At 34.8% G+C, this 57,671-nt stretch carries 48 protein-coding genes and 4 riboswitches (2 of these 52 only partly in view); of the genes, 21 read left to right on the top strand and 27 right to left on the bottom strand.

The genetic code is table 11. The features are described from left to right. The 5 genes from ACYQ1E_RS13465 to ACYQ1E_RS13445 form a co-directional block, all read left to right on the top strand. Window positions 1-205: the end of a type IV pilus inner membrane component PilO gene (locus ACYQ1E_RS13465; RefSeq protein WP_459880423.1), read on the top strand. 410 nt of this gene lie to the left of the window's left edge; only the last 205 of its 615 coding nucleotides appear in the window; its start codon lies off the left edge, out of view; its stop codon occupies window positions 203-205. Next, window positions 205-708 carry a pilus assembly protein PilP gene (locus tag ACYQ1E_RS13460; protein ID WP_459880420.1) on the top strand — a complete coding sequence of 168 codons (504 nt, stop codon included), beginning with the start codon at window positions 205-207 and terminating at the stop codon, window positions 706-708. The genes ACYQ1E_RS13465 and ACYQ1E_RS13460 overlap by 1 nt, the downstream gene beginning before the upstream one ends. Window positions 709-710: 2 nt before the next feature. Next, window positions 711-2,729 (top strand): type IV pilus secretin PilQ, encoded by a 2,019-nt coding sequence (locus ACYQ1E_RS13455; protein ID WP_459880417.1) that lies wholly within the window; start codon window positions 711-713, stop codon window positions 2,727-2,729. Between the two features lie 319 nt (window positions 2,730-3,048). After that, window positions 3,049-3,555 carry a DUF6160 family protein gene (locus ACYQ1E_RS13450; RefSeq protein WP_459880414.1) on the top strand — a complete coding sequence of 169 codons (507 nt, stop codon included), beginning with the start codon at window positions 3,049-3,051 and terminating at the stop codon, window positions 3,553-3,555. A gap of 110 nt (window positions 3,556-3,665) precedes the next feature. Next, window positions 3,666-3,755: riboswitch (cyclic di-GMP riboswitch) on the top strand. 113 nt (window positions 3,756-3,868) lie between these two features. Continuing rightward, a riboswitch (cyclic di-GMP riboswitch) is annotated at window positions 3,869-3,959 on the top strand. Between the two features lie 2 nt (window positions 3,960-3,961). Beyond that, window positions 3,962-4,054: riboswitch (cyclic di-GMP riboswitch) on the top strand. A gap of 29 nt (window positions 4,055-4,083) precedes the next feature. Continuing rightward, complete coding sequence (locus tag ACYQ1E_RS13445; protein ID WP_459880411.1) at window positions 4,084-4,581, top strand: DUF6160 family protein; 498 nt, start codon at window positions 4,084-4,086, stop codon at window positions 4,579-4,581. 49 nt (window positions 4,582-4,630) lie between these two features. Here the strand turns inward: ACYQ1E_RS13445 and ACYQ1E_RS13440 are convergent, their stop codons facing one another. From ACYQ1E_RS13440 to ACYQ1E_RS13430, 3 genes are all read right to left on the bottom strand, one after another. Further along, complete coding sequence (locus ACYQ1E_RS13440; RefSeq protein ID WP_459880409.1) at window positions 4,631-7,540, bottom strand: outer membrane protein transport protein; 2,910 nt, start codon at window positions 7,538-7,540, stop codon at window positions 4,631-4,633. A gap of 1 nt (window position 7,541) precedes the next feature. Then, window positions 7,542-8,966 (bottom strand): transporter, encoded by a 1,425-nt coding sequence (locus ACYQ1E_RS13435; RefSeq protein ID WP_459880406.1) that lies wholly within the window; start codon window positions 8,964-8,966, stop codon window positions 7,542-7,544. 72 nt (window positions 8,967-9,038) lie between these two features. Further along, on the bottom strand, window positions 9,039-9,788 hold the full coding sequence (locus tag ACYQ1E_RS13430) for a C39 family peptidase (protein WP_459880404.1): 750 nt from the start codon (window positions 9,786-9,788) through the stop codon (window positions 9,039-9,041). A gap of 468 nt (window positions 9,789-10,256) precedes the next feature. Here ACYQ1E_RS13430 and ACYQ1E_RS13425 point away from each other — a divergent pair, with 468 nt between their 5' ends. The 3 genes from ACYQ1E_RS13425 to ACYQ1E_RS13415 all read left to right on the top strand — a co-directional run bounded on the left by ACYQ1E_RS13425 (window position 10,257) and on the right by ACYQ1E_RS13415 (window position 12,875). After that, window positions 10,257-10,901 carry a hypothetical protein gene (locus ACYQ1E_RS13425; RefSeq protein ID WP_459880401.1) on the top strand — a complete coding sequence of 215 codons (645 nt, stop codon included), beginning with the start codon at window positions 10,257-10,259 and terminating at the stop codon, window positions 10,899-10,901. Between the two features lie 134 nt (window positions 10,902-11,035). Further along, a riboswitch (cyclic di-GMP riboswitch) is annotated at window positions 11,036-11,131 on the top strand. After that, the gene (locus ACYQ1E_RS13420) at window positions 11,115-11,906 is read left to right on the top strand and encodes a DUF6160 family protein (RefSeq protein ID WP_459880398.1); all 792 of its coding nucleotides are present in this window, start codon (window positions 11,115-11,117) and stop codon (window positions 11,904-11,906) included. It overlaps the preceding riboswitch by 17 nt. Before the next feature lie 78 nt (window positions 11,907-11,984). Next, complete coding sequence (locus ACYQ1E_RS13415) at window positions 11,985-12,875, top strand: DUF6160 family protein (protein WP_459880395.1); 891 nt, start codon at window positions 11,985-11,987, stop codon at window positions 12,873-12,875. A gap of 3 nt (window positions 12,876-12,878) precedes the next feature. Here the strand turns inward: ACYQ1E_RS13415 and tsaA are convergent, their stop codons facing one another. From tsaA to ACYQ1E_RS13375, 8 genes are all read right to left on the bottom strand, one after another. Beyond that, window positions 12,879-13,859, bottom strand: a complete 981-nt coding sequence (gene tsaA, locus ACYQ1E_RS13410; protein WP_459880392.1) for a tRNA (N6-threonylcarbamoyladenosine(37)-N6)-methyltransferase TrmO — start codon at window positions 13,857-13,859, stop codon at window positions 12,879-12,881. A 32-nt stretch (window positions 13,860-13,891) separates the two neighbouring features. Next, window positions 13,892-15,106, bottom strand: a complete 1,215-nt coding sequence (locus ACYQ1E_RS13405) for a coiled-coil domain-containing protein (protein ID WP_459880389.1) — start codon at window positions 15,104-15,106, stop codon at window positions 13,892-13,894. A 138-nt stretch (window positions 15,107-15,244) separates the two neighbouring features. Beyond that, window positions 15,245-16,231, bottom strand: a complete 987-nt coding sequence (thiL, locus tag ACYQ1E_RS13400; RefSeq protein ID WP_459880386.1) for a thiamine-phosphate kinase — start codon at window positions 16,229-16,231, stop codon at window positions 15,245-15,247. Continuing rightward, window positions 16,212-16,916, bottom strand: a complete 705-nt coding sequence (locus ACYQ1E_RS13395; protein ID WP_459880383.1) for a class I SAM-dependent methyltransferase — start codon at window positions 16,914-16,916, stop codon at window positions 16,212-16,214. Before ACYQ1E_RS13395 ends, thiL begins: the two co-directional genes overlap by 20 nt. Beyond that, on the bottom strand, window positions 16,913-18,613 hold the full coding sequence (gene mutL, locus ACYQ1E_RS13390) for a DNA mismatch repair endonuclease MutL (RefSeq protein ID WP_459880380.1): 1,701 nt from the start codon (window positions 18,611-18,613) through the stop codon (window positions 16,913-16,915). The genes ACYQ1E_RS13395 and mutL overlap by 4 nt, the downstream gene beginning before the upstream one ends. Before the next feature lie 75 nt (window positions 18,614-18,688). Then, window positions 18,689-18,931 carry a type II toxin-antitoxin system Phd/YefM family antitoxin gene (locus ACYQ1E_RS13385; RefSeq protein WP_459880378.1) on the bottom strand — a complete coding sequence of 81 codons (243 nt, stop codon included), beginning with the start codon at window positions 18,929-18,931 and terminating at the stop codon, window positions 18,689-18,691. Window positions 18,932-19,031: 100 nt separating this feature from the next. Further along, window positions 19,032-21,269: an LPS-assembly protein LptD gene (locus ACYQ1E_RS13380; protein WP_459880375.1), complete on the bottom strand. Its 2,238-nt coding sequence runs from the start codon at window positions 21,267-21,269 to the stop codon at window positions 19,032-19,034. A 3-nt stretch (window positions 21,270-21,272) separates the two neighbouring features. After that, window positions 21,273-22,718, bottom strand: a complete 1,446-nt coding sequence (locus ACYQ1E_RS13375; RefSeq protein WP_459880372.1) for a B12-binding domain-containing radical SAM protein — start codon at window positions 22,716-22,718, stop codon at window positions 21,273-21,275. Window positions 22,719-22,870: 152 nt separating this feature from the next. Between ACYQ1E_RS13375 and amrS the strand changes: the two genes are divergently transcribed. The 10 genes from amrS (at window position 22,871) to ACYQ1E_RS13325 (ending at window position 39,934) form a co-directional block, all read left to right on the top strand. Beyond that, window positions 22,871-23,890, top strand: a complete 1,020-nt coding sequence (gene amrS / locus ACYQ1E_RS13370; protein WP_459880369.1) for an AmmeMemoRadiSam system radical SAM enzyme — start codon at window positions 22,871-22,873, stop codon at window positions 23,888-23,890. 6 nt (window positions 23,891-23,896) lie between these two features. Beyond that, entirely contained in the window at window positions 23,897-25,111 is a 1,215-nt protein-coding gene (locus tag ACYQ1E_RS13365; RefSeq protein WP_459880367.1) for a replication-associated recombination protein A, read from the top strand. Between the two features lie 66 nt (window positions 25,112-25,177). Continuing rightward, window positions 25,178-25,852 (top strand): Crp/Fnr family transcriptional regulator, encoded by a 675-nt coding sequence (locus tag ACYQ1E_RS13360; RefSeq protein ID WP_459880364.1) that lies wholly within the window; start codon window positions 25,178-25,180, stop codon window positions 25,850-25,852. A 101-nt stretch (window positions 25,853-25,953) separates the two neighbouring features. Continuing rightward, on the top strand, window positions 25,954-28,239 hold the full coding sequence (locus tag ACYQ1E_RS13355; protein ID WP_459880361.1) for an ATPase, T2SS/T4P/T4SS family: 2,286 nt from the start codon (window positions 25,954-25,956) through the stop codon (window positions 28,237-28,239). Window positions 28,240-28,265: 26 nt separating this feature from the next. Then, complete coding sequence (locus ACYQ1E_RS13350) at window positions 28,266-29,897, top strand: NAD+ synthase (protein WP_459880359.1); 1,632 nt, start codon at window positions 28,266-28,268, stop codon at window positions 29,895-29,897. A gap of 661 nt (window positions 29,898-30,558) precedes the next feature. Then, window positions 30,559-31,971 carry a type I glutamate--ammonia ligase gene (glnA, locus tag ACYQ1E_RS13345; RefSeq protein ID WP_459880356.1) on the top strand — a complete coding sequence of 471 codons (1,413 nt, stop codon included), beginning with the start codon at window positions 30,559-30,561 and terminating at the stop codon, window positions 31,969-31,971. A 103-nt stretch (window positions 31,972-32,074) separates the two neighbouring features. Then, a complete protein-coding gene (gene glnE / locus ACYQ1E_RS13340; RefSeq protein ID WP_459880354.1) occupies window positions 32,075-34,747 on the top strand; it encodes a bifunctional [glutamate--ammonia ligase]-adenylyl-L-tyrosine phosphorylase/[glutamate--ammonia-ligase] adenylyltransferase in 2,673 nt (890 codons plus the stop codon). A 37-nt stretch (window positions 34,748-34,784) separates the two neighbouring features. Further along, a complete protein-coding gene (locus tag ACYQ1E_RS13335; RefSeq protein ID WP_459880351.1) occupies window positions 34,785-35,924 on the top strand; it encodes a class II glutamine amidotransferase domain-containing protein in 1,140 nt (379 codons plus the stop codon). Continuing rightward, window positions 35,888-37,522, top strand: a complete 1,635-nt coding sequence (locus ACYQ1E_RS13330; protein ID WP_459880348.1) for a glutamate synthase-related protein — start codon at window positions 35,888-35,890, stop codon at window positions 37,520-37,522. The genes ACYQ1E_RS13335 and ACYQ1E_RS13330 overlap by 37 nt, the downstream gene beginning before the upstream one ends. A 75-nt stretch (window positions 37,523-37,597) precedes the next feature. Continuing rightward, the gene (locus ACYQ1E_RS13325) at window positions 37,598-39,934 is read left to right on the top strand and encodes an FAD-dependent oxidoreductase (protein WP_459880346.1); all 2,337 of its coding nucleotides are present in this window, start codon (window positions 37,598-37,600) and stop codon (window positions 39,932-39,934) included. An 82-nt stretch (window positions 39,935-40,016) separates the two neighbouring features. On the opposite strand, the gene ACYQ1E_RS13320 is transcribed toward ACYQ1E_RS13325, so the two are convergent. Then, a complete protein-coding gene (locus ACYQ1E_RS13320) occupies window positions 40,017-41,663 on the bottom strand; it encodes a glutamate synthase-related protein (RefSeq protein WP_459880343.1) in 1,647 nt (548 codons plus the stop codon). A 172-nt stretch (window positions 41,664-41,835) separates the two neighbouring features. Further along, window positions 41,836-42,219 carry a hypothetical protein gene (locus ACYQ1E_RS13315; protein WP_459880340.1) on the bottom strand — a complete coding sequence of 128 codons (384 nt, stop codon included), beginning with the start codon at window positions 42,217-42,219 and terminating at the stop codon, window positions 41,836-41,838. A gap of 317 nt (window positions 42,220-42,536) precedes the next feature. Between ACYQ1E_RS13315 and ACYQ1E_RS13310 the strand changes: the two genes are divergently transcribed. Beyond that, window positions 42,537-43,376, top strand: coding sequence for a DUF169 domain-containing protein (locus tag ACYQ1E_RS13310; protein WP_459880337.1), 840 nt, complete (start codon window positions 42,537-42,539; stop codon window positions 43,374-43,376). Between the two features lie 29 nt (window positions 43,377-43,405). Here ACYQ1E_RS13310 and ACYQ1E_RS13305 read toward each other — a convergent pair whose 3' ends face one another. The 13 genes from ACYQ1E_RS13305 to ACYQ1E_RS13245 all read right to left on the bottom strand — a co-directional run bounded on the left by ACYQ1E_RS13305 (window position 43,406) and on the right by ACYQ1E_RS13245 (window position 53,530). After that, window positions 43,406-43,852: a hypothetical protein gene (locus ACYQ1E_RS13305; protein ID WP_459880334.1), complete on the bottom strand. Its 447-nt coding sequence runs from the start codon at window positions 43,850-43,852 to the stop codon at window positions 43,406-43,408. Between the two features lie 58 nt (window positions 43,853-43,910). Then, a complete protein-coding gene (locus ACYQ1E_RS13300; protein ID WP_459880331.1) occupies window positions 43,911-44,933 on the bottom strand; it encodes a sulfite exporter TauE/SafE family protein in 1,023 nt (340 codons plus the stop codon). Window positions 44,934-44,959: 26 nt separating this feature from the next. Further along, window positions 44,960-46,144, bottom strand: coding sequence for a YeeE/YedE thiosulfate transporter family protein (locus tag ACYQ1E_RS13295; RefSeq protein WP_459880329.1), 1,185 nt, complete (start codon window positions 46,142-46,144; stop codon window positions 44,960-44,962). A gap of 31 nt (window positions 46,145-46,175) precedes the next feature. After that, on the bottom strand, window positions 46,176-46,604 hold the full coding sequence (locus ACYQ1E_RS13290; RefSeq protein ID WP_459880327.1) for a tetratricopeptide repeat protein: 429 nt from the start codon (window positions 46,602-46,604) through the stop codon (window positions 46,176-46,178). A 78-nt stretch (window positions 46,605-46,682) separates the two neighbouring features. Continuing rightward, window positions 46,683-47,237 (bottom strand): rhodanese-like domain-containing protein, encoded by a 555-nt coding sequence (locus tag ACYQ1E_RS13285; protein WP_459880326.1) that lies wholly within the window; start codon window positions 47,235-47,237, stop codon window positions 46,683-46,685. A 108-nt stretch (window positions 47,238-47,345) separates the two neighbouring features. Beyond that, the gene (extS, locus tag ACYQ1E_RS13280) at window positions 47,346-48,125 is read right to left on the bottom strand and encodes a selenite/tellurite reduction operon c-type cytochrome lipoprotein ExtS (RefSeq protein WP_459880325.1); all 780 of its coding nucleotides are present in this window, start codon (window positions 48,123-48,125) and stop codon (window positions 47,346-47,348) included. Continuing rightward, entirely contained in the window at window positions 48,107-48,523 is a 417-nt protein-coding gene (locus tag ACYQ1E_RS13275) for a hypothetical protein (protein WP_459880323.1), read from the bottom strand. Before ACYQ1E_RS13275 ends, extS begins: the two co-directional genes overlap by 19 nt. Beyond that, on the bottom strand, window positions 48,520-49,152 hold the full coding sequence (locus ACYQ1E_RS13270; RefSeq protein WP_459880321.1) for a cytochrome b N-terminal domain-containing protein: 633 nt from the start codon (window positions 49,150-49,152) through the stop codon (window positions 48,520-48,522). The genes ACYQ1E_RS13275 and ACYQ1E_RS13270 overlap by 4 nt, the downstream gene beginning before the upstream one ends. Continuing rightward, window positions 49,149-49,574: a QcrA and Rieske domain-containing protein gene (locus ACYQ1E_RS13265; protein ID WP_459880319.1), complete on the bottom strand. Its 426-nt coding sequence runs from the start codon at window positions 49,572-49,574 to the stop codon at window positions 49,149-49,151. Before ACYQ1E_RS13265 ends, ACYQ1E_RS13270 begins: the two co-directional genes overlap by 4 nt. Further along, complete coding sequence (gene extO, locus ACYQ1E_RS13260) at window positions 49,544-50,539, bottom strand: selenite/tellurite reduction operon b-type cytochrome iron-sulfur cluster-binding subunit ExtO (protein ID WP_459880318.1); 996 nt, start codon at window positions 50,537-50,539, stop codon at window positions 49,544-49,546. The genes ACYQ1E_RS13265 and extO overlap by 31 nt, the downstream gene beginning before the upstream one ends. Before the next feature lie 49 nt (window positions 50,540-50,588). Continuing rightward, a complete protein-coding gene (locus ACYQ1E_RS13255) occupies window positions 50,589-52,097 on the bottom strand; it encodes a hypothetical protein (RefSeq protein ID WP_459880316.1) in 1,509 nt (502 codons plus the stop codon). Between the two features lie 276 nt (window positions 52,098-52,373). Next, window positions 52,374-52,604 carry a 3'-5' exonuclease gene (locus tag ACYQ1E_RS13250; protein ID WP_459880315.1) on the bottom strand — a complete coding sequence of 77 codons (231 nt, stop codon included), beginning with the start codon at window positions 52,602-52,604 and terminating at the stop codon, window positions 52,374-52,376. 527 nt (window positions 52,605-53,131) lie between these two features. After that, a complete protein-coding gene (locus ACYQ1E_RS13245) occupies window positions 53,132-53,530 on the bottom strand; it encodes a hypothetical protein (RefSeq protein ID WP_459880313.1) in 399 nt (132 codons plus the stop codon). Window positions 53,531-54,635: 1,105 nt separating this feature from the next. Here ACYQ1E_RS13245 and ACYQ1E_RS13240 point away from each other — a divergent pair. Both ACYQ1E_RS13240 and ACYQ1E_RS13235 read left to right on the top strand, forming a co-directional pair. Beyond that, on the top strand, window positions 54,636-55,550 hold the full coding sequence (locus ACYQ1E_RS13240) for a tyrosine-type recombinase/integrase (RefSeq protein ID WP_459880311.1): 915 nt from the start codon (window positions 54,636-54,638) through the stop codon (window positions 55,548-55,550). Then, a complete protein-coding gene (locus tag ACYQ1E_RS13235; RefSeq protein ID WP_459880309.1) occupies window positions 55,547-56,626 on the top strand; it encodes an IS91 family transposase in 1,080 nt (359 codons plus the stop codon). Before ACYQ1E_RS13240 ends, ACYQ1E_RS13235 begins: the two co-directional genes overlap by 4 nt. A 518-nt stretch (window positions 56,627-57,144) precedes the next feature. Here the strand turns inward: ACYQ1E_RS13235 and ACYQ1E_RS13230 are convergent. Then, window positions 57,145-57,671, bottom strand: partial view of a C25 family cysteine peptidase gene (locus ACYQ1E_RS13230; protein WP_459880307.1) — the 3' portion only. The gene runs 1,591 nt beyond the window's last position; the window shows 527 of its 2,118 coding nt (coding positions 1,592-2,118); its start codon lies beyond the right edge, outside the window; its stop codon occupies window positions 57,145-57,147.

The raw sequence follows: 57,671 nt of genomic DNA, 5'->3' as shown, positions 1-57,671 counted from the left end.
AATTAGGGGTTATTTCCCGAACCTTATGTTATTTTTTTCCCATATATCCAATTTAAATAGATTAGTCACTCTTGATTCTGTTTCTTTTATCCCAAATAAAAACCACATGGTTACAGCTAATTGTAAGTTATCTATTTATAGATCTTTAACTGAACAAGAACTAAAAGCAATAAAGCAAAAAAAGCGGAAAACAAGGAAGCGGTAATGAGAAGACATCTAGTTTTTCTTATAGTGACAATAACTACTTTATTCATAGCCTTTTTTACTTTTGGTCAAGCTTCTTTAAAGGATAATTCCACCCAAAAAAAAGAAGTGCCTGAATGGATATATCCAGCTCCTTTTAAATACGACGCAAAAAATCTTCCAGATCCCTTTGTTCCCTTTGTAAAAATTAAGAAAGAAGGGTCTATAACGAAGAAAAGGCAGGTTAAGAGCCTTGGACCATTACAAAAAATAGATCCAACTCAGTTAAAGTTGATTGGTATAACTTATTCAAAGAACAGAAAGATTCAACCAATGGCACTTGTAGAGCTTCCTGACAAAAAAGCGTATGTATTAGAAATAGGAACGTATGTAGGCCAGAATGGAGGATATGTTAAGAATATTTCTAAAGATAAAGTCACTATTGTAGAACCCACCTTTAATATTTTTGGAGAAAAAAGTTATAAAGAAATTATTTTGAAATTACACAAGAAAGAGGGAGAATAGAGATGAAGAATTTCTTTTTACAATTATTTGTAATAATTGTTGTTCTATCCTCATATTTTTCTTATGCAAAAGATATTGATATAACTGTTATCAATGGCCGAAATAAGATAGATATAAATTTGAATCAAAATCAGACTTTTGATGTTAAGTATAATTATCCACTATTTTCAATAACATTTTTTCCTGGATTTAAAAATTTAGATAAGCCAGTTATTCCATTAAGTAGTATATTAGAAAAAATAAATTTTGTCCATAGCAATGGAGAAATCAAATCTATTAATTTTTATTTAAAAAACAAAATACAATATTTAGTTTCTAGGGAAAAAAATAGATTAAATATAATTTTAATTAAGAAGAAAGATAAAAGTAAGAAAATTATTCTTCAAGACCTGAAATTTACAAAAGACGAAAATAACAACTTATACATCAAATTACAATTTCCTCACAGAGTAGATTATACTTTAAAAAGTTCAAAAGACTACTCATTAGATATTTTACTACCAAAAGCATATTTCCCTGACTCCTTTGTAAAAATATATGATTTAGAAGAATTCAAATCATGTATTAAAAATATATTTCTGAAGAATAGTCCAAAGGGAGGGATAGTTCATCTGTGTTTTTTTAAGAGACAACCTATAAATATATCAAACAATTCAAGATATTTTTTGATAACTGTACCGCCATTAAAATTGCTTCAGCCAGAGGCTCAATCTAGAAAAAAAGATATTACAACTCAAAAAATGGCCATAGATGAGGAAGAAGGTACCTTATTCCCAGGAATGAAGAAAAAATATAAAGGGGAATTAATCAGTATTGATTTGCAAAATGCCGACATAAAACACGTTCTCAGGCTTTTGGCCAAGGTAGGTGGGTTTAATATAATCTTTGATGAAAATGTAAAGGGGAATATAACCCTACAATTACAAAATGTGCCCTGGGATCAAATATTGGATTTGGTATTATTACAAAAGAATCTTGGAATGGTTAAACATGGGAATATAATAAGAGTTGCACCAATATCCAAAATACAAAAGGAACAAGAACTTGTCAGAAGAGCAATGGAACAAAAGCGACAACTGGAACCACTTATAACAAAATATTTAAAAGTAAATTACACAACTGCTGCAGAAGTTTCTCCAAAACTGGAAAAATTTCTCACAAAAAGGGGTTCAATTAGCTATGATACACGGACCAACCAATTAATAGTGTGCGACACTAAAGAAGTGGTGGGAAAAATAGAGAGGGTCCTTAAAAGACTCGATCAACCAGAGAGACAGGTACTTATAGAGGCACGGGTGGTCTATGCAACAGAATCCTTTCAAAGGGGATTAGGGATTAAATGGGGGGGAGGATTTAATACAGGGGCCTCCTACGGAGGGCCACAATTTGACATTGGTCTGTATGGAACCCAGGGAGACACAACCGCAACTTCATCAGTATCTCCCAGTGGCTTTGCCATAAATTTACCAAATGAGGCTGGAACAACCCTTGGGATTGGTGGCTATATATCCAAAATTTCAGGATCTACGCTTTTTACCCTAGATGCTCAATTATCATTAGGAGAGAGTCAAGGAGAAGTTAATACTATTTCCTCTCCAAGAATAGTGACCTTGAATAACCAACAGGCAGAGGTTATGCAAGGTACTAAAATAGCAACAAAAACTGAATCAGAAAGTGGTGGTACCACAACTCAATATCAAGATGCACTATTAAAACTTTCAGTTATACCTCATATAACACCAGATAACAATCTGATTTTAGATATAACCATATCTGACGATAGCCCTGTTGGTGGTGGAGAAGACATTGAAACAAAGTCTGCTAAGACAAAACTCATGGTAAAGGATGGAGAAACCATAGTAATAGGAGGAGTACAGAGATTAAGTGAATCCAGACAGCAGGAAAGGGTACCATTTTTAGCAAAAATCCCCATTGTTGGAAATGTATTTAAAAATAAATACAAAAGTCGAGAAAAAAGGGAATTATTGATATTTATCAGACCAAAAATTCTTGAAGATTAAAATATAAGATTATTTGAGCCAATTATAAAACCACTATCTAAGCAGATATAGATATAACAGAAAAGATAAAAATGGAATTTATAGTCATCCCTATAATTTAATATAAAGCGTATGATTATGATATTGTTTTTTAAAATTTTTTATCTATTTTTTCCTTTAACACTTCCCTTTTTCTCGTTCCTAATTATATCTAATCCTGCGGGATATTATAATTATATTCATATTGACACAAGTTTTTTTTGGTTGTAAGTTGTAAACAATGTTTTTTAGAACAATCAAAGGCTATAATTTTTATAGTCTTTTAGAGAGGAGGTATAACATGAGAATTAATAAATTTGTACGCTTTTTTTGTATTTTAATTGCGATTTTGTCAGTACCCTGTTTTGCTGGTGCTAAAATGCACGTTATTAGCGATAAACATATGGGTTCAATCAGTGGGCAGACAGGAATCCAGCTCTTATTTTATAATGCAGGAATTAAAATGAATGCTGATAACCTATATTATGGTGATGAAGATGGTGTTAATGATCAGAAACCTGCCTATTTAACTCTTTGCAATGTGGGGTTAGAAGGAGAAATCTATTCATCAACTCCTCTTAAAATTGACCTTGGAGTAGCTGGTGATTTCTTTAATCCATCTCAAAAAATTGAGAATGTAATGATTCAACTCCAAGATATGACCTTGCATATCAACAATTTCAGGATAGACGCCATAAAAGTAGGGCCTGAAGTCGGCGAAGGAAAAAGCTTTGGTTCTTATGGCACGGGACATATGCATATTGAAATAACAGGAAATCCTTTTCTGATTATTAGAGATAAAAATTAATGGGATTACTTGTTCATTTTTTAGTTCTTGACTTAATATTGTTTTGAATAAATAATTTGAACAGAGTTCTTTGACAATTTTCAAGGGCCGTGTCCTTTGGGGTTTTGGGAGATTTTAAAAGCCAAACCTGGGGTAACTCAGGGACGGAAAGCCACGGGCCCAGCACTTAATTAAAGGTGTTGGGTAGCCGGGTTGCCCACTTCCTGTAGGCCAAACCAGGGGTAACCCTGGGACGGAAAGCCACGGGCCCAATACATAGCTTTAATGTATTGGGTAGCCGGGTTGCCTACAGCGAACCTACAGATTTAAACCAAAAAACTTCAGCCAAACCATGGGCAACCATGGGACGGAAAGCCACGGGCCCAATACATAGCTTTAATGTATTGGGTAGCCGGGCTGCCTCCTATTAGGAGCTTGCCAAACCAGGGGTAACCCTGGGACGGAAAGCCTACGGACCCAGTATTTTTAAAATAAAATACTGGGTGGCCGGGTTGCCTGTAGGTTTGTGCTGTAGACAGGAGGTGGAATATGAGAAAAAAAATATATACATATATATTCAGCCTTTTAATTATTATTTTGTTAGTGCCCAGTTTTGCTGCAGCAAAACTGATTGCTATTAGCGAAAGAAACATGGAATCAATTATTGGTCAGGCTGGAATCCAGATAGCATTCAACAATGCGGGTATAAAAATGAGTGCTGAGACCCTCTATTATGGCGATGAAGATGGTATCGACGGTGGTGGACCTGCTTATTTGAGTCTTTGCGATGTAAATATGGATGCAGAAATCCATTCATCTACTCCCCTTAGAATTGATGTGGGAATAGTGGATAACCCATTTAATCCAGGTCAAAAAATCGAGAGTGTGATGATGCAGATATGTGTTCTTACCCTGGATATCCATAATTTTAGCATAGGAGCCATAAGGGTGGGATCCGCAGTTGGTGAAGGCAAGAGCTTTGGTTCTTTTGGAATCAAAAATATGGACATAGAAGTCACGGGGAATATTATGATATGGGCACATTAGAAATCACCAGATCCAAACATTGGGACACCGGCCCTTGAAAATTGAAACATCACTTATCTAAGTGCACAATAATTTTCCATGAATTGTTGACCCTTTCCCAGCAAAGGAGTACTTCCTTTTCCTCTTCTTTATCAGCATATTTATAAATCATTTTGATCTCAGTAGTCCACCTCTGATTTTGATGTTGGATATATATGTCTCTCACTTCAACCTCTTTTAACTTTTTGTCATTATAAAGAGAGAATAAGGTTTTAATACCTATTCCCTTATTTGTCACAACATAAGGAGCATACAATTTAGTCTGCTTGTTTAAATTAGACATTTTTTGTAGTTCTATCCATTTAATAAAGGTGTCAAAAAGTTTTTCAAATCTTTTGTCTTTTAATGGTCTAAACTGATGATTTATTATCTTTAATCCCTCTTTTGTGTCCTCTATTATTAATGTGGTAATACCTAAATCTTTATAGCCCTTCTGAGATATATATTTCTGGATAAATTCAACTAAATATCCCCTATTTGCTTTTTTAATATTTATATTAGCAATATAGATATTTTTTGGATAGTCTCTGGCCCACAATTTTTTATAGTAATTTAAAATATTCGACCTTCCAATTAATTTTCTTTTGACCGCATATGGTGAATAGAATTTGATAAAATCTTTTAAATTATGAGCCTTCCATGAGTTTTTCCATTTATAAACAAAGTTTTTTATTTTATCTTCATTTATCTGGTGATTAACTGGGACATATTTTGCTTTTAATTTATGTAAATCTAACTTTTTCCAGTAGTGATATAAAATTTTAAAGGAATCATCTATTTTTTCTATATAAAGAGTCGTGATACCAGTATCTTTGTATCCCTTTTTTGCTTCATATTTTTGAATAAATTCTACCCAATATCCTCTTTTATTTTTCTTTATATGTAAATTACTTATGGATATTTTATCTGGTTTGTTTTTTGACCATAACCTTTTATACCAGTTATAAATAGCTTTTCTACCTATTAAATTACCTTTTATAGCATATGGTGCATAGAAGGATATAAATTTATCTAGCTCAGCTCTTTTCCAGCATGTAATGAAATTGTTAATTAAGTCTTTTATTTGTTCTTCAGATTTTATAATTTTTTTTGGTATTTTTACAACTAAATCTTGTTTTTCAATATTCTCTGTTTTATTAGTTTCAGTTTCCTGATGCAATTTTTGTATTTTTGAAAACTTCTTTACTTTTTCAATATAAACTTGTTTTTCCCCTTTTTTCTTAGCTTTAAAAAACATCAACATAGATCCTGCTTTTTTCAATATTGTTCTTTGTTCATGATTTAACTCTTTTAAGGTTTCGAATGGCATTGTAGCAGATAATGATAACATATAGACTTCAGTATCTTGTTCATAGTCCATTCCAGCATAGGGATTGTATACAACATCTGTAAATATATTGGAATTTAAGTTTTTACTGGAATTGTCTGGTACTTTATATCCTTTATTAAATATATAAGCACCGCCAACATCAAGAGTAATTTTTTTTGGGAGTTTAATAGAGGCTCCTACACCAAAAAAGTGGAGGTCTGGTAAAGCATATAACAGGTCAAAATGATTATCTCTAACCGGAGTTTCCCTCCATTCATATCCTGCCCTGAGGGTTATTTTATCATTTAATAGGTATTCAAAACCAACCGCCCAATCCAATGTATCTTTGAAGTCTCTCTTTAGGATTAAATTATAGTTTCCACCCAAGTATCCACTTATTTTGGCTACCCTAAAAAGTTGTAAGGCCTTATCAAATCTGAAATTATCTTGATCCAGGACTGACCAATTTGTCCATTTCACATCAAACATTAAATTTAGCCTTTGAAAAAGGGTAAGTTTTATTCCTGCCTGGACCCTTTGAGGGAATTCTATTTCAGTTGTAAGTCTTCCACGTTCTGAGGGTACTGAGTGTATTGGAAGATCCAGCATTCCAGCTGTTGATACCAGAAGAGGAGAGCTGCCAAACCAATCTATCATTTGTTGCCAGTTCTTAGAATATTTTATTATATATTTCCCCCTTAACTGAACTTTGATGGGGCTTTGATAACATACGCCGAGACTGAGCCATTTATAAGGGGACCACAAAATTCCAATGTTGTAATTAGGACTATAATCATCTCTCAGTCTTATATTAAGTGAAGCCATTTTGTCATAAGGCCCTACACCACCGTAAAACCATGGTTGTGGGAGAGTGAGTTCAGTCATTACAGGGATTTCAAGGCCTTCAGTTGCATTGGCAAGGACTCTTGTAAGGGATACCAGTTCATTAGGTGCCCTCATGTCTACCTGGGCGCCCATGGCAGTTTGACCAAGCCCTACAGAGAGACCAATGGATAAATTATCTTTGATTTGATAGCTAACAGATGGTGCTGCATAAATTAGGTGTTGCTGATATACTTCCCAGCCACCCCATCTAACTGGATCATTCCTATGTCCGTGGATGAGTCCCACAGCAAAGGGAGGATAGCTGCCTATTGCAAATGACCATTTTGATCCAGGTGGTTTGTAAGCAATTCCAGCAGATGGACCAATTAAAAAGTTTATTGGTTGATTTATTATGGGTAGGAACATTTTACCGCTGGTATTTGTTCCCTCTGCATGTCCATTTTTATCAAGGATGGGATCATCTTTAAATCCGCCAAATATACCTGGCCAGTCAGGATTTCTATCGAACTTTGATGTCTTTTTTATGTAAGGAAGGGTCAGACCAAAGTAAAACCATTTATCAGGTTTTAGCAAAGAAAGACCTGCGGGGTTATAATGAATGGACATTATTCCTGGCGGATTAGCAGTGACTGCATTTGCAAGGGAAACAGCCTTAGTGCTTATAGCTAATTGTTCATGAAAGGCACAAAAACCTTTGATAGAAAAGAAAAAAACAAATATTGAACTCAGTAGATGGATTAAAAATAATTTACCACAATTGCTCATTTTATTTAACTAGGTCGTAGGAAAATGGAATTCTCAAAGAAAAAGAAAAATCAGATTCATTGTTAGTTAGCCCTATGCCTGTACCAATGATTATGGAACGTTTTGGTGTGATATACCATCCTGTAGAAATCCCAAGAGAAGAAGAGACAGAAGTACCACTTTGAGTTACCCTTCCACTTTTAAAATAGTATTTGGTTCCAAGAGAATATGAATAGGAATAACTTAGAGAAAGGGAAACATTATAGGAAAGGGCATATCCAATACCAAGACTTCCAGATATGCCGCCACGGGGTTTTACTTTTACAAGTATATCTCCTCCTCTTCTCTGGTTTATTCCATCTTTTTCAAAAAAATAGCTATAACCAAGGCTGGCAAATGCATTTACTGGATCAAGTGGCTTAGAGATTGAGACTGAATTGGAGATTCCTACTAAACCTCCCCCAGTACTAAGTTCATCGTCTATATTTATGCTATAGGGACTTCGGCCAGTTGGGAGGATTAAAGATGAGCTGAATATTGGTGCAGGCCATTTTCCTGTATTTTTAAATGGCTGAAACTTTATTCCAAAACTTATATCTCCAATATCTGTTACTTTTCTCTCCCTATGGGTACCAATTTTATCGTATTTATAAACAAAAGGAATATTCAAAGTTAAAGTTAAATTGTTCAATACAGCATATTCAGTACTTATTGTATTTCTGAGATTGTGATTTGCATGGTGTTCTACTTCATAGATGGATTCCAATGTATCATAGGAATAATAAGAATATCCCAGGGAATATTCTAAACTCAGACGGCCTTTAGGGAGGAGTAAGTATTCTCTACCTGCGGCCTCCAATATCTTTTCTTCTTTTTTCTTTTTTTCTTCTTCGGGTATTTCTAGCTTTTTCCTGGCTTCTGCTTCTTTTTGGAGTTTATTCAGCCTTTCTTCTAATTGGGCTATTTTTTCCTCTAAACTCCCAGTTAGGGGCGGCGGCGTAATGATTGAGGGAGAAGGTGGCTGAGCTATCTTCGTTGATCTAGGTTCGGTCTTTTTAGATGGCGGTTTATTTTTTTTGCCTATAAGCGGAATGCTTCCTGTTTTGACTATGTCCAGTGTATTATATTTTGTTATATAGGCAAATTCTCCAGTCTTAGAAGTAAAACCATTTAAAAATGTTTCTGCCTCTTTTAACTTATAAAAATCTTTGACAGTTACAATAAATACAGGGATAGTATTATCAATTTTCCTTTGTTCTAAATAAGGAAAATATCCAAGGTCTTTGAGTTCTTTAATTGTAGCATTTGCCCTTTGTTTGTCTGGAAAAGGGATTAATTTAACTGAAAATCTATAATTTTTTGTGTCTTTGGGTGCATTTTGTTGGGCAAATAAATTACTGGTAAGTAAAATAAAAAAGAAAAAGATAAACATTATCTCTCTTTTCATTTAATCGCTCCTAAGGGTTAGGCAAATTTTTTTTGTCCTTTTTAAGTTTTAGATAAAAATATAACGATTTTTTTATTTGCTTTTATAATAATCATAAGGCACAGGCATTCCCTCAATTTTTCTTTTGGCAGGAAGGGACATATCTACTGATGCATCAAATAAGGTCCTCCTGGCCATATCTTCATCAATATATCTTAAGTCTTCATCTGTGATTTTTAAAAGGTTTAAGGTGGGTCTTCCCTTTGGTTCAACAATAAAGATTACATTTTTATACCATATATCCTTAAATTTAGAGATTGGATAGCTGGAATTGCCCCGCCATGGATCTGCTACAAATACCCTGTTATTGTAAATTCCTTTAAATACAACAAAATGTCTATAATTAAAAATTTTTATTGGTATAATTCCAGGAACCTTTAAGGTCTTGAGATCATCAAGTGTGGCCATATATCCTTCGCCTTTATATCCAAGTACATTTACAAATCGTTTCATATCAAGTAAAGAAAAGGCCCTTCTTTTTTTAATTTTTTCTATGTCTCCATATTGCATAAGACCCATTATCACCTGGTCTTCTGTAAAGTTTTCCCCTAAATAAAAATCCAGCAGAGTTGCCAGGGCTGCAGAACCACAACTAAAATCAAAATGTTGTTTGACTATATGTTTCTTTTGAAATTCCTCGGTAAAGGGCTTGATTTTTGGTCTTATAACGACCTTTTCTCCTGTATTTAGCACAAGATATACTTGTCCCTTAGGTCTGGACGCCATAGGATGAAAGCCTGCCAAAAGACATGCTCCAATAATAAAAGCAATTAAAACATGCATAAATTTAACCTCTTAAAAATCAATTTAAACTTTCATAAGTGAACAAAGTTTATTCTTTCACCTTCTGTTCGGTTATGGTTGTTAGAGTTTATAGCTAAAAATAGAGATTTAGTAAAGTGAAAAATTTTTTTGAAAGAATTTTTAAGTTAAACATCTCTCACCCGCTAAAGCTAATTATGAAGGGCTTAAATATTCCTACTGAGAAAAAGGAGGTCCTGGAGAGATTGATTTAACTTTAAAACTTAGCTGAATAGGGGTAAGGTTTAAGTTCAAAAACAAGCGTCAAGTCCTCATAAAATGATGTAAATTATAAAGATATTTTGATAACTTAGATAACATTTTTCTTTTTTTAAAAAATTTTTAAAAAACTCTTGACAAAAAATATTTTTTAAATAAAATAACAATTAACAATAGAGTAAAAGTGGTTTACCTTTTTAAACTATAAAGTGATAAAGTGGAGACATTTCATTGAAAAAAACTGAAGAACAAAAAAAAGAAAGAAGTAATTTAATGATTGTGTTATTTGAGTTAAAAAACTTAATTAAACAAGGTTTACTAATTTTATCTCAATTAGCTATGATATCACTAGTTTATACAAATGGATTTAGTAAGATGATAAGAATGACAGATAGTCAATTAAATGAAATTACGGGGGGTGGGTTTTCAAAGGTTCAGATGGTAAACGATGGTGTCTACGATATTGCCAGGATGCAGTTTAATGTAAATGTGGAAACTTATACTGAGATTGATTCCTGGAAAATGGGATATTGGGACAATGGCAATGGAATTGGTTGGGATCAAGATTGGATAGATGTGGATATGGGAAGTGGTTTTTCAGATTTAAAGTTAAATGGGTTTATATTTGAGGCCAAGTTTGAAAATATAGATGATGCAGCAACCCGGGAGTTAGTGGAAGTGAGACTTGGATTTCAAGATGTAGTTGGGACACTAAAGGCTGATTTTCGGAGTTTATCAAGACTTGGCGCCCTTCCAAGACAGGCAGAAGGTGTAAAAACTTACACCTTTAACCACGATCCCCTGATCCTCACAATCAAGTGTAAGGGTCAGGATGCTGGGATCTGGTTTGATTTTGGAGGGGCTCAAGGCAACTAAAGCCATAAAAAAATTTAATTAAAGGGGGTGATGCCAGGGGATTAGGATTAGGTTAAGTTTTTAGAAGGGGAGCGATTTATTAATAGCTCCAAAAAAGTGTTCTTTTAAAAGGTAGGGGTAAAATTTTTAAGTGCCATAGAAAAAGCCAAACCTGGGGTAACCCAGGGACGGAAAGCCAACGAGACCAGGAAAAAACTAAAATTAACTTCCTGGTTGGTCGGGCTACCTATGGTAAGAATTTCAAACCAAAATTCTTATCATAGGAGGATTGTTATGAAAAAGGTATTGTTAATGTTAGTAAGTTTAATGTTAGTGGCTGGTTCAGCCATGGCCATGAAGGCCATCTCTAACGATGAGATGGAGTCTATTACAGGTCAGGCTGGTGTATCAATCATCATAGATGATGCAAAATTGTATTCACACATTGAAGGTCTGTGGTATGCTGATACTGATGGGATAAATACAGATGCTGGTGCAAACGGGCTGTGGAATACTGTGACCACAAATACAGATGGTGCAAGTGTAGGAATTAGCGACCTGGAAGTAATGGTTCATGTTAATTCTATTACTGGTGTAAATGCTAGTGGAGACCTTACTTCTCCAGGTACTCAGCTTAAAGGGACATATGGAGATCTATTAGAAGTTAATAACAAAGATCTGAACGGCGATGGCGTTGACGATGTTTTCCTGGCAAAACCACTCACAATTGATGTGACAAGCGCATTACCAGTATTGTCTGAAGGCGCTGCTTATGATAGTCAAGCTATTCAGGCTGCTGGTGGTTCAGCTTTACCTGCAACCAATTTCGCCGGCGTTATGATTGGACTTGGCACCATAGAGCTTGTACTTAGTAACATGACATTGGATATTGCTCTCAATGATTTAAGTCCTTTAGACGGGAGCAATAGTATGACTTCAATCAATGGCCATGACTTTGGTACTGTTTATGTTGGCAAAACTACCCTTACTGTGTTAGACGGAGTGATAGAGATCGCTCCTCATTAATTTCAGGGTATAAGTTGGTTACCCAGGGGGTACCCTGCCCCTGGGTAACTTTTATATTTAAAAAGGGGGTTTTAGAACATGGCTTTCTTATTTGTCTTTTTTTTGATTTTTTTTATTCTACTCCCATTTAATTCTATAGCCAGGATGATTAAATTATCAGAGAGAGCTATGGAGAAAGTAATTGGGCAGGCTGGAGTGAGTATTGGTGTTTCTGATTATAAGGTGTATAGAAATTATGAATATATTGGATATAAAGATACAGATTCTAACGATGGTGTTAATGGAACCATATTTTTAAATAATGTGGAAATAATGGAGACCCTTTCCACAGGAAATGTGGATACAAATGGCGATGACCGTAGAACTGGAATTGCTATAGATGTATTTCAAAATACTGATGATGTATTAATGACCTCTTTTACTGCAGATGACTTTGACCATAGATTTGATTTTTATGTGAATTCTATTTCCTTTTGTGGAAAAGAAATTGGATCACTTAATATAGATGAGATACATCCCTATTCTCAAAGACTTTATATGTCTGGACATTCTAACTCTACTGGGGTTGATTTTCAATACAACCTGGCCCTTGAAACCACCAATTTTAATTACAACTATCAGTTTAATGAAAACAATACTCCTCAATATAAATCTCTACATTTTGATAAATTTTATATGGTAAAGACCTTTACAGATAATCCCAATGACGACCCATCTGATCCTTCCACATGGCAACCTTCTGGACAGTTCCAATTTGGAGACATGAACCCATACGGTGAATCAACTTATGATCCTGGTACATTAGATGCTGGAGTTGATCCTGACACAAATCTTGCTCAGATATTAGTGACCCTTCCAATGGAAGGAAGCATCAGGATAAGCAATTTTCAGGTGGGTGATATAAATTTTGGTCCAATTGCAATTGACGGTATCCATGTACACAGGATGAATATAAGATATATCCCCTAAATATTAAGGTAATTTATTTGCCATCTCAGCGAGTTTTTCCAGCTCTTCAGTTAGGGACAAACATTCTTTCAAAGTTTTTCCATAAACAATGAGTCCGTGTTCTTTCAACACAATCAACTGTTTTTTAACAGATAATTTACCAACTGCCTGGGCAAGCTCAAGAGAACCTGGTTTTAAAGGCTCTACAAAACCAATTTTTTCTAAAAAAATCTCTTTTTCAAACACCTCTATCTTTTCCAAAAAATTATTAAATTTCTCGGATGCAATAATAATATTTAAGGGATGTGTATGCAAAATAGCCCTGGCTCTGCTTTGATTTTTATAAATGTTTATATGCATCCGGTACTCAGATGAAGGATTACCATAAAGTACTCTGTCTCCAACCATATCATAAGCTGCAAGGTCACCTGGTTCTATCATACCTTTGTTTACTCCGCTATTTGTAATAACCATATGTCCATTATTATCCAGTGCACTTATATTCCCATTAACTCCTGATATTAACCCTCTTAGCCATGCCCTATAACCTGTCTTTTTTATTTCCATTGCGATTTTACCATCAATATATGGTCCAAAGTGAATTTTATATCTTCCGTATGAGACAATTTTTATATCTATAACAGGAGTATTATCCATTACTTCTATTGGATGAATTGTAAAAACATTGTCATGGATATTGAGTATCCTTACCCTATGCAGGCCAATTGGATTTGGTCTATCAGGCGACCTTGTTGCAAAAACTCCCTTTTTAGGTATGTTTTTATCCCCTCTGGGATGACATTTTAATATATTCCTGTCTGACTTATGTAACCAGGTAAAGATATAAATCTCATCACCAATGTGAAGACCCTCAGCAGCATGAAGAAAATCTTTATTAATTATTAGTTGGGCAGGTTCAAGATTAGATGATGGTTGTCTTGGACACTCAGACCTATGTTTAAAACCTGAACTTATTTTACCAATAAACTTCAAATTAGTATCCACTTAAATTTCTCCCTTTGTTTCACATCTTAAAATTAAAGAGTACCTGCTGTGTCAAATTCATAGGACCATACATAGGAAATATTATGTAAATCCAGAAATTCCTCAATATCTGGTGGAAAATCATGGGCAACAAAAAGACAAAAGACCTTTTTACCTTCTATTTCGCCAATTTTCTGGGCATATTTTTTAAATCTCCTTATTTCTCTCTTTGATGGCCTTACCTTACATTCACCAATTATTACCATTTCATCCCCATTTTTTTCGCCATGTCCATAGACATTAAGCTGTATCTTCTTTTTTCCTACAGGATAATATCTCCTGCAAAGATTATCCTGTACTTTAATGCCATATCTTTGAAAAAGGATTTTGGGCAAAGCAACATATGCCCTGTTTTCCAATAAATAACCAACTGAATGGGAGATGCCTTCTAACCTTTCTTCAAATGCATCCATTCGCTTGATAAGTCGGGATATCTCTTCTTCGTTTTTTTTCTGAGCTTCAATAAGCTGGGCAAGGCTCTTTTCGAGTTTAGTCAACCTTTGTTCAGAATGTTTCTGGGCTTCGGTAAGTTCATTAATTCTCTGCTCTGTCTTTTTTTGAGCATCGATAAGTTGAGCAACAGTATTTTCAAGTTTAGTAAGTCTTTGCTCAGATTGCTTTTGTGCTTCAGCGAGTTCGTTAACTCTCTGCTCTGTCTTCTTTTGTGCTTCAGCAAGCTGAGCAACAGTGTTTTCAAGTCTAGTCAGCCTTTGTTCAGAATGTTTCTGAGCTTCAGTAAGTTCATTAATTCTCTGCTCTGTTCTTTTCTGAGCTTCAATAAGCTGGGCAACAGTATTTTCAAGTTTAGTCAGTCTTTGCTCAGATTGCTTTTGTGCTTCAGCAAGCTGAGCAACAGTGTTTTCAAGTCTAGTCAGCCTTTGTTCAGAATGTTTCTGAGCTTCAGTAAGTTCTGCTACTGAATTTTCTAATTTGGTAAGCCTCTCATTCCCCTCTTTATGTGCCTGAAGGAGGAAATTAATGTTTTCGCTAAGGTCCCTTAATGAATTTTCTACCTTTGTTAAACGTTCTTCAGCCTTTTTATGGGATTTCAACAAATTTGCTACAACTTCTTTGAGCTCTTTAAAATCCTCCCTTGTTACTCTCTCTTTTTGTTGTCTTTCTGTTTCTTCTAAAACAGCAAATAATACTTCCCTTAAAGAAGGATCAATGGTCTCTAATTTTTTAAATAGGGCTACACTCATTGACATGATTATAACCTTCCTTTTAAGAAGTCATTCAATTTTATCCCAAAATATAGGTCTTGTAAACCCATGATTAGTTTTAAATTAGATCCCCAGTTTTACATCCTCATTCCTAATATTGTATAATATAAGGCACGCAAGCCTTTATTCAACTGTATTCTTAAAGAAATACTCAAAATGATCAAATCCCCCTTCTATTTTCTTCCTGTTTAACATAAATTCTTCATTTCTTATAACTTCTCCAATCACCTTTAAAGTAGGGATGGCATCTTTTAGTCTCTTTATCCCATCAGATGCAATAGTTCCCATAAGCACATAATCTTCTCCACCTTTTGCAGCAAAAACAACTGGATCTTCGCCTAAAATCTCAGCCATTGAAATTACCTCTGGATGAAGCATTGACCCATCTATTTCTAAATTTGCGCCCATTTCTTTTGGCATAAGCCTTTTAATATCCTTTAGTACCCCATCTGATACATCCATAAGGGAAGTGACAAATGGGTTTTTTGTAATAGCCCTGGATTCATAATAGAATATTTTGGGCATTAAATGAGACATTGTAGCTACTTTAAATCTCTCTTGAAGGCCCTTTTTAAAGGCATAAAGACCAGTCCTGGACAAACCAATATCTCCACTAATAAAGATCAAATCACCAGGATTTGCTTTTTTTCTAAAAAGGCACCTTTCACCCTTTTTCCCAAAAATAGTTATATCAATCCCAAAAGATTTTGAAAAAGAGATATCTCCACCAGCGAGATAGATGTTATATTTTTTACATAACAATGATATGCCCTTAAAAAATTCTTTAAAAAATATCTTAGTAGCAATTTTTTTATTTATCATAATAGACATGGTAAACCCAACAGGGATACCGCCCATGGCAAGGATATCAGAGATATTTACTGCAAGGGCCTTGTAACCAATTGCATATGGAGGAAAATATTTCATATCAAAGTGATAACCCTCTAAAAACAAATCTGAAGATATGAGCATTTCATTTTCAGTTTTTATAATTGCACAATCATCTCCTCTACCTAAAATTAGTCCTTCTCTTTGTTCAAAAAATCCATCTAAAAATTTCAGGAAATCCTCTTCAGAGAAAAATTTGTCTTTATTTTTTAATATATACATCAAACCTATGTCCCCTGCCCTTTATTTGATACTCTAACCTTGCCTTTTTTGTATAAAGAACATCTGCATTAGGCGCTCTTTTTATAACCACTCTAGAATTTGTAATCTCACATGCACCTTCAAACAATTCATCTAAATTATTATCTTTATCCTCTGCCAGGAGTTTTATAACCTGCATATATTTTTTTTCTTTTGTTGGTCTCATTTCGTAAGCAGAGAAAAATGGGTCTAAATATACCACATCTGGATATGGTATCTTGGTTCCAACTTCATGTAATATTTCTTTTGCATCTCCAAAAATTGGCCTAATCCTTGTTGCAACTTCCATATCAACCAGTCCAATCCTTCCTATATATTCTTTTAACATAGAAAATATAGCAAAATTTTTCTCAATACATATAACGGATATTCCATATATGGCGAGCTGGATTGCGTCAAACCCAAAACCTGCGGTTAAGTCCAACACAATATTTGGTCTAAATCTTTTGGTAATTATTGCGGAAATTAAAGGCTGTTTTTTTGTGATATGTTTTTTTAGATAAAAATATTTTCTTTCATCTAAATAAAATGTTTTTAATCCAATGGAATTATTAAAATTGATTTCAATTCGTCCATTTTTATAAGTAAAAAAAATCCCCTTGCTTTTATATTTTAAAAATTCATTGATATTTAATTGAGAGCTCACCTCTTAAACATCCTGTCAAGTTCTTTTCTGGAAAAATACAAAGATGTAGGACGACCATGGGGGCAAAATTCCTTATCTTTGCATCTTAGCCACTGTTTTATAAGCTCTTTAGCCTCTCCTCTCTCTAACCTGGTATTTGCTTTTATGGCCTTTTTACAGGATATCATTTTGATTAAAGAATCTACATTATCTTTGTCTGAATTTATGTATTCCTTTATTATCTCTTCAGCCTCAGGCCCAGTTAAGTATGCTGGGATAGTAGAGATCAAAATAGAGTCATCATTAATAGCAAATTCAAATCCCAGGTGATTTAATTCATTTGCAAAATTTTTGTCTCTATCTTCAGGAACTTTGACCTTAATTGGAATTAAGAGTTTTTGAGTTGACCTGAATTTTTTATCAGAATATCTCTCATAGAGTATCCTTTCATGTACTGCATGTTGATCTAAAATAATGAGTTTACCTTCTCTATCTTTAACAATAAGATATGTATCTTCAATTTGTCCAAGATAAATAAATTCTGTATCCTCATCACTCTCTTCTATAGTCTCTTTCTCAGAAATATCAATATGAGATACAACATAATCTTTTTCAAGTATGTCTAAACCAAATCCTTTTTTCTCTTCAGCTCTATATTCAGCCAGGGCTTGTGAAAGATATTTCTTTGGTTTATCCTGTATTTTTTCTTCTGGATATGGACTTTCAAAATATTTTTTTTCAATAGCACTTTTAACTCCTCTATAAAGAGCAGAAAAAACCAATGATTCGTCTTTAAATCTCACCTCAATTTTGGCTGGATGGACATTCACATCTACAAAATCTGGAGATATCTTCAAAAACAAAATTCCGGCTGGATATTCCTTTGAGAGAATCATACCAGAATATGCCTGTTTTAATGCTTTTAAGAGGATTCTGTCCTTAACTGGCCTATTATTTACATAAAATATTATCCTATCCCCTCTGGCCTGGGAATATTTTGGATCGCAAACATATCCTGACACAGATATATCACCAATCCTATAATTTACACTCTGCAAGTTATTTACGAGTTCTTCTGGCCAGATGTGTTTAATTCTGGAAATTATGTCTTGATCTTTAGAGAATTTGAATCTCTCTTTCCCATCCCTTTTTAAATGAAATTTTTTATTTGTATGGCACAGGGCTATTTTATAAAATACTTCTTCACATCTTTTTGATTCAACAGGTGTTGATTTTAAAAATTTCAGCCTAGCCGGAATTTGTAAAAAGAGATCTCTGACCTCTACTTTTGTACCTCTATTTAAGGCACATATGGATAAATCTCCCTGTTTTCCATACTTTATTTCAAGTGAATAACCAAAGTCTGCATCCTCTTTTTTTGTGCAGATTTTCATATGGGACACAGCCCCTATGGATGGAAGTGCTTCCCCTCTAAAACCAAAGGACTTAATGGAAAAAAGGTCATCTCTGTTTCTAATCTTGCTTGTTGCGTGCCTTTTAACTGCGAGTAAAAGGTCCTTTTTGTCCATTCCAGAACCATTATCCTGTACCAATACAAGTATCTGTCCTCCTCCCTCGATCTCTGCAAATATCTCATCAGCTCCAGCATCCAGGCTATTTTCAATAAGTTCCTTTAAAACATTTGCAGGTCTCTCTATAACCTCACCTGCTGCGATCATATTCTGGATATTTGGTGGAAGTATGTTTATGTTTCCCATTTGTAATCCCCAGTTGACAACACTTTCAAAAATCTAGAGAAACTCTAAAAACTCAACATCTATTTATTTAAGAGTTTAACCCTCTCTCCCTGTTTCAAGCAGGTCTTTGAGCTCTAACTCCCCAAGTTTTTTGTTTTTTCTAAACTCTTTTAGTTTTTGAATGGTTTCAGAAGAGGCAAGTTTATTCCTTTTTCTGTAAGGAGAGATAACAGCAACTGGTATTCCATCTTTAGTTATAATAAATTTTTCTCCCTCAAAAACCCTGTTAAGTAATTCCAGTAAATGAGTTTTTGCTTTAAGCTCTTCTATTTGTTCCATAAAATTTTTCCTCCAATTGGTTTAAGTTTGGCCCCAATTGTTTATTATTTAAAAATAAATATCTTTTCAATTTTGTTTTTAAAAATTCCCTATTTTTTTGTTATTTCAGATTAAATCCCTGAGAGACCTCTCCAAGGGTACCAAGAGTAACGATTATCATTATCTTGTCTTCGTCTCTTGTATGGGAAAGCTCAGTGGCTACACTCCAACACTGATGTTTGTAATTTATGGTGAGTTTTCTCTCAATAGTCTTGGCTAAAGTTAAATCTCTGTTATCTGAATAGCTTATCTCCCATTTATTATTAGGAGAAAAGGTAGTTCCAAATTCTAAATTAGACAACTTTTCCTGATTCTGTCTATGTATATCATCTTTAAGTTCCCTTTTATAGTCATGAGATATATATCCATTTATTTGTTTTAAAAATTTTATATCCACTCTATTTTCAGCCTCTGTTATGCCAGGAATATATGGAGAAATCCAGATATTCCCATTTACATTAAATTTATCCAGGGGTGTAAACTCATATTCTGTCCTGATATCAGTAAATGGTCTTTTGGGATATTTTTTTAAATTTTGTTCTCTTCCAGCCTCCTTTATATCATAGGTCTCAGATAGTTTTAAGCGAAGCACATTCCTGTATAGTGGTGCATTGTTTTCATCAAAATACTTTAATGTAAAGTGGTTATCTAGACTATAAGTTATTTTTTGTTCCCTTGATAGAGAGTCGATGGAATCAAAAGAGGGGATATCCTCTCTGCTCCTCGTTGACCGATAGAAATATTTTATTTCAGGAGTAATTATGTGTTTTATCAGGTAATTTTTTTTATTTAAAGAAAAATCAAAAACCTTATAGAGTTGAGTTGATATATTTAAATCAAATTCAAATAAATATCTGTTTTCAAAGGATTCTGTAAGTTCTGGATCTCTGTCCTTTAAGAAATATGCCGAATCCCTTAGTGATATCTTTGGAATAATTGTGGCAATATCAGTTGATATGGTTTTGCTAAGTGAAGGATAAATATCTATTCTCATACCTTGTACACCATATCTTCTGTAGAAATAAGAGATAGAACTATCAGACTCTAAGTCAATTAGACCACCAAAAAGTGGCGTTTTATATAAATTAAAACCTATTTCTGGAACACGCTGAACAGTATCGTCATAAACAGGATCTAGATTGTGGTTTTTATATTTTAAATTTTCATAATATTCAGCCTTAAGATATAGATTACCTATATTAAATCCTCTATTTAATAAAAGAGTATTTTTTCTTAAAAGATCATCCTTATTGTTTATATCTCTGCCAAATACGTTCAGAAATTCCTTCCTGCTTCTTTCAAATCCAAGGTAGCCAGAATCAAATTTACGCAAGAAATCCTGGTCAGAGGTGTAATCAACATCCAGTTTTAATTCTAGTTCTGGACTTACAACATATCCATCCAGTTTACCCCTGATCCAGTATCTATTTTCATTTGGTCTTATTAAGCCATCGCCACTATAATCAGAAGGGGCATCTGTTTCTGTTTTATACCTTATTTTATCCTTTAAATAGCTGACTAAAAAAAATCCTTTGGTTTGAACATCAGGAGTAAATCTGTATTCTATACCAGTATATTTTCCCCTTCTGCCTAAATAGCCTGGATAAAAGGTAATATCTTGTTCTATAGACAGCGCTAAATAATAAGGAAGAATCAATCCATTTCCATCAATTGATGAAGAATAGTATTCAGGGATCAAAAAACCTGATTTTCTCTTAACAAGTACTGGCACTTGCAAATAGGGAAAATAAAATATGGTGTGATTCTTTATTTTAAATTTTACATGATATAAACGCGCTTCTCCATCATCTTTTATATCTCCTCTTTTAATTACAAATGACCAATCTGGTACATCTGAATCACAGCCTGTTACCTCAATATGTTTAAATGCAAAGGTATTTTTTCCTGTCTTATCAATCTTTTCACCTCTAAAATATAGATGGGGAACAGCATAAAATATGTCGCCACTTTTAATCCATCCAGTGGAATTTGAAACATATACTAAGAGTTCTTTTGCATATATGTTATTTTTGTCCCAGCTTGCAAATATATTACCCTTTAAATATACTCTTTTTTGTTTTCTTTCATATCTTGCATAATCAGCACGTATTTTATAATGTGATGATGTCAAATATACATTACCAAAAGCCTCAACAATATCTTTATTACTATCTACTTTCATTTTTTTTGCTGATATATTAACTGGTTCTTTTGGTATTGTAATCTCTATTATTTCTTTTTTTGCAAAGGCATGAGCTACAAACATAAACAATATAAATAGGATAAAAACTTTTTTCATAATTTAACTCCACAAATATTCATTAATTCCATCAAAAAAGAGTTTTACCATATCTTTATTATAACAACTAACTTCAACTGGATGACCTTTACCCTTAACAAAGGTATATAATTTTTTGTCTTTAAAAGATTTTTTTATAACCTCAATATTAACACTATTCAAGTTCTTTCTCTTGGTTAAATTTACCAATCTAACAAGCCTGAATAAAGTGATCATATCTTCAGTGGATAGCGAATTATTCCATGGCCAGGCTGAAGAAGAGCAAAGAAGCACTGGACTTATGTTTTTAAACATCTCTTTATCTTCAAAACCAGCAATTCCTGGTATTGGATAAAATAAAGATAAACCTATTCTTACATTTTTTCCAAGTCTATTTAAAAGAATTAAATTAGAAACAGCATCTTCTACTCTCTCTTTAGGAAATCCTGAGATAAAATAAACAATTGTATCTATTTGATTGTTATCCAATATTTGTGTTAGAAACTTCAATTTAGGTATATCGACGCTTCTATTTTGTTCTAATGCAATCTTTTTTGATGTGGTTCCTATAGAGAAATTAAATTGCCTAAATCCGAGATTAATAAGTTGATTTAATTTAATATCATCTAACAGCCTGTAGTCTATTCCATTTTCACAACTAAACTTTATATGTTTGTTAATATTTTTTATACTTTTAAGGATATCAACAAAAAAGTCCCATTTATAAAGTACGTTGTCGTCCTCAAAATTTAAGAATATACCTTTTTTTGCTTCAATGGTTTTTATCTTATTTTTTAAGATATATTTGTCTATTATTTCAAGTTTTCTTCCATGCAAGATTGGTATAGAGCAGAATTTACAATTCCTTGGACAACCTTTTGTTAAATAAGAGGAATAATAATTCCACTTATTTGTTGTTTTTGTCTTAACCAGTGCAACAACAGGTCTATCTTTTTTTGGTATACCCAAAAAATTTGTTAAAGCATATTCTGCTTGACCTATTATAATTTTATCAAACAAACCTGTATCTTTAAAATAGTCAGGGAAAATAGAAGGACCAGTACCACCTAATATAATTTCAATTCGCTGATCAATTTTTTTTATCTCTTCTGCAAGGTGTATAGTGGACTTTGCATAACAAAAGGCAAAACAAGAAATAAATATAATATTTGGTTTATAGCTATATACCATATAAGCTGCATCTCTATAGTCAGGACCAAATCTTTTATAATAAGAAAAAAAAGATATTGGCCCTGTCTCATTTTTTATTATAAATTTTGACAAATAAGATAATTCTTTGGGCAAGGGTATTTTTTTTGGTTTTTTATAGAGATTTGGAAAACAGATCAGGTGAGATTTATGTCCCTGTTCTTTTAATATAGAATTGACTATATGTGCGCCCAAAAAACTGCCCCGATGGGGGGTGTAATAAAAATCTTCTATAGGTGGAACAGCTACGACGCATCTCATGCAATAAAAATATCCTAGATTCTAATACCGCTCAAGCTAAAATTACTGTAAATATGAGGCGAGCACCTTGACTGTAAGTAAGGTGTATGAAAGAATATCTTAAGTGATAGGTAAATAGGGATGAAATAAATAGATGAAAATAAGGAGGGACTATGACACCAGCGAGATTATGGAAAAAAATTAAAGAAAGACAAGGTGTTGTTCAGTGCGAGCTGTGCAACCATTTTTGTGTTTTAAAGTCAGGTGAGCGGGGAAAATGTGGTGTCAGGGAAAATCAGAGGGGAGAACTCTATACTTTAGTGTACAACAAGGTTGCTGCAATAAATGTGGATCCTATTGAAAAAAAACCTCTTTACCACTTTCTCCCAGGAACTAAAACCTTTTCTTTGGGAACCATGGGATGTAATTTTTCCTGTGTTTTTTGTCAAAACTTTACTCTTTCACAAACTCCTAAACTAAATGGAGTAATTCAAGGAGAAATTGTTTCTATAAGAGAATTTCTTAATGCTGCAATTTCTTACAATTGTAAATCTGTATCATTTACCTATTCAGAGCCAACAATATTTTTTGAGCTGGTTGAGGATACTGCTAAGGAAACTATTGAGTACGGTTTAAAAAACGTGATTGTTTCTAATGGATTTATGAGTGTAAAGGTCATTGATAGATTAAAGGATTTGATCCACGCAGCAAATATTGACCTTAAGTCCTTTTCTGATAATTTTTACAAAAATCTCTGTGATGGAAGATTAAAACCTGTGTTAAAAAATTTGGTTCTTATGAAAAAATATGGGTGGTTAGTGGAAGTGACCACTCTGGTAATTCCAGGAAAAAATGATTCTAAAAAAGAATTAACAGCTATTGCTAGATTTATTTACAATGAGCTTGGAGAGGATGTTCCCTGGCATATATCCAGATTTCATCCTGATTATAAACTCCTTAATTCTACAATAACACCAATATCTACTGTAGAAATGGGATATGAAATAGGTAAAGAAGTTGGGTTAAAATATGTTTATGTTGGAAATGTTCGTGCCAATGAAAAAGAAAATACCTATTGTCCTGAATGTGGAACTCTCCTGATTAGAAGAGCAGGATTTTGTTCTGAAATATTGAATCTATATCAAGGCAAATGTAAAGAGTGTGGTACTACTATTCCTGGTATCTGGGAGTAAATTACAGTGAAAGAGAATACTCTTCCCCTATATGAGAGACTTAGACCCAAAAAATTAGAAGGCTTTATTGGGCAAAAACATTTAAAAAAGACCATAGAGACCTTTCTTAAGGCAAGTGTTCCACCTAATATACTTTTTTTTGGGCCACCAGGTTGTGGAAAAACTACCTTGGCCATGCTTCTTGCAGAAAGGTTCTCCTCAAATATTGTGCACCTGAGCGCGCCAGAAACAGGGGTTTCTGATATAAAAGAGAGGATTCAAGATACAGATATACTCATACTTGATGAAATTCACAGGTTTTCAAAGGCACAACAGGACCTATTCTTGCCAATCCTTGAAAAAGGAAAAATAAGACTCTTTGCAACAACCACGGAAAATCCTTCTTTTTCAGTGACAAGGCAACTCTTATCCAGGCTTTATGTGCTGAAATTAAATCCCCTTCAAAGCCAAGACTTAAGAAAAATAGTACAAAAGGGGTTGGAAGAACTCTCTATTAGCCTGCCTGATAATGTAGTTGAATATTTAATTAACATGTCCATGGGTGATGCAAGGAGTCTTTTAAATATTCTGGAGTTTGTAAAAGAGATTGATCCTTCTGAACTAACAATTGATAAAATAAAAGATGTTCTTCCAAAAGGGGTTATTAAAGGAGATAGGAGGGGAGATCTGCACTATCATCTAGCTTCTGCCCTTATAAAGTCCATCAGGGGAAGCGATCCAGATGCTGCTATATATTACCTTGCCTGTATGCTTGAATCTGGAGAAGATCCAAGGTTTATTTGTAGAAGACTCATAATTTCTGCATCAGAAGATATTGGACTTGCAGACCCAAATGCACTTACATTAGCAACCTCATGTTATCATGCTGTAGAATTAATCGGCATGCCAGAAGGGTTTATCCCTCTGGCTGAAACTGTTATTTACCTCGCCCTTGCACCTAAAAGTAATTCGTCATATAGGGCATATTTAGAGGCTCAAAACTTAATAAAGGAAAAAGGGCTACTGGATGTTCCTTTACATCTAAGAAATCCATCAACATCCCTTGATAAAGAGATGGGGTATGGAAAGGGATATAAATATCCACATGCATACAAAGACTCATGGGTTAAACAACAATATCTACCTGATGAGATAAAAGATAAAAAATTTTATAAACCTAAATTTCAAGGCAAAGAGCCCTATCTTTTAAATTGGATTAAAAATAAGATAAAAAAGAATTAAAACTATTTTTTAGGCATAACATCGACAACACTTTTATAAAATTAAAATTATTTTTGAGAGGAAAAGATGGATCTCAAACAATTTAAAAAGATTTCAATTTTTGAGAACATGCCTGATGAATTGTTAAGAGAAATCTCTGCTAAAGTCTCTAACAAGTTTTTAAAAAAGGACGAAACGCTCTTTTTCAAAGGAGACATTGGAGATGCCCTATATATCATAAAAAAAGGAAAAATAAAAATATCCATACCGACTGAAGAAGGGGAAGAACTCATTATATCCATATTTAGTGATGGAGATTTTTTTGGAGAGCTTTCCCTTTTGGACAAGGCACCACGCTCTGCAGATGCTGTTGCAATTACAGATACTGAACTCCTTGTACTTCGTAGAGACGTATTCTACACTTATCTATTTGAAAGGAAACAGGCAATTGAAGCGATCATGTCCACTTTATGCAAACGTCTTAGAAAAACTGATGATTTCCTTGCAGATCTTTGCTATACCAGTGTCCCCAAAAGGCTTGTAAAGACTTTGATTGAACTTTCTGAGAGATTCGGCAAAAAGTTTGATGAAAAAATAATTCTTGATTTAGAAATCACTCAGAGTGATTTGGGAGCTATGCTTGGTGTGACCAGAGAGACTGTAAATAGAGAACTTATGAAATTAAAACTCCAGGGAATTTTGACAAAAGAGAAAAAAAAGATCATCATAAATGATTTTAAAAAATTACTCGATTTGATTTGACTTTTTTAATCTCTGTAAAAATAGAACTTCTATCCAAGTACCATTATCCCGATATTTATTTCTCCCAAAAAAGTAAAATTTACATAGGTGGGGGAAGATTTATGAGCAAAAAAGACTTTGAAAAATTATATAAGCAAGAAAAAAAGATTAATGAATTAATTTGTTCTGTAAATCAGGCAGAAGATGTAAATGAGATTTTTTTAAATCTGAAAGATGATTTGTGTGACCTTTTTGGCTGTGAAAGGATAACTTTATATGGAGTGGACAAAAAGAGAAATCAATTGTTTTCAAGGGTAAAGACAGGAAGAGAACCAGTTGAAATTAGAGTTGATATAAATGAGAAGAGTATTGCAGGATATGTAGCAAAACACAGATGTGTTGTAAGTGTAAAAGATGTATATAATTCAGAGGAATTTACAAAAAATTATCCAGGACTAATTTTTGATTCAAGCTGGGATAAAAAATCAGGATTCCGCACCAAATCTATCTTGGCATCCCCATTGATCCTTAAAGAGAAATACATAGTTGGGGTTCTCCAGCTTATAAATAAAAAAGATGAAGATTTTTTTGATGAAACTGATGAAAAGCTGCTCAAAAAGCTTGTTCCTTCGCTTGCAGGTGCCTTTTATCATCTCCTTATGTATCAAAGAAAATTCGGAAAATTTGATTATTTAATTGAAACTCACAAGATAACCTATTCAGAGTTAGATATGGCAACTGTCAAGGCCCGTCATGCAAAAAATCCTATAGAGCAGGACGTTGCATGGGTGCTGATTCATGAATTTAATGTGTCAAAAGAAGATGTAGTACAGGCACTAGCTAAATATTACCATACTGAATTTATATCTTACACTGAGAATGTTATATTACCTGCTGATTTACTAAAGAGGCTAAATATTGAATACTTAAAATCCAGATTCTGGATGCCCTATAAATATCAAGATGGGGAACTTATAGTTTTAATTGATGATCCATCAGATGAAGAGAAAAAAAGAGAGGTTTATTTTTCAGGAATAGGAGATAACATTAAATTTTGTGTGAGCTTAAGGGAAGATATAGTTAAATTTTTGACAAAGTTTGAGGAACAAGAAATCTTTGGAGACCAGTCTATTGGAGATGTGTTAAGTGAACTTAAGGAGGATGAACCTCCAGTAGAATCAGAAATTGCTGAAGATCTTATATCAGAAGACGCACCAGCAGTTATAAAACTTGTTACCAAAATTATAAAAGATGCATATGAGAAGAAGGTATCAGACATCCATATAGAGCCAGGTCTTGGAAAAGAACCTGCCCAGGTTAGATTCAGAAAGGATGGAGTGTGCTTTAATTATCTTGAAATACCAGCCAGCCACATACGGGCATTTATTAACAGAGTAAAAATAATGAGTAATTTAGATATTGCAGAAAAAAGAGTGCCCCAGTCTGGCAAAATAAGACTTAAATATCAAAATAAGGTGGTAGAATTAAGGGTAGAAATAACTCCTACAGTGGGAGGTGTAGAAGATGTTGTTATGCGTATTTTAGCTGCTGGAAAGCCTATTCCTCTAGAAAAAATGAATTTTACAGAAAGAAATCTAAAAGAACTTATTAATATAATTGAAAAGCCCTATGGGATCTTTCTGGTTGTAGGTCCAACTGGTTCTGGAAAGACAACAACTCTCCACTCAATTTTAGGCAGATTAAATACCCCAGAAAAAAAGATATGGACAGCAGAAGATCCAGTTGAAATAACCCAGAAAGGGCTAAGACAGGTTCAGGTGAATCCCAAGATAGGATATACATTTGCAAATGCAATGCGCTCCTTTTTAAGGGCGGATCCAGACATTATCATGGTTGGTGAGATGCGCGATCAAGAAACTGCACACACAGCCCTAGAGGCTTCCTTAACAGGACATCTTGTGCTATCCACCCTGCATACCAACTCAGCACCTGAGACAATAACCCGTTTAATAGATATGGGAATGAATCCATTTAATTTCGCTGATGCACTTTTAGGAATTTTAGCACAAAGGCTTGTTCGCACTTTATGCAATAAATGTAAAGAACCCTATCACCCCACAAGAGAAGAATTTGATACACTCAAAAAAGAATATGGAGAGGAGATATTTCCAGAGCTTGGCATAAGTTATGCTGAGGATCTCACATTATATAAACCAGTTGGTTGTGATGAGTGTAATAAAACTGGATACTCGGGAAGAACAGCCCTACATGAGCTTTTGGTTGCAACACCAAAAATTAAGAGACTTATTGTTTCAGGTGCACCTGTTGGAGAAATATTTAAAGCAGGAATTTCTGAGGGGATGAGGACATTAAAACAAGATGGTATAATTAAAGTGTTTAAGGGACAAGTCGATTTTTCAAGTGTGTTAAAGGTTTGTATTGTTTGATTGTAAAAACTCATGGAGCATTACAAATGAAAATAGCAATAGCCCAGATAAACCCAATAGTTGGAGATTTTGAGTACAATACAAATAAAATAATAGATTTTATTAACAGATCAAAGAATCTTGGTGCTGATTTAGTCGTGTTTCCAGAGCTATCTCTTCTAGGGTATCCCCCTTTAGATTTCTTGAGTAGATGGGATTTTGTTGAAAAATCTCTGAATTATTTAGATAAGATAGCATCAGAGGTAAGGGATATTTTTGTATTACTTGGACTTGTTACCTTAAATAAAAATAAGGGTAAACCCTTTTACAATTCAGCTATCTTAATGAAAGATGGGAAGATATTATCTTCATATAACAAAAATCTTTTGCCCACATATGATGTATTTGATGAAGCAAGGTATTTTGAGCCAGGACAAGGAATTGGAATATTTAACATAAAGGACATGAAAATAGGTGTTACCATCTGTGAAGACATTTGGACAATAGATGAATTAAATTTATATAGCTATTCAAAGGATCCTGTATCAAAACTTGCAGATAATCAAGTTGATTTAATAATTAATATTGCTGCTTCTCCATATTTTGCAGGGAAAATAAATCAAATAAAGAAAATTTTATCAACACACACCGTTAAAACTAAAATCCCAATGATTTATGTAAACCAGGTAGGAGCCAATGATGAGCTCATTTTTCAGGGGCACTCAATGGTATTTAATGGTGCGGGTGAAATGATTCTAATGGCAAAGGATTTTGAAGAAGATTTAGTTATTTGGGATACAAAAGATCTGGATAAAAAACATAAAGAAATAGAAATGGATTTAGAAGATGAGTTAATATCAGCACTGTGCCTTGGTATCTCAGACTATCTTAAAAAACTTAAATTTAAAAAAGTGGTAATAGGACTTAGTGGTGGGATAGATTCTTCTGTTGTGGCAACCTTAGCCACCATGGTCCTAGGGAAACAAAATATAATTGGTGTTGCCATGCCAGGTCCGTATAACTCACCTGAAAGTTTAGAGGATGCAAAAGAACTTGCAAAAAATCTGGGGATTGAATTTCATGTTGTACCTATAACAGGCCTTTTTATTGAGTCAAAACAAACATTAAAAGATATTTTTTCAGGCAAAAAACAAGATGTAACTGAAGAAAATATTCAGTCCAGACTTCGTGGATTAATTCTCATGGCAATTAGCAACAAATTTGGTTGTTTGCTTTTAAATACAGGAAATAAATCAGAACTTGCAGTTGGATATTGTACCCTTTATGGGGATACCAATGGAGCGCTTTCAGTTTTAGGAGATGTAAAAAAGACCTGGGTTTACAGAATTGCCAGGCGGATAAATGAGAAATTTTCCTATATTCCTGAGAGAATATTAACAAAACCCCCATCAGCAGAACTTAGACCAAACCAAAAGGACGAAGATTCCCTCCCACCATATGATTTTTTAGACAAGGTAATTGAGCTATATATTGAAGAGGGTTTAGAGCCAGCAAAAATAATAGAAAAACTTGGGGACAAAGACCTGGTTTTGGATACTATATCCATGATAAAAAACAATGAATACAAAAGAAGACAAACTCCCCCGGTTCTAAAGGTTACAAAAAGGGCCTTTGGAATTGGATGGCGCTTTCCTATTGCTCATGGCTATAGACCATAAATTAACCTTAAAAAGTAACAAAATTGTATTTTTTTGATGACTAAACAAATAGTTTTATTGTTCTATGTTCTATGTTCTACGTTCTATGTTCTAGGTTCTAAGTTCTAGGTTCTAGGTTCTAAGTTCTAAGTTCTAAGTTCTAGGTTCTTTAAACGTTGAACGTTGAACTTAGAACGTTGAACAATTTATAAACGTTGAACTTAGAACGTTGAACAATTTATGAACGTTGAACTTAGAACGTTGAACAATTTATGAACGTTGAACTTAGAACGTTGAACAATTTATAAACGTTGAACAATTTATAATAAACCAACTTGGACACAAGGAGCTGGTTTTGGATACTATATCCATGATAAAAAACAATGAATACAAAAGAAGACAAACTCCCCCAGTTCTAAAGGTTACAAAAAGAGCCTTTGGAATTGGATGGCGCTTTCCTATTGCTCATGGGTTTAGATTATAACTTAACCTTAAGTTTTTAGTAGAATTCAGGTTTTGTTATTTGTTTTAGTTTAAAAAGTAACAAAATTGTATCTTTTTAAACTAAAATACATTATTGTTCCAATAATTAGGAAGAAATCTCCGAAATCCGTCAAATTAACATGGCATAAAAATAGCTAGTAATTAGCGAAACAATATTAAAAAGATTAGGAGGAATTAAATGGAACCAAAAGACGTATTGAAATTTGCCAAAGAGAATAATGTAAAAATGGTTGATATAAGGTTTGTTGATTTTCCTGGAGTATGGCAACACTTTTCTGTGCCAATAGAAGAATTAAATGAAGGGGTATTTGAAGATGGATTTGGTTTTGATGCATCCAGCATAAGAGGATGGAGGGCAATAAATGAATCTGACATGCTGGTAATTCCAGATCCAGCCACAACCACTATAGATCCCTTTTTTGAAGTGCCGACCCTGGCCCTTATTGGGAATATAGTTGATCCAATTACCAAAGAAAAATATTCCAGGGATCCAAGATATATTGCCCAAAAGGCAGAAGATTACTTAAAATTTACAGGCATTGGAGATACAGCATATTTTGGTCCTGAGGCAGAATTTTTTATTTTTGATGACATAAGGTATGATGTTAATTCTAACTACAGCTTTTACTTTGTAGATTCTGTAGAGGGAATATGGAATTCTGGGAGGGAAGAGAATCCAAATCTAGGTTATAAGCCCCGCTACAAAGAAGGCTATTTCCCTGTTCCACCAACAGACAAATTTCAGGACTTAAGAACTGAAATGGTCCTGGAGATGCAAAAAATTGGAATACAGGTGGAATGCCAGCATCATGAGGTTGCAACTGCTGGTCAGGCAGAGATCGATATGAGGTTTGAGCCCCTGGTTAAAATGGGTGATCAGCTCATGTGGTTTAAATACATAATCAAAAACGTTGCCAGAAGACACAATCTCACTGTAACCTTTATGCCAAAGCCCCTTTTTGGGGATAATGGCTCTGGTATGCACACTCATATTAGTATCTGGAAAGATGGAGAGCCCACATTTGCTGGAGACAAATATGCAGGCATTAGTGAGAATGCACTTTATGCTATTGGTGGTGTGTTAAAACATGCCAAGGCACTTTGCGCATTCACAAATCCCACCACAAATTCCTACAAAAGATTGGTTCCAGGATATGAAGCTCCAGTAAATCTTGCTTATTCCAGCAGAAACAGGAGTGCTGCAATCAGGATTCCCATGTATTCAGCCTCTCCAAAATCAAAGAGGATTGAAGTGAGATTCCCTGACCCATCCTGTAATGGCTATATGGCCTTTAGTGCCCTGCTTATGGCTGTTATAGATGGAATTGAAAATAGGATTGATCCAGGTGAACCTTTAGATAAAGACATATATTCCCTATCTCCTGAGGAACTCAAAAATGTAGATTCCACCCCAGGCTCTTTAGAAGAAGCATTAGATGCACTGGAAAATGACTTTGAATTCCTCTTAAAAGGAGATGTGTTTACTGAAGAAGTAGTGCGTGCATGGATTCGATATAAGAGAGAAAACGAGGTAGATGCAGTAAAACTTAGACCCCATCCATATGAGTTTATGCTCTATTATGACATTTAATTAAAAAAATATTTGCCTAAAATTAGGCCTGTCCACATGGTTTTGGGCAGGCCTAATTTTTCTTAAAAAAAGAACAAGAAAAAGTGCAAAAGGCAAAGATAAAATGACGGAAGATGAACAAAAAAAACTTGCCCATTTATCTGAATTTTCCAGATATCTAGGGAGATTGTTTGATAATAAAGAATATAAAAATTGGCTTTTAAAAGTGGGTCTTAGAAAAAATTACCCCATGATAGAACTCTATAAAGAGCTAAAAAATGAAGTTTCCGAGTTTAAGGACATTAATGATATAAAAAGGGCTTTTCGTAGATTTAAACAAAGACATTTTCTGCGTCTTGGTGTTAGGGATTTTTTACAAGACTTATCTTTTAATGATCTGGTTATACAGATATCCAACTTAGCAGAAGTTTGTTTACAGACAGGAATTGAGATCTTGAGCTCAGACATACCAAAGGAAGAATCAGCCAATTGCAGGCTCGCAGTATTGGGCCTTGGCAAATTAGGTGGAAAGGAGCTCAATTACGCTTCTGACATTGATCTTATTTATATTTATGACCAAAAAGACAAGTCAATCCCATGTTCCTTTTACACATCAATGGTACAGAAATTAAATGACATAATGGGAGATATATTTGAAGGAGACAGGGTATTTAAGGTTGATATGCGTCTTAGACCAAAGGGAAGATATGGAGAGCTTGTTCAATCTTATGATAGCGTAGTTGAGCACTATCTCATTTATGGTCAGGCCTGGGAGAGACAATCCCTTTTAAAGGCCAGAGGCGTTGCAGGAGATAGAAATTTAGCTTCGCTTTTTCTTTCAGAAATAAGGCCATTTGTCTTTAGAAGATTTCTGGATTTTCAGGCAATTTCTGAGATTAGGTCCATGAGGGACAAAATCTTAGAGGAAACAGAACAACAATATAAAGATTACACTCACGATGTAAAATTGGGAATTGGTGGGATAAGAGAGGTAGAGTTTATTACTCAGGCATTTCAACTAATCTATGGTGGGAGGTGTCCAGAACTAGCAGAAACAAACACTCTTATCTGTCTTGATAAATTAGCCAGGCTAAAGTTAATGCCTCAAAAAGTTATAGATGAGCTAAAACAGGGGTATATATTTTTAAGAAGGGTGGAACACTGGATTCAATTGGACAGAAATAGACAATCTTCCAAGATTCCAAAATCAGACAGTGACAGACAACGGCTCAGCAGGGCCTTAGGTTTTGCCACTACTGAAGAATTTTTTGACCATTTAAATATCCACACAAAAAAAATACATACACATTTTAAAGAACTATTTCATGAAACTTCGAAATCAAGTGCCAAAAAACCTGTGATTAAAGAAGAGGATAAATATATACAAATACATCTAAGAGAAAATAAAGCCAGAATTCCAATAGCCAATTTCGAGCCTGGATTTCAAAAAAAGATAAAAAATATGCTTGAAGAGCTCAGTGACTTGCTTTCCCATGATGCCTTTTACGGCTTTGCAATGAGGGTTGGAACATTCTTATCAAAGGTGGAAAAAAGACCTGGCCTAAAAAGATTTTTAGAAGACAATCAAAATAGGGCAATAGAGATATTATCAGCAATTGGACGCTCAAGATTTGTATCCAGCCTATTAAATTACCAGCCATCTTTAATCGAAGGGGTGTTCAATGATTTAGTTGGGGATTTTAAAAATGAATGGAAAAAACATGCAGAGGATATATTAGCTCCATTAAATTTTGAAGATTCAATTGAATGGATAAGAAAAATAAAAAATGAGAGGATGTTAACATTAGCAATACAGGATTTAAAAGGAGATATTCACCTATATGACCTTTTATACTCCCTTACTGAATTAGCTGAATTTGTTATTCACTGGACTTATAAAAAGATGCTTGAACATTTAAATATTGATGATATGGATTTTCCCCTGGCTATTTTGGGACTGGGAAAACTTGGATCAAGGGAGCTCGGATATTTTTCTGATCTGGATCTTATGTATGTATATCGGCCTTTAAAAGACGAAAATCCAGATATTATACCTAACAAGGTAATAAATATAGTTCAGAGGTTTAATAATGCATTAAAGATGCCCATGCAAGAAGGTCCAGGATATGAAGTAGATACACGGCTTAGACCAACGGGCAATTACGGTCCTTTGATTGTAACATTAAATAGATGGAAGGAATATTATACTAATGAAGCAGATATATGGGAAATTCAGTCCCTTTTAAAATTAAGACCAATTGCTGGTAATGTTTTACTTTTAAAAAAAATTAATGAGTTAAAGTATGATTTTTGCTCCCAAAAATTTGATGAAAGAGTCGTCTGGCAGAAGATATCCCATATGAGGGATAGAATAGTGAATGAGAGGTCTAAAGAAACAGAAGGTGTTGTTGATATAAAAACTGGCAGAGGAGGTCTTATAGATCTGGAATTCTTTGTCCAGGGCATGTTGCTAACTGGAAAAGTGTCCATGGAAGATGCATACAATAAAAATTATAACTCTCTTTTGATTGAGTGTTTAAATGCTTTTGGTAAGGATCAGGAATTCATAAATATTTTGTCTCAGATTCATATTAACTGGCTATATTTAATACAGAGAATTCATCTTTTAACAAATTTAAGTTCATCTCGTATTACAAGAGAAAAATTTTTAGATATCATCCAAATGGGACTCTGGCCACCTAAAGATACTTTTCTCATTGAGGAATTTGAAGACATAATAAAATATAAAAGAATTGTAGATAGATTTTGGCAAGATATTACTTTAAAATTTTATTAATAAAATCAAACAACTACACAAAAAATGGAGACAACCTATGTGCAGATTATTTGCATTAACCAGTGATGTCCCAAAATCTCCCATGTTGGCCATTGAGGCCCTGGATGTGATGAAGGAAGGACATGATGGCTCAGGAGTGGGACTTTATTTAACAGATCTTGGTGGGATTTTTGAAGAACTAAAGGAATATCCAATTTTATCAGGGATATTCACAAGAGAAGGCATGAAAACCCTTGATAGTTATCTCATGCCAATGGGTTTTAAAACAAAGTACAACCATTCTATAAAAGTTAAAAAAGAACCACCCCCAGGTATACCCAAACGCTATATGTATCACATCAGGGCATATGAATACCCTGAAGATTGGGAAGATTTATCTTTTGAAGAAAAAGCTCATAGGCTCATGATGATAAGATTAAAACTCAGGGAAATAGGACAGAAAGATGAAAGTATGATCGTGTATAGTTTTTGGCCGGATTCTATCATGCTAAAAGAGATTGGCGATCCCATGGAAGTCGCTGAATACCTTGATTTAGATAATATTGGGCTTAAGGCAAGGATTATTATGGCGCAAGGCAGGCAAAATACAAATTATACTATAAATCTTTATGCATGCCATCCCTTTTTTATCCAGGGAGTAGCATCCATGACCAATGGAGAAAATACTGCATTTGTGCCTATTAGAGAATTTTTGGAATCAAGGGGATTTCCTGGCTACAGAGGATATCAATCAGACTCTGAAGTATTTACCCATATTTTTCATTATATGATAAATTTTCTGGGACTACCAGTTGAGTTCTACAAACACATAATAACTCCTCTTAAGGATGAGGACATAGAGAAACACCCAAATAGTAAATTTTTAAAAAGGCTAAAACACTCCTGTAGAAGGCTCATAATAGATGGCCCTAATTGTGTTATAGGGTGTATGCCAGATAAAACTGTTGTGATGGTGCAGGACAGAAAAAAATTAAGGCCTGGGGTCGTTGGCGGGAAAAAGGGATTTTTTGTGTTTTCTTCTGAAATATGCGGCCTTGATTATGTGTTAAAAAAAGAATTTGGGAAAAACAATTTTGAATATTTTCAACCAATGTACATTGATACTGTGTATGTCACATCAGATCGTAAGGAGGTAATAAAGTGCTCTCAAATGAACCCATTACGCCTTCCCAATTAAGCCTAAAGGATCTTCCCTGGCTCATATATTGGGACAAAGAAAAATGTCAGCTTTGCGGCAGATGTGTTGCTGCGTGCCCAGTAAGGGCCATAGAATTAGGGACATTTAGACAGAGAATTGTTGAAACACCAATAAACAATAAAGAGGCACATACAAACCTCTATAAGATTTATTATGGCATAAAACAAAAGACAGATCCTGGTCATGCATGCATTGGGTGTGGACTTTGTTCTGCAGTATGTCCAAATCAGGCAATAATTCCTTTTCACAATGAAGAACCAGATAAACTTAAATTTCATATAAATTTAGGTGGTCAGCCAAGAAGACGTGGTGGGAGGAGAAATGTCCCCTATACAATCCTAGACAGGATAAAGTTTATCAGGATATCCATGTTAACTGACCCAGCCTTAGATGCTGGACGGCATGAATTTGAACTAAGGACACTCCTTGGACGGGTGCTTCCTCCAGAAGAAAATTTAAAATGTTACAAAGAAAATGGATGGGTTCCACCAGTTAGGGAAATTTATCCACTAATAATTGGTGGAATGTCCTTTGGTGCCCTGTCTCCTAATATGTGGGAAGGGCTGGTTATGGGGGTAGCCTATTTAAATGAAGAACTTGGAATGCCTGTAAGGATGTGCACAGGGGAAGGTGGTTGTCCTCCAAGGCTCCTTAGATCGAGATTTTTAAAATACATAATCCTTCAGATTGCCAGTGGTTATTTTGGGTGGGATGAGATAATTCATGCAATCCCAGAGATGAAAGAAGACCCTTGCGCCATTGAGATCAAATATGGCCAGGGTGCAAAACCTGGAGATGGCGGACTCCTTATGTGGTATAAAGTGAATAGACTCATTGCAGCAATCAGAGGTGTTCCTCCAGGTGTTAGTTTACCCAGCCCACCAACCCATCAGACAAAGTATTCAATAGAAGAATCTGTTGCCAAAATGATTCAATCTATGTACATGGCATGGGGATTTAGGGTGCCAGTTTATCCAAAGATCTCTGGTACATCTACAGCCCTTGCAGTTTTAAATAACTTGACCAGAAATCCATATGCAGCAGCACTTGCCATAGATGGAGAAGATGGTGGCACTGGTGCTGCTTATAATGTTTCCATGGACCATATGGGTCACCCAATAGCCAGTAATGTAAGGGACTGTTATTTAAATTTAGTAAAGCTGGGAAAGCAAAACGAGATCCCGATAGTTGGTGCAGGAGGAGTTGGTAAAAGGGGAAATCTTGCAGCAAATGCAGCAGCTCTCTACATGCTTGGGGCAAGTGCAGTACAGGTTGGAAAATACATTATGCAGGCCGCTGCTGGTTGTGTTGGTTCTGAGACCGATAGGTGCAATATATGTAATATTGGACTCTGTCCAAAGGGAATTACATCTCAGGACCCACGCATTTACAGGAGATTAGACCCTGAAAAAGTGGCTGAAAGGGTAGTAGATGTATTTCTCACCTTTGATACTGAACTCAAAAAAATAGTAGCACCACTAGGAAGGTCCACCTCCCTACCTATTGGTATGTCAGATGCTTTGGGAATAGATGATTATCATGCAGCAGAAAGACTTAAAATTAAATATGTTGTATAAAAAACATAATTGTTAAGCCTAATGAATATTACACAGATGTTGTTGCTATGTTCTAATTAAAAGGGAGATTAAGTCATGGGACAAAAGATAAGAGATGCCTATTTTATCCCTGGAAGGGAAAATGGAAAAAGGGTTGATTCTAGAATCCTTGAAGAAAGGATTCAAAGGGCTGTAGAACAAGGATTCAGGAAAATAGAAGTAGAGGCATGTGGACAACATGGAATTGGTGGCAGGCTGTGGAAGGCAGGAGACGAAGAAGTTGTTGTTTATGTGAGTGGTCCCCCTGGCCAGAGGGTTGGATCCATGGGATTTCCAAATACCAGGATTGAGGTGCTTGGAAATTCCTCAGATGATGTTGGGTGGTTAAATGCAGGTGCAGAAATTGTAGTTCATGGGCATGCAGCAAATGGAGTTGCAAATGCTATGGCACAGGGCAAGATCTATATTGCTGGTAATATTGGCGCCCGTGGAATGACCATGACAAAATTCAACCCCAGGTTCACTCCACCTCAGCTCTGGGTACTTGGTGGTGTAGGAGATTATTTTGCTGAATTTATGGCAGGTGGAATAGCTGTTATTTGTGGGTATAATCCCCAGAATCCAGATAATGTACTTGGCTATAGGCCCTGTGTTGGAATGGTTGGAGGAAAAATTTTTGTTAGAGGAAAATACTTAGATTTTAGTGAAAAAGATGCAAAAAGGGTACAGATATCAGAAGAAGAGTGGGCTTGGCTATGCGAGAATTTAAAAACATTTTTAAAGAAGATTGATAAAGAGCATTTATACGAAGAACTCTCCAGATATGAAGATTGGGATCTAATAGTTGCAAGGTCTCCCCAGGAAAAAAGGAGTAGTTCACTTAGACCTATGTCTGATTTTAACAAAAATGTGTGGTGTAAGGAGATAGGTGAAGGTGGATTAATCGGGGACCTTGTAGATTATGATAGAAGTCCAATTCCTGTGATTACAACTGGGGAGTTGAGGCGATTTAAACCAGTTTGGGAAAACAAAAAATATGCAGCTCCTTGTGAATTTGCCTGTCCAACAGGGATACCAGTGCAAGAGAGATGGGCATTGGTTAGAGAAGGAAGGTTTGAGGAAGCAGCAGATATGGCCCTTTTTTATACACCTTTTCCAACAACAGTATGTGGTTTTTTGTGCCCAAATCTGTGCATGCAAAATTGCACTAAACAAAAATATAATATGACTCCAGTGGATGTAACCCTCCTTGGTAAGGCTTCAGAAAATGCCAAGCTCCCAGAACTTCCACCTATAACAGGAAAAAAAGTTGCAATAATTGGTGGTGGACCTGGAGGTATATCCTGTGCATGGCAGCTTAGACTGAAGGGATACAATGTAACAGTTTTTGATAGACATAAAGAGTTGGGTGGTAAGATATCTGAGTACATTCCAAAGACCAGGATACCACAGGACATTTTGAAAAAGGAGATTGAGAGAATAAAAAAGGTACTCCATCACGTTCAATTGGAAGAGAATATAGGTAAAGAAAAATTCAAAGAACTATTATCAGAATATGATTTTGTGGTTATAGCAACTGGTGCCCAAAGGCCCAGGATCTTACCTGTAGAGGGAAAGGAAAGATTAATATCTGCTTTAGAATTTCTGGGCAAGAGTAAAAAAGATGAAATAGATCCAGGAGAAAGGGTAGTAGTAATAGGTGCTGGAAATGTGGGTTGTGATGTGGCAACTGAAGCCCACAGACTTGGTGCCAGGGATATTACCCTAATAGATATTCAGGAGCCAGCATCTTTTGGTAAAGAGAGAATAGAGGCAGAAAAGGCAGGGGCCAAATTTAAATGGCCTGTTTTTACCAAAAAGATTATTGATAAAGGAGTTATTACTGATTCAGGAGAATTGATACCTGCAGATACAGTGGTAATCTCTATTGGAGATGTGCCAGAGCTTGATTTTTTGACAGAAGATATTGAGACAGACAGGGGATTTATAAAGGTAAATGAATACTATCAAACCTCTAATCCAAAGGTATTTGCCATTGGAGATGTGGTGAAGCTTGGACTTATCACAGATGCAATAGGCAGTGGGAGGATAGCAGCGCAAGCAATTGACAGCCTTTTAAACGGTGAAACTCCACAGCTTAAAAAAGGTCCTGAGATTGACAAAGAGAGAATGAACCCTGCATTTTTCAATCCTAGACTTGCCTCATATAAGGATGTAAAAGAATGTGCTAATGAGTGTATGTCCTGTGGCAGGTGCAGAGATTGTGGTATTTGTATAACTTTGTGTCCACAAGGAGCAATTTCTAGAGTAGCTCTGGATAATGGAGACTTTGAATTAGTAGTTGATGATAATAGATGTATTGGATGTGGTTTTTGTGCAGATGTATGTCCCTGTGGAATATGGAATCTAATCCCAAATGAGCCAATGTTTTAACTATTTTTTTAAAACTGTTATAGAAAAAATTAAGACCAGCTAATTTTAGCTGGCCTTAATTTTTATTAACTAAGTGAAATTGTTAACTATTTAATATTTTCTTGGCAATTTCATCCCTTGCATCACAAATAAATGGGATACCTGTTACTTCTGCTGTTTCTTTATTTGCAGCCATAAGATCATCGCGAGAGATTTCAGGAAGAGAGAATTTGCGTGCACCAGCCATTAATTGCTGTAAACCACATTTTAGCTTGTCCATTAGAGTATAGAATGCAATTGCGCCATAAGGGATATTTTTCATTTCATCTTTTCCTACCTTTGCTTCTACATCGTGGTAGTTAGCAAAGATCTGTTCTGCTGTTGAACCTAATTCAGCAACTGCTTTAGGTAGTTTATCCCAATTACCGCAAACTTCTTCTCTTCTCTCAGGATGTAATGCACCTTCTATGTTAGATCCAACAAAACCTGGAATCATTATTGCGCGGCCCATGCAGATTATCTTTGTATAAGGCGCACCTAATGCCAAGCCTTTAAATATGTGATCTTCTAAAGCGAATCCGCCAGCAAATGATAAATCTACAACCCTTTTGCCTTTTGCTGCTAAAATACTTGCATATTCATAGGCCTTGGAGTGCAAATAAATTGATGGGACACCCCAGCTCTGCATCATATTCCATGGGCTCATACCAGTACCGCCGCCAGCACCATCTATAGTCAAAAGATCAAGTTTGGCATCTGTTGCAAATTTAATCGCCATGGCAAGTTCTTCATTTCCATAAGCACCAGTTTTAAGGGTGATCCGCTTAAAACCCAAGCTCCTTAAATAATCTATATGTTTCATAAATTCTTCTTGAACCTGTTCAACACGACTCAAATTTGTAGATCCAAGGCGGCTGTGTCTGGCAAAGGATTTTATGGCACCAGCTTTAAAGGCCTTTTGTACTTCTGGGTTTTCTGGATCAGGATCTACAACATAGCCTCTTTTCTTTAAAAACAGTGCATAATCCAAACTTGTAACCTGAATTTCACCTCCAATATCCTTTGCACCTTGTCCCCATTTTAACTCAATAATACATTTATCTCCATATTTTTCTGCGATGTATTCTGCAACTCCATTTCTTGTATCCTCTACATTCATCTGGACAATAATGGCACCATATCCATCAAAATAACGCATATAGCTCTCAATTCTTCTATCAAGTTCTGGTGCTTTAGTAATTTTACCGTTGGAGAGCTCAGACTGGCGGTCCACACCAACTACATTTTCACCAATCACAACTGGAATTCCAACCAAAGATGCCCCAATAGCAAAAGAGTTCCAATACTTCTGGGCAATAAATGTTGATCCTAGTGCTCCTGTCATTAATGGAACACGTGCCTTGGTTTTTACTTCCTGTCCAAACTCGGTTTCCACGCTAACATTTGGGAAAATACAGTCATCAGGATCTGTAGAAAGTCCATTGGGCACACCATATGCCCCGTATGCATATCCTTGAATTCTAAGGGAGTTATATGAAATGCCAACATGTGTGGTGTTGTTGGCACCTGCGGTTACCTTACCAAAATCTCTAGGATAAAGAAGCTTTCTTCCCACTAAACTGGACATAAATGTTTCGCACTTGCCCTGACAATCTGCCCTACACAAAGTACATAGACCCGATTCAGCAGGGTTTCCTCTATTCGCAGTTCCCAATACATCGTTATTCTTTGAAAAACGTAAACCAGACATTGCCTACCTCCCTTGAGTTGATAATTTTTTAATTTAAGGTTACCTCTTTTTTAAGAGTCAAAAGGGCTAATAAATTTAGCCAATAATAGAAATTTGTCAAGATATAAATAATGGTGTCAACAAATTACCACTAAAAACAATCTGATTTTAAGTATATAATCCTGTAAACTCTTTATTTTATAAAATAATGCATATATCCAATTATTGTTAGAGTAGCACTAACCACAAGTCCCAATGACCAGAACATAAATCTATCTAAGCGCGTTGTGATTTGTTCAAATTTTTTATCAACTTGCTCAAATCTTTTATCTATTTGCTCAAACCTCTTGTCAATCTGTTCAAACCTTTTGTCCATTTGTTCCAGAATAATTTTTATAAGCTCCCTTTGATGTTTTAGTTCTTCTTCTATCTTTACTACCCTCTCATAGAGCTCAAAATTAGATATCACAGGTACCTTTAATTCTTTTTGTTTATTCCTTTCTTCCTCTAATAATTCTTTGACGATATCGTAAATTATTGGTTTAAACTCATTAAAATCAATGGATTCTACTTGCATATTTTTTGTCTCCTTCTAATTTTCTTTAACCAGCTTAAGGTGGTAAGATGCAATTTATCATCTCAAATTAGAAAATAGTCTTTTATTCTTTAAGGCAAAAGAGCTCATATAAATTAATTATTGCAAACCGTGCGGAAAAAATCAAGAATATGTTGAATATACGCCAACTCAAGGGGGTTATAAACCAAAAATTTATGGTTTAATATGAAAAAAAATAATAAAAAGTTGACATTATCTAAAATTGGGTCTTAATTAAATATCAGTCTTATTTTTGGAAAGGAGTCGTTCTTAATTAACCTTTATCTGGAGGTAATAAAATGATAGACACAAGTTTGTTGCTAGATGATATAAAATTTGCCAGAGAAATGTTAAAAAAAGATAAATTTTCAAATTCTGATATGGTTTTTATTTTAAGAAATATTTACAAATTCAAATACTACCCCGTGGCAGTAAAATATTTCTACAAGGATGAAGAGATTGAGGAATTCAAAAAAAATAATGACTATGAAATAGCTTTAAAACCTTTAACATTTTGCCATTATGTAGCTGCTTCAAGACAGGAAGGACATATTTTGTTTTCAGAAAAAGATAAATTAGGTTGCTCCAATGCCAAATTTGTCCTGGGATGGAAGGAATTTGATGACTCAGAAATCAAAGGACATTTGAAATATACCAAAGATAAAAAACAGGCCATTAGATTTGTAAAGACAAAAAAAAGGCTAGAACCAGGTCTTAAGGCATTTGCAACTGCCCCTTTACATAAGGCCAACTTTCAGCCAGATGTTATACATATGATATGTGATGTATTACAATCATACCATATAGGAAATGACTGGGATGCTGCATTTGATACACATCCTTTTGAGATGATAATGACAATGAATTCATCTGTATGCCATGGATGTGTTTATACCTATGTTACACAAAAACCTAATATAACCCAGATGTGTAGTGGAAGTTATACTTCTGGAAAGACAGAACAGGGCGAAATAAATGTTATTATGCCATACTCCCATTTAGAACCTACGTTAAAATGGACATTGGAAAGAATTATAAGAGATGGAGGAGCATCCTATCCAAGAACTGGTCATACTTATCCAGGTTATGATGTCTGTAAATTATGCCCATTCCTTATATTTAAGAAAGGGAAAAAATAGTAAAAAAGGGGCTATAGGCCCCTCTTTTACTAATTTTTTTGTCTTTTAAATTCTCTCCTCGCCTCTAATACAGAACTTACATACTGCCAAATGGTTTTTATCATAAAAAATAAAAGAGCCACTACAAAATCTATTGCCACGAGGCCCTTTATTTTATTTTTTAAAAAATAGCTTGATAATATAATATAGGGCGAAAACAAAAGAAAAAAAGAAGTAGAAAAAATAATTAATTTTCTAAAAAATATCTTCCAATAGAGTTCATCTGCCATTTGATTTAAGCCCTTATATGCCTCTTTTTCTTTTGCTGCAAGGGCAAAGATCATTAGCTCTTGATAATGAGCTACCTCTTTTTCTTTTTCTACAATCTCTTTTATATGTGACGCAAATATCCAACCAACAAATTTATATGTTAATCTTTCTACAAGTAAAATAACACCAAATGTAACGATGATATATATTATTAGAAAATAATTCATTTTATTTAAAAATTTTAATTAGCCCAGGTCCTAAACGACATGGGCTAATTTTTATATATTATGCAGGGGGCAATTTTATTCCCCAAAAACCAGCCAGGATATATCTGAGTCCAACATAAAATGCCAAGACTCCAAAAAGTCCGTACATAAATCCCATGGGAAGATATTTTTGCGTCCTTGGACCTATATATGAACCAATCAAAATACCAAACCAACCAACCACCACTGCAATTGGGAATACCTGTCCCTTTGCCAACCAGCTAATAACTCCTGAGACCTGATTTGCAATAACTGCTAGAGCAGAAATACCAGGGGCAATAAACATTGGAAGTCCAATAAAGGTCAAAAAAGGAACCAGCAAGAATCCACCGCCAACACCAATCATTGTGGCGATAAATCCTACAAATAGTCCAAAAACAAAGGGCACATAGTGTTTCACCTGAAAATGTTCGTTAAAAAAATCAAACTCCGCTGCTGTAGATGTAAGCCTTAGGTTTTCAACTCCTTCTAATTCATGTAATCTGCCCTGGGACTTAAGTTCCTGAACCCTCTTTTTAAACCGCTCAGCTGCTGCCTTTCCTGCAGATTTTTGGGCCTTTGCATGAGGAGTTAGTTGATAGAACATATATAAAGAGACCAGGATTGTACAAATTCCAAAAAAACCTTTGTACAATTTAACACCCAAAGCACCACCTGTTAGCCACACTGCCAAGGGTGCTCCTATGATCATCCCAAGACCTAGAGCTATACCAGCAGGCCAGACCAACCTCTTTTGGGTATACCAGTTAATAGTACTGGATGTTGAATTCACCACTGTAAGGAGGGTATTTGAAAATCTGATGTTATCTGTTACAAATTTTCCAGCATCATGGTAACTACCGATTTTAACAGGGGTACCTTTAAGTGTGCCTGCCCATTTTCCTATACCCAAAATTGATAGATGCCCTACTCCAGCCATGATACCACCAAAGGCACCTACTGAAGAAAATATCCACCCCACCCAAATACACCACAAAAAATAAACAAGGGCGCTTATGTGGTATGTCTGGCCTGCAACTTCTAACCATTTAATCTCCAGCATAATTCCCTCCAACAGATTTTAAAGGTTTATATCTCCACAACAAACTTTTCTGTCTCTTCATTCCATTTTGCCCATATCATGTAACATATCATAATCAAAATAATTAATAGTACACTGGGGAGATATCCAATATGTGCAGGTAAATACACCTTGGAGCCTAAAAGTTTTTTAAATCCAGGATGGGCATCTGTGAACTTTTCAAATAAGGACATGGTAAGAGAAAAGGTAATTACAGTCACTATCAATTTTGATTGTCCTTCGCCACACCTCCAAACAGATCCAGAGCCACATCCTCCAGCTATGACCATTCCAAAACCAAAGATAAGGCCTCCAACAATGGCTCCCAACCACACTGCGTTTACCACATAGATGTGCTCAGGCCGTAGACCTGTATATTTTATAATGGCGAATCCAATGGTTGATATAATTACTGCACAAGCCATAGCAATTGGATAATCTGCTTCTCCAGTCATAAAAGGCTCTCTAAAACACCTTACAAAACAAAATCTGGTTCGCTGAATTATTACTCCAAAACAGACCCCAAAGAAAAGGAGTCCACCTAGTCTTGTTAAACCCTGAGTTGAGTAATAATATACCCAAAACAAAATCAAAATAAAAATAAGCCAGCCTAAATATGGCTCAATATCTCGTAGACTCTTTCCCTCGCCAGTTGCAGTAGGGGTAGCTGGTGCTGAAGATGGCAGATGTTCTAATTCCCAATATAAATATCTGATTCCTAAATTTGCGCCTACAATCAAACCAATCATCATCAAGATACCACTAAAAGATAGGGCACTGGTTGCTGAAAAAAATCCACCAACATTACAACCACCTGCCATTGAGGAACCGATACCCATTAGTATCCCACCAACAATACCCTTTATTATTTCTAAACCAGGTGCCCTTTGAAATGCGAATTGTTTAGACAAAAGAGCTGAGACAAATGCTCCCAATAGGAGTCCTAATGTAAGTAAAGAACTAGAAGACATAAGAGGACTAATAGGTTTTTGATTATACAGACCAATTAAATAAAAAAAATTATCTGCCCAATTTCTAAGTCCCCCTGCAACTCCCCAGGGTCTAGACCATGCAAAAGTAAGGACACTTAAAAAACCGATTAACATAGCACCAATATAAACAGGCCAATTTCTGTAAAATATCCTTGAGTATCCAGATCTTATAACTTGCATCCATACGCTACTACCTGCCATATGCTCCTCCTGGAGTGCCAAAAATTATAAACTAACACCCTTCATCTTCTTCAATAACAAATCCCTCTTCCTGCTTGGGCTGGGTTTCTTGTTTGGGCCTTTCAACTTCTGGGGTTGCCACTTGTGTTTCAGATGGTGGAATCTCTTTTCTTACAGATACATCTGGTGCAATCAACCCCTGATTTTTCTCCACTTTTTCTGCAAGGGCAAATATTGATGCCAGATCGTAAAATCTCCACGCCTTTTCATTTGAGGGATCAGCCTTTATTGCCTTTTTGAAATATTGTTTTGCATCTAAATACCTGCCTCTCCAATAAGATTCTTGACCAAGCCTTAACATCTTTTCACATAACTCATTATTCTGTTTTGATACGCTATTATCTTTATTACCAAAGGCAACAGGAGTTATAAGGCACAGAAAAATTATACCAATTATACCCCTATAAAGAAAGTCCTTCATTTTGTCTGCTCCTTGTAATCCAGATTTCCAAATAAAAAAGCCCCCATTATTACGGGGGCCTTTTTCTCATTTAACTCTTTAGAAAAGCTCACTCCACATCCTGAGCTTATAGCCCTGTTTCTCAAATTTGGACGGATGCTGCCTATATCTTGTTATTTTAAATTCTCCTGTCCACCAGTTCACAAATGGATATCCTGCCTTTGCCCATGCAAGTACTCCGCCCTTAACCACATAAACATTTTTATAGCCATACCTGATTAACCATGCACCAACATAAGATGCCCTATGTGTTGTCCTGCAAAATACAATAATCTTTGCATTTGGATCAGGTATCTTTTTGGGAATTACATACATATGCCCTGCCTCAATATGATCTGTTCCCTCAATATGAAAGGCATTGAATTCTGCATCGGTTCTAACATCAATCAAATAGGCATTACTTTTTCCCTCTTTTCTCTTAAGCCATTCTTCATGCAACTGTTGAGCCGTTATCCAACGACTTTTGGGAATAATCTTACAAAATTCATTGTGTACCTTTTTCTCATTAGCCCTCATAGGATTTTTAGCAAAGGCCATGGAAGATAAACCCAAAACAAAACAAAACCCAATAATCAAGCTAAGCCACTTCTTCATGTCTCAAACCTCCTTTTTGGATTTTTAAAACCTTAACCCCTCACTCCTCCATTTAATATCACGTAAAAAAATGTAATCGTGGCGTTTTATTGTGTCAACTAAATAAGACTAATTTTTTATTAACTTAATCAAATAATTTACTTCATCAGAAGAGACATCAACAGGAGGCATGAGGGTTAACTCTTTAATAGACCTGGGATTTTTGATCCAATCACCTAAATTTGTTTCATTTATCTTAACTGATTTTTGGGGATAAAATTGAGTAAAAAGGCCAGATAGGTTAGGTCCAATGTTACCTTTGCCCAGTCCCCCTCTAGTCTTTGTTAATATTTTGTGGCACATACCACATTTACGAGAAAAAATATCTTTTTTGTCAAAAGACTCAAAATGGACATAATAATATAACTTTTTATGCCTTTTTGTGGAATAAAAAATTGCCCTTAATATCACATTTATAATCTTTACTATCTGATCACCCCTAAACTCAAACTCTGGCATGTACATTGGGGGATTTTTTATAAAATCAACTAGCTTGGTTATCTCTATATCATCAGGCAGACGGTCAAGGGGAGTTGCAAGGAGATTTCCCCTATCTAAAATTTTATGACACCTTAAGCAACCTGCCCTTTGGATCAATTTATTTCCCTGTCTTAATATCTCACTTTTTTCAAATCTAAAATATGCATACCTACCTGGAATGAGACCATAGTGGGCTATTTCTTTTCTAGAGGATTTCTCTAATCCCCTATGGCAGGACCTACAACTTTTATAGGAAAAATAATGACCCACATGACAATCTAAACAATGATTTTTAGGAGAAGAACCTCTTGTCTCAACAACAGAGACAAAAAAAATTATAAAAAAAATCATTAAATCTTTAACTGCCAATTTTCTCCTCTAAAAAACATGCCTATTATTGTTAAAATAAAAATGATTAATATAATAAATGCAAAAATTAAATGAATTATTTTAAGTTCTCTATTAAACCACTTTGCATATTCTACTTGCACCTTTTTTATAAAAGGCAGACAAAATAAAAATATAGAACCAAATATAAGTAAGTACACAAAATTTAAAGAATGGCTAATCAATTCCTGAATCCATATTAAAAACCATGCTGCTTTGATTGTATCTTTAACCACATAATAATTGCCAGGTGCACCAAGGGGAGCAGGAAATATCAAACTTATAAAAAAAAGAAATATTATGTAAATTAGACTTGATATCTTTATTAAAGAAAATAAATAAGTAGATGATGCCAACTTATTTCTCCTTTTTTTATTCATAGATATGGAAGTACTCCTTTGTTTTTTCTAATTATGTATATGTGCAAAATACAAAGTATAAAAACAATTAATGGAATTATAAGGACATGAAATATAAATACCCTTACAAGGGTAATCTTGCCTGCAAATCCATCCACAATAAAAAGCTTATATATAAACCTTGTAAAAATTGTGTGGTCAAATAATTTCATACCTGTTTCAAAGGCCCACACACCTAGCTCATCTTGCAATAATACATAACCTAGGTATGCTTCAAAAAAGCAAATAAAAAAAATAAAGCAACCAATAATCCAATTCATGTGCCTGGGAGGTAAGAATGCACCCTGGAACACCACACGTATAACATGTATTATTAAAAAAATTATTAGAGAATCTGATGCATATCTATGAATTGTCCTTAAAAAAGTGCCAAAATAGACGTTTTCTTCAATAAACAAAATTGAATTATATGCATCATGACCTGGGATATAATATAAGCTCAAAAAAATACCTGATACACAAAGGACTAAAAAGCTCAAAAAACAAAGCCCGCCCATGCAAAGGGTATATGTTATTTTGAGGTCCTTTTTTCTTATTCTTTTTGGGAATATATGTTCCCAAAAATCTTTTAATAATCCATTTTCTTTCATATACTTTTAATTGGTTTATTTAAATCAATGATAATGGTATTGTCATCTTTAAAAAATACATTATAGGCAATTAAATCTTTTTTTGCAGGACCTGATATATACTTACCAGTATGTAAAAACTTACTTCCATGACATGGGCATATTATGTATTGATTTACTACCTTTACTGTACATCCAAGGTGTGGACATATAAGACTTAGCGCAAAAAACTTTCCATTCTTATTTACAATAGCTATTTTTTTCTCTGGAAAAACAACTGCTCCATCTTTAATGGGTGTTATATTCTTAATTTCTATTAATTTAGAGCTATGTTTTTTCTCTAAAGGAAAAAGATATCTTTTAAAAAAAATTATACCACAGAAAAATAAAATTCCATTTATTATAATCTTTATTATCTTACGCCTTTTAGGATTTTGTTCCATGTGTCTAAATATCCTCTAATATATGGTTCTTGTTTTTTAACATTAAAAACCCTTGATGTATTGTAAAATCTTCCATTTAAAATAGATGCACCAATAAAACATCCAAAGTTTATTTTTCTATTAAAATCAATATCTGTTCTAAAAATGGACATAGGTCCTTTATTACTATTACAGGACTGCAAAAATTTCCACTTACTTCCATGACAATGAGAACAAATTGGCGCTGACTTGGTTATTGTATGGGGAAATACACATTTCCAGGTGTTTGAAAGCACTATATTCTGAATCTTTTTATCCTTTATATCTGAATAAATTACAATAAATTCAGGCCTAACAGGAGAGATTCTTCCTCTTTTATTTATAGCAAGTGGAAATTTATCCCTTTTTGTGTAATAGACAGATCTAGCATATTCTTTGGATAATTTATCTACAAGACCGTATTTAAACATTTTATTTATGTTATAATTCCTGATAAAATATGTTCCATATTCCTGACTTAGCCAAAGGCTATGACATGTGTAACATTCTAATTTTTGTAGGTGTTTCTCAATTTTATGCGCATAAATCTTCTTATCTACTCTATGGCAATCTACACATCTTTTTGATGATTTTTTATTTCTCATTAAACTTTCCATACTATGACAATTTCTACATAACAATCCTTTTTTATAATGGATATCTTGTCTCATCTTTAAATAGTAATTTCCTTTATATAGAATTCCCTGCTTATATCTATAAGATGGATCCTTTTTTGAAAGCCCTATATATTCAATACCAATATGATAGCCATTGTGACATTTGATACAATCATAAACATCTGGTTTTAAAGGTATATTATTAACTATTCTATGGCAATTAAGACAATCCTTTATATGACAATTATTACAATTTTTTTTAAAAAAATATCTGTCGTATTTTGCAAAAACCTTACTTGCAAAGACCTTTTCCCTTTTTCTTGTAGCCATTATAGATCTAAAAATGGATGTATATCTTTTATGGCACAATATACAGGGTCTATCTAGTTTTGGATGTATCTTTGCCTGCAAATTTTTGTTTGTATAGATTAATACAGGTATTAATACGAGAATAATCAACTGGATCTTTAAATATTTCATATTGATTATTATGACAAACAAGACATTGATTTACTTTTAATATTCCTTTAATCTCCTTAGATGTAAATGGCCTTGCCCCCTGCCCTATCACTGCTCCATGGGCTATTATTTTTCCATTTTTTAAAATACATAGCAACCCATCTAAACTTAAGTCCTTGGCACACATATAAATATTTTTAAATTGTCCATTTAGGGTAAAATTTCCTTTGCCAAACCCCAGGATATATGGATTTGCGTGGCATTCAATGCAATCTAGCGTATTTTTTGACGTATTATGGGAAAAGATTGGTGCAAACCTAAATTGTCTCTTGCCCTTATATTTACTCACATAACCAGACTTTATCCATTTATCCTTATTTTTTACATACACATAGGTCTCACACCCAGGGGTAAGAGTAGTGATCTTATTATTTTTATCTACACCAAGGATAAAATAATTTGGTTCTCTAAAATCCTCTTTTTCTAAAAATCTTCCATGTGTATATTTTTGTTTAATCTTATCATACGCACAGATATTTTTAAAATAATATGTATGACAGCCAAAACACTGAGGCGTTACTCTTGTATGGCAAACATAACACTTAAGTCTTTTATGTCCATAAATTGTGTGTTCTTTGGTTTTAGTTATAATTGGGCACTCAAATTTTTTCCCGCTCCTTTTCCCTATAACATACACTTTGCCCTTATCCATATAGACATTTGAATACATTCTCCCCTTTTTTGTCAAAACCAGCTTTGTTCCCATGTGAAGATAATCATTTTTTTTATAATTTTTTGCCTCAACAAAGACATATGATTCTCGCTCTATCTCTTTGACTCTAGGATAACTATCTCCATCTCCATGACAATCTGTGCAGCTTATCTCGACCTGATCATCTTTATTTGAATATAGATATCCATCTCCCATAACATCCCTGGAAGTATGACAATCTATGCAATCCATGCCACCCTTGTAATGCACATCACCATATATATGCAATAAAGACCTCCCACCTCTTAATTGGTATTTTGGGCCATGTGTTGAGGTAGGCACCATATTATTGGCCTCATAAAGGCCAGTGTAAGATAGACCTATCCTTCCACTTCGCATATGACAAAGAAGACACACATCAGTTGAAGGTGTAGCTGTTAATCTATGCCCATATCCATTTTTTTTAGAATATTCCATGTGGCAGATAAAACATCCTGTATTAAATTTATTTGCATAAACAGGATAGCCTAGATGACAGCTTGCACAAAATTTTCTATATAGCTCTGCCCCTAGATTGTCTAATGCTCCAATCCACTTTATATTAATCTTTCGTCCTTTAGAATCAAATTGTTCCTGTTTTATCACGCTATATACCTTTTTTGAGTCTCCTTCCCATATTTTTTGTATCCTATTTATCATGCCCAAATTAGTGGCCATTTGTGAAGAATTAATCCTTAAATATTCCCACAAATGGCATTTGCCACATAATTTTTTAAAACAAATGATTGAAGGGCCTTTTTTGATAAGACCTATGTGGGCAGTGCTATTGTCATATGCTAGAGGATTTCCACCATGACATTGTATGCAACTTACATGATTTTTATCAGGAAATTTAATGTTTTTGTGACACTTAATACAGGAATTTTGATTTTGGGAACAGGATAAGAAAAATAAACAAAAAATAACTGATCTTAATATAAAATTCATCACAACCTAAGATATAAACTCACTGGGCTCACCAAAGCAAGTAACTAACACACTTTTTTTTGCCCTTTGAGCTGACACATAAAGTAATGCACGTTCCCTTAGTTCTGCCTGTTTTTTTATTACAGGGTCTGGTGATTTTAAATCATCAAGTTTTAATGGTACATAGTTTTTATTTACACCACTGATAATTATATAATCAAATTCCAGTCCTTTTTTTAGGTGAGCTAAGTCTTTCAAATGCCTGTTCCTGATGTAAATAAGGCTTAAAAGGCAAAGGGATGTGTGAAAAATAATCCTGACCTATTTGCCTAGACTTAAATGTAGTTGTAATGAAACATAAGGGCCTTTAAAAACGCTTTGTTCCTCAAAAAAACGCTCCATCAGTCCGTGAAAAAATGGAGTTGTTACTAAAAAGGTAGTGGCGAGAAAATCCTTAATGCCTTGTTGGGTTTGTTTGGAAAGTATTGATGGAATCATAATTTTACATTGTACAGTTGCTTTGTGTTTTATTATAAATAAATATTGGGATTACCAATTATCCTTAAAAATTAAAAGGCACATTAAGGCTGCCTTATTTTGCCTTATTCTTGCCTTATTCATTTTCTCTTCAAACGCCAAACTGCCCTACGCCCAAAACCTTTCAACTCTATCAAATTCAAACGTTTAAGATGGATAAGCTCCTCCCTTAACCCCAGTTTGTCACTTTTTTTTGTAATATATTGTAATTATTGAATTCAATCATCTTTTTCTTCACTACAAATTTATCAATTAATTTTTAAAATGTTAGATAAAGGCTTTAAAGGAAGTTCCAGGGCATTATATATCTCCAGTTGAAAAGATTCTAATTCTGTTATTTGTCTCAGATGGATTGTTTTACCTTCCTGGGTTATCATAGTGGTGGTTACTCTAATTATGGTACTTAACTCTCTTCTTATTGTTTCCCCTAATTTTGAAATCCCTCTTTGTCTCAATCTCCTTTGAATAACACAAAGCAGATGATAAGCTAATATGGTTAAAAAAATATGACCTGTTATTCGTTTATCTATTCTATGATAGATAACGTAAATTTTTTTCACGTTTTTAAAGAGAAAAGCATAGTAGAATAAATTAATGCATTTAAAATTTGGCAGACCGCAAACAAGTCGATGCGGAAGATTTAACATCTTTCGCTAAGCTGCAGACTGCGGCTGCTATTAAAATGTGTTAATTCTACGTCATGCAGCAGGGCCTAATGCCTGACTGTTAATAATAGCTTGCATTAATACTTATTCTACTACTACCTATGAATTAAAAAAGGAGTACTTCCGTGCCTTAACGAAAATTTTTTTAAAAAATTTATCTATGAGCTTGACTTTTTACATAATAGCGCATTGTTAAAAATTTTTTATTATTATATTCTTCCATTATAGATATTTCTACCTTATCTATATAGCACTTAATTGTCTAGCACAAAATGTATTTATATCTTATCTATTTTAAACAAATTATCTCTTTAAAGACTAAATAATCAAATAGATTTTTTCCTTTTTAATTTTATCTATCCTGCAATAAATAATTTCTTTAATGCAACTGATTATCTATTTGGAATGGCCTTTTATAATCTAGATTTTTAATTATCTTTTTCTTTCAAAATTATAGGACATGGCAACAAATAATCTTTATAATCAAATAACCTTTTTTCTTTTTTTAATCTTGTCTATTCTGCAATAAGTTATCTCTTTAATGCAACTAATTATCTATTTTCTATGTTCTTTTATAATTCTACTATTAAATTATTTCTTTATTACAAAACTATTGAATATAGCAACAAATAATATTTTTCCTCAATCTCTTTATAATCTATTCTATTACTTTGCATCCTACCACAAAATTATCTATTAATGCAACGAATAATCAAAAAAGCTTATCTCTTCTACGACATTATCTCTTTAACTCAAAATAATCTCTTCATCTACAAATAATCAAAACATCAACTCTTTATCTCCCCTTATAATCTCTTGTCTCTTTTTTAATGGCTGGCATCACCTGCCGCCAACATGCGGGACAACTAAGGTTGAAATAGCAATGAGCGTTTGCGGAGCACTGCGTTTGTAAAATCACCACGCTGTTGGCGGTCAGGTGAATGCCATTGTTGGACGAAGCCGCTAAAGCGGCAAGCAATTTTAGGTAATTATACTTCGGATAATTAATGATTGCAATATAAAGTTTATGTGATAAAAGGTTAGCTAGTATTGAGCCAAGAAGAGGCTCTTAAATTAGGAGGTTATAATGAACACAAACATGCCCACTGACCCCAAATTCAATGCTTATTATCAAAAACATGTTAAGTTACTGAAATTAAGCGGATTTCAGCCAAAGACAATTGAGGCATATTCTAGGGCACTTAGGCGAATCGGAAATTACTTTGATTGTAAAATATCCGACCTATCCTCTGACCAGCTTCTGGATTACTTCAACGATCTTCGGGCAAGCCACTCCTGGAGTGCCGTCAAGCTCGATCTCTATGGTCTCAAATTTTTTTATTCCTATGTGCTGAAAAAAACATGGGAAAATATCCCTTTGATTAAACCGCCAAAAACATCCAGAATTCCTGATATTCTGACTATAGAAGAACTTCAACGATTAATAACAGCTACCAGAAGTTTGAGTTACAAAGTTTTCTTTTTCACACTCTATTCATTGGGATTGCGGCTGGGTGAGGGAATTGAGCTTCACCTCGGAGATATCGACTCTACAAACATGAGGGTTCATATTCGTGATGCCAAGGGCAGAAAAGATAGATTAGTCCCATTGCCACGGAAAACCTTACAGGTACTCAGAAATTTTTGGAGAGTTCACAAACATCCACGCTTTATATTCCCAAATCGCAAAAGAGGTCGTAAAAACGCCCATCTTGTTGACAAACCACTGGATAGAAGTGGCATCCAGACTGCCATGAAAGTAGTTGTCACAGAACTAGAAATTAGAAAAAAAATTTCATGTCACTCTCTTCGCCACAGTTATGCGACACATATGCTGGAGGCCGGAGTTGACCTTGTAGAATTACAGAAAATCCTGGGGCATGTCAGCATCCTCACAACCTCAAAATACACACACCTTACCAACAAAACCGGAACCAATGCTCAAAAGGCTGCAAACTTCCTCAGCAATCACCTTGAAATCAGATGGGGAGGTGTGCAATGATTTACCTTTCTTCTATCATAACCCAATTCAAAGATTCTTTTTTTGTAAAGTATAAAAATTTCGTCCTGCCGGAGCATAAAAAGGCCCTACATGTCATGGAACATTGCAGGGATAAACATGGCCCTCTCATGTTAGCACGGTGCTCAAATGATAACTGCTCCCACACCGTTTATATTCCACATTCATGTGGACACAGAAGTTGTCCTCACTGCCAGAACCATGAAAACCAGCAATGGATAGAAAATCAGTTGAGCAAAAAACTTCCCGCTACTTACTGGCTGATTACATTTACTCTTCCCACTCAACTCAGAAACCTGGCATGGAAAAATCAAAAAACCTTCTATTCCCTGATGTTTGCATCTGTCCAGGAAACCCTGAAGACTTTTGTAAAAAACGATAAAAAACTTGGCGGTGCAGCAGGCTTTATTGCCGTACTTCATACCCATTCCCGCAACCTTAACTATCATCCCCACATCCATGTAATCATGCCTGCAGCCAGCATCAATACAAAAACAGGGCTGTGGCGAACAAAATCCACTAAATACCTCTTTAACCAAAAGGCTCTTGGAACCGTGTTTAGGGCTAAACTCCTGCACGCCATTGTAGATGCAAAACTTAGACTCCCCAAAAATTGCTCCAAAAAATGGATCGTCCACTGTAAAAACGTCGGAAACGCTGAAAAGGCCATTGTCTATCTTGGCAATTATCTTTACAGAGGAGTTATTCGGGAAAAGGACATCTTAAAATGCAAAAACGGAAAGGTCACCTTCAGATACTTCCATGCCAAAACCAGGCAATATAAAACCAGAACCGTTTCAGGTGAATACTTCCTCTATCTCATTATGCTCCATGTATTGCCTAAAGGCTTTAGAAGAAGCAGAAGTTATGGCTTTCTTCACTCATGCAGCAAGAAATTAATCTGTTTTTTACAGTTGATACTCCGTATTAATCCATTCACCAAATGGAAACGAAAACCAAAACCGTCAATAGTCTGCCCCCTCTGTGGAAATAGCATGAAGATTATAAAAACAATGATACCTGGATTATTACCATCGCAAGCTGGTTATTGTACATGAAAGGGGCTGGAAGGATGATTATGTAAGCTCAAACCATATATGATTCAAAAAACCGGAGATCTTTTAAAATCCCCGGTAAAGGATAGTTATGCCCTAAAAACAGAATTTTTTACCTGAAAATTGCCTGGATATTAAAAAAAATGACAATCGCAACAACAAATCAACTTCACATAGCATTGGTTAATCCAACCAATGCCCCTTACCACCACTTTCCTTGATCAACACTCCATAGCCACAAAAAGATATTTTCTATATTTAACCGGGCTTGTCCAACAAACGGTTCAGATTGTGGTTCGCTCTCTTACGCTCGCTCTCACAATCTAACCTTATTCGTTAGGCGACCTTCCTTTTAACCCAAAATATGATAGGGGTTTCTGGGTAAACTATATCAAAACTACGTCCATAGTTGCACTTAGGAAGCAAAATACTTCCCACACGTGTCCTACCCTTTTTCCGAAAAGGGCCGGCGCCGGCAAGTTTTTGAAACCAGAACCGGCCCTACCTTCTCTACCTCAGAGTTAAATCATCACCTTCTTCTCAATGAACCGATAACCCGGCGCTGACAGGCACACGGAGATAATGCGGCGCCTTATTCCCGGTATTGGTTTGAGCAGCTTGAGATTCTTCAAAGGCACCTTCACCTGTGTGGATGAGGTCTTCACCGTCTTAAGTATCTTGCCTCTTTCGCTGATAGTGATAACGCCGCCCTTTGGAGAATGACTTAGCTGGATAAGCAGATACCTTCTTATCACTTTAGCCGTAAGGTTGATAACTCTCGGCAGTTCCTTCCACACCTCCAAGGTAGGGTCACCTATCACGTGGTAAATTTCCAGGTGGTCTTTTACGCCGGAGTTAATGCCGTGCGCGACGAAGAGATACATTTTGGCATAGTTTAGGATATCCCCTAAGCGGTTGTTCTTTATAGCGTAGCTGGCCGTAGTGTCAGGGTAGGTCGGAATTACACCCGGGAACAGGGCGTCGAACAGGGCCTTTATCAGGCTGTCATTGCGCCACGTCCCTGATGGCCTAGTGGCTGCTATGAGTG

This window comes from Desulfothermus naphthae, assembly GCF_054657475.1.
Note: the sequence above shows the minus strand (reverse complement) of the source record. Positions and strands in the feature narration are given on the sequence as shown.

Coding starts and splice junctions, on each gene's coding strand:
- ACYQ1E_RS13355 (WP_459880361.1), top strand. CDS start 25,954: ATGAGCAAAAAAGACTTTGAAAAATTATATAAGCAAGAAAAAAAGATT.
- glnA (WP_459880356.1), top strand. CDS start 30,559: ATGGAACCAAAAGACGTATTGAAATTTGCCAAAGAGAATAATGTAAAA.
- ACYQ1E_RS13325 (WP_459880346.1), top strand. CDS start 37,598: ATGGGACAAAAGATAAGAGATGCCTATTTTATCCCTGGAAGGGAAAAT.
- ACYQ1E_RS13265 (WP_459880319.1), bottom strand. CDS start 49,574: ATGGAACAAAATCCTAAAAGGCGTAAGATAATAAAGATTATAATAAAT.
- ACYQ1E_RS13460 (WP_459880420.1), top strand. CDS start 205: ATGAGAAGACATCTAGTTTTTCTTATAGTGACAATAACTACTTTATTC.
- ACYQ1E_RS13435 (WP_459880406.1), bottom strand. CDS start 8,966: ATGAAAAGAGAGATAATGTTTATCTTTTTCTTTTTTATTTTACTTACC.
- ACYQ1E_RS13275 (WP_459880323.1), bottom strand. CDS start 48,523: ATGAATAAAAAAAGGAGAAATAAGTTGGCATCATCTACTTATTTATTT.
- ACYQ1E_RS13300 (WP_459880331.1), bottom strand. CDS start 44,933: ATGCTGGAGATTAAATGGTTAGAAGTTGCAGGCCAGACATACCACATA.
- ACYQ1E_RS13440 (WP_459880409.1), bottom strand. CDS start 7,540: ATGAGCAATTGTGGTAAATTATTTTTAATCCATCTACTGAGTTCAATA.
- ACYQ1E_RS13450 (WP_459880414.1), top strand. CDS start 3,049: ATGAGAATTAATAAATTTGTACGCTTTTTTTGTATTTTAATTGCGATT.
- ACYQ1E_RS13255 (WP_459880316.1), bottom strand. CDS start 52,097: ATGGCCACTAATTTGGGCATGATAAATAGGATACAAAAAATATGGGAA.
- ACYQ1E_RS13415 (WP_459880395.1), top strand. CDS start 11,985: ATGGCTTTCTTATTTGTCTTTTTTTTGATTTTTTTTATTCTACTCCCA.
- extO (WP_459880318.1), bottom strand. CDS start 50,539: ATGGCTACAAGAAAAAGGGAAAAGGTCTTTGCAAGTAAGGTTTTTGCA.
- ACYQ1E_RS13285 (WP_459880326.1), bottom strand. CDS start 47,237: ATGAAGAAGTGGCTTAGCTTGATTATTGGGTTTTGTTTTGTTTTGGGT.
- ACYQ1E_RS13235 (WP_459880309.1), top strand. CDS start 55,547: ATGATTTACCTTTCTTCTATCATAACCCAATTCAAAGATTCTTTTTTT.
- thiL (WP_459880386.1), bottom strand. CDS start 16,231: ATGTATATATTAAAAAATAAAGACAAATTTTTCTCTGAAGAGGATTTC.
- amrS (WP_459880369.1), top strand. CDS start 22,871: ATGACACCAGCGAGATTATGGAAAAAAATTAAAGAAAGACAAGGTGTT.
- ACYQ1E_RS13350 (WP_459880359.1), top strand. CDS start 28,266: ATGAAAATAGCAATAGCCCAGATAAACCCAATAGTTGGAGATTTTGAG.
- ACYQ1E_RS13445 (WP_459880411.1), top strand. CDS start 4,084: ATGAGAAAAAAAATATATACATATATATTCAGCCTTTTAATTATTATT.
- ACYQ1E_RS13455 (WP_459880417.1), top strand. CDS start 711: ATGAAGAATTTCTTTTTACAATTATTTGTAATAATTGTTGTTCTATCC.
- glnE (WP_459880354.1), top strand. CDS start 32,075: ATGACGGAAGATGAACAAAAAAAACTTGCCCATTTATCTGAATTTTCC.
- ACYQ1E_RS13385 (WP_459880378.1), bottom strand. CDS start 18,931: ATGGAACAAATAGAAGAGCTTAAAGCAAAAACTCATTTACTGGAATTA.
- ACYQ1E_RS13405 (WP_459880389.1), bottom strand. CDS start 15,106: ATGTCAATGAGTGTAGCCCTATTTAAAAAATTAGAGACCATTGATCCT.
- ACYQ1E_RS13305 (WP_459880334.1), bottom strand. CDS start 43,852: ATGAATTATTTTCTAATAATATATATCATCGTTACATTTGGTGTTATT.
- mutL (WP_459880380.1), bottom strand. CDS start 18,613: ATGGGAAACATAAACATACTTCCACCAAATATCCAGAATATGATCGCA.
- ACYQ1E_RS13380 (WP_459880375.1), bottom strand. CDS start 21,269: ATGAAAAAAGTTTTTATCCTATTTATATTGTTTATGTTTGTAGCTCAT.
- ACYQ1E_RS13295 (WP_459880329.1), bottom strand. CDS start 46,144: ATGGCAGGTAGTAGCGTATGGATGCAAGTTATAAGATCTGGATACTCA.
- ACYQ1E_RS13335 (WP_459880351.1), top strand. CDS start 34,785: ATGTGCAGATTATTTGCATTAACCAGTGATGTCCCAAAATCTCCCATG.
- ACYQ1E_RS13240 (WP_459880311.1), top strand. CDS start 54,636: ATGAACACAAACATGCCCACTGACCCCAAATTCAATGCTTATTATCAA.
- ACYQ1E_RS13320 (WP_459880343.1), bottom strand. CDS start 41,663: ATGTCTGGTTTACGTTTTTCAAAGAATAACGATGTATTGGGAACTGCG.
- ACYQ1E_RS13430 (WP_459880404.1), bottom strand. CDS start 9,788: ATGCATGTTTTAATTGCTTTTATTATTGGAGCATGTCTTTTGGCAGGC.
- ACYQ1E_RS13315 (WP_459880340.1), bottom strand. CDS start 42,219: ATGCAAGTAGAATCCATTGATTTTAATGAGTTTAAACCAATAATTTAC.
- ACYQ1E_RS13360 (WP_459880364.1), top strand. CDS start 25,178: ATGGATCTCAAACAATTTAAAAAGATTTCAATTTTTGAGAACATGCCT.
- ACYQ1E_RS13245 (WP_459880313.1), bottom strand. CDS start 53,530: ATGTTAAATCTTCCGCATCGACTTGTTTGCGGTCTGCCAAATTTTAAA.
- ACYQ1E_RS13375 (WP_459880372.1), bottom strand. CDS start 22,718: ATGAGATGCGTCGTAGCTGTTCCACCTATAGAAGATTTTTATTACACC.
- ACYQ1E_RS13270 (WP_459880321.1), bottom strand. CDS start 49,152: ATGAAAGAAAATGGATTATTAAAAGATTTTTGGGAACATATATTCCCA.
- ACYQ1E_RS13290 (WP_459880327.1), bottom strand. CDS start 46,604: ATGAAGGACTTTCTTTATAGGGGTATAATTGGTATAATTTTTCTGTGC.
- ACYQ1E_RS13310 (WP_459880337.1), top strand. CDS start 42,537: ATGATAGACACAAGTTTGTTGCTAGATGATATAAAATTTGCCAGAGAA.